The sequence below is a fragment of the Syntrophorhabdaceae bacterium genome, from assembly GCA_036504895.1.
In the GTDB taxonomy this organism is placed as follows: Bacteria; Desulfobacterota; Syntrophorhabdia; order Syntrophorhabdales; family Syntrophorhabdaceae; genus PNOM01.
Window position 1 is genome coordinate 1 of sequence record DASXUJ010000080.1, and the last position, 42185, is coordinate 42185.

A 42185-nucleotide genomic window follows, 5' to 3' on the forward strand; every position below is an offset into this window, starting at 1 on the left:
CTCCGAGCAGAACGTGAAGTCGGCCCTTAGGATGATCGACAGGGCCTATGTCATCGACGAGGGGATCATCCGCTTCGAAGGGACCGTGGCGGAGCTCGAGGCGGATGAAGAGGTGAAGAAGAAGTACCTTATGGTGTAAAAGGTTCAAAAACCACTTGCGTCGCGGTCTCGCACTGTATAAAGTATGGTAGGTAGGTGATCATATCTTTCTCCAACGAGGTGTGAGAATGCAATTCGAACAGAGTTTCACCCATTTCCTGCTCCAGCACCAGGAGCAGCACAACCGAAGCTATCATTTTCTTGTTTTGATGGACGCACTCATCAGTGCGGCAAAACACATAGAGCACTATTATCTGACCGGCGCGCTGAAAGGTCATCTCGGCCATACGGACACGATCAACGTTCAGGGCGAAAGGGTAATGAGAATGGACGAGATCGCCCACGAGATCGTTATTCATTACCTGCGGACCACCGGGAGGGTTATCCACGCGGTGAGCGAAGAATCGGACGAGATCGTGGTGCTCAATGAGAGCGGCGGCCGCTACTTCGTCTATTTCGATCCTCTGGATGGTTCTTCCAACGTAGCCCATGGACTACCGGTGGGCTTCCTGTTCGGTGTCTCCAAAAGGAATCTGGAGGGAGTTGAAGATTACCACCTGAGACCGGGCAGGGAGTTTATTGCCGCGGGTATGTTCGTGATCCCCACGGGAATGTTCACCATTGCCTTCCGGGACGCAGGCACGTGGCGGTTCCATATGGATGAGACCATGAATTATGTGAAGCCGGTGCGGATAATGCTTCCCGAAAATGAAAAGGGCTGGGAGCTGTCCTTCAACTCCGCGAATAGAAACGCCTATTCCCCCAAAATCCGCGATTGGATAAGCGGTAATGAGAACCGTTACGCCTTCAGGTATCTGGGCGCCCTTGCAGGTGATTTCCACAGGCTCCTTTCGAATGGCGGCATGTTCATGTACCCGGCTATCGTCAACCATCCGGACCCGAAGAAAAACCGGCCCGAAGGCAAACTCCGCCTCCTCTATGAAGCCTCGGTAGTCGCTTTCATGTGTCATGAGGCGGGCGGGAGCGCCATAGACGAGACAGGGGCACCCATCCTTGAAGTGGCGCCGAAGAAGCACCATCAGCGGACCGCCCTTTATGTCGGGACGAAGCCCCTGGTCGAGAAGATCGGGTCCGCACTGAAATCCGCGTGAATTGAATTAAAGCTCGGTTTACTCGAATAAACCCGGCGGATAGTGCCGGATCAAATCGGCGCCAACTGTTTTCCTTGACATGGGCCGCCATATACCTTTAAAGTTATCCCCAAAGCGTCATCCAATATCTCAGAGGAGAGTCTAATGAAGAGAGTCCTTACTGTTGTGACGGTTATTCTTGCATTGGTGTGTGCTACGGCCGCATTCGCCGGACCCGCGCTCGACAAGATAGTACAGAAAGGTGAGCTTGTAGTCGGCACGTCCGGCGATTATCCCCCCTTTAATGCCAAAGCAAAAGACGGAAGACTGATGGGATTCGATGTGGACCTCGCGGCCGCCATCGCAGAAGGCATGGGCATCAAACTAAAAATGGTGCAGATACCTTTCAGTGACCTCCTTGCGAGCTTGAGCGCAGGGAAGGTGGACCTGGTGATCTCGGCCATGACGATTACTCCGAAGCGTAATCTGCAGGTTGCCTTCGTAGGACCATATTTCCTCTCCGGACAGGCCCTGCTCACCACGAGGGAGACGGCAATCAAGGCGAGCAGCATGAAGGACGTGAATAAGGCCGATTTCGCCCTGGCAGTCCCTGCCGGCACCACGAGTGAGATGGTAGCGAAGAAATACCTGAAGAGCTCAAAATTGACGGTAAGCCCCGATATGAATTCCGCCCTCCAGCTTCTTCTTACGGGTAAGATCAAGGCGGTGCTCACGGATAACGCCACTGCCGCAGTGGCAAGCTTCAGGTATGGCGATAAGGGCATAGTCTCCACAGGGGCCCTCACCTTCGAGCCCATAGGCATCGCGGTGAAGGGGGAAGACCCTCTTCTTTTGAACTGGCTTGAAAACGTTCTGGGTACACTCAAGGCCGGGGGCGAGATAGATGCCCTCACCGACAAATGGTTCAAAGATCCTTCATGGGTCAAGGACCTTCCCTAGCATCATTAAGGCCGCCCGCCCGCACCTGCGAGAGGGCGGCCTTTTTTTGCCCGACCTCCCTCGGATCGTTTCGGTCGGTCTATGGGGTTTGGGCAATAAGAGCGAACAGACGACCATGAAGAGCATTCATTCCAAACTTGAAGTCACCCTCCCGCCCGAACTTGGGGAGAAACTCGATTCCGCAGCCGCAAGAACGGGATGCAGCCGGGAGGATCTGGTGGAACAGGCGCTCCGTCAGTTCCTCTATTCCGAAGGGGTCAAAAACTCCGTCTATTTATCGGCCCCCATTAACGCCCTTGTAGAAGGATTTTATGTGGAAAACACTACAATCGCAGAGATCAAAGGGCAGGGGGATTTCGGTCTGGGGACCTTCAATTACCTGGACGGAGAGATGGTGCTCCTCGATGGTGAAGTGTACCAGATCAGGTCCGACGGAATGGTCTATACGGTTGGGGAGGAAGAGAAGTCACCCTTCGCATGCGTGACTTTTTTCACCCCCGATACATTCGACGACCTGGACGGCCATTTTAATTTTCCCGATATCAATGCATTTTTGGACCGTCTTATTCCCTCGGTCAATATGCTCTATGCAATCAGGATCGACGGAGAATTCCGTCACGTAAAGACCAGGGCTGCTCCCAAATCAAAAAACTATCTCCCCCTGGTCGAAGCTACCAAAAATCAGGCGATATTCGAATTCGAACACGTAAAAGGCTCCCTGGCGGGTTTCTACACCCCTCCCTATATGGAACATCTCAACGCGCCCGGATATCACCTCCATTTTCTCACGGAGGACCGGCGCCATGGAGGCCATCTTATCGGATGCGATTTGGAGAAGGCCCATATAGGGATTCAGCACGTGCCCGAGTTGCGCCTCTCCCTGCCGGTAACCCTCGATTTCCTGACCGCTGATCTGTCGAGGGATACGAGGGCAGATCTGGATAAGGCCGAGAAGTGATTCCTCGGTTTCGATTCTATCCGTCTTGTTGAAACCTCGCAATGAAAGATGAATTCGTGCCCTTTGTTTCCGCGGTAATCAGGGATAAGGAAAGGGTCCTGATCCTCAGAAGAAAGAGGGCTTTCATGGGATATCTCTGGGAATTTCCTGGCGGCAGGCCCGAAGATAATGAAACTCTTCAGAAAGGCCTGGAGAGAATAATAAAAGAGGAATTGGGAATCGGGGTGGAGGCGGGAAACTACCTCTGTGCCACCGGTCACGCCATCCATTGCGAGCTTTCGATCAAATCCTATGTGTACGAATCCGTCATTGAATCCGGCACCATTACCCTGAAAAACCATGAAGAGATGAAGTGGGTATTACCGGGAGAGCTTGAGAGCTATGATTTTGCCGAGCATCACCGCCATGTGGCGCTGGTGCTTATGGGCAAGCGATAAAGTGAAACATTTCGTGTGAGAGCCGCCCGGGGAGTACACGCTCTTCCGGCTCACTCATAGAACGTATAATTCAGAAGCTTTACCACCGCATTCTTGTCTTCGTAAATATCGATAATGCTTACCCCTCCATAGTCCTGGGCGAGCCGGAAGAGGAAGGAAAGCTTCAGGTCCAGAAGGGAGCAGAGAATAATTCTCAATGCCCCGCCGTGGGCGACGAGGGCAAGGTTCCGGCCTTTATGTCTCTCTACAATAGTATCGAATGCGGGGATGATGCGTTGCTGGGCCTGTCTCAGGGTCTCCCCGGCAGGGGGTGCATGGAGTTCGGGATCTGAAAGCCATCGACTGAATTCCTCCGGATAATGGGCATCGATCTCGTCAAAGCTGAGGCCTTCCCAGGACCCGAAGCAAAGCTCGTTCAATCCCCCTGATGTCTCTATCGGGAGCCCGTGAGGTCTCGCGATGATGGTACCGCTTTCGATGCACCGTGAAAGGGCCGAAGTATATATGTAGTCAATATTGAACCGGGAGAGAAAGGCTCCGGCCTTTTCGATTCTCCCTCTCCCCCTTTCCGACAAAGGAATATCGAGACTCCCTTTGAAGACCTTCTTGGTCTCTTCATCTACGGTGTCTCCGTGCCTAACGAGAAAAAGGCGGGTAGGGTTGCTCTGCATAAATGAAAGCCTCCGGATTTTATCTCTTTGCGTACATCAAATGCATAAAAAGGCGATTCCGAAGAGGAGTATCTCCCCGATCTCGCTCACTGCGCCTATGGTATCGCCGGTGAGTCCCCCGAATTTGTGCTGGCAGAAGGCCACCCAGAGAAGAGCAAGACCATAAGAGGAAAGAAAAAGAAGAAGAAAGACTTTTCCAGTCCCCCGCCATGACGGCTCGGGCAGCGCAAAAGAGGCACAGGCAAAGATTGCCGCGAGAATCACGGAGGAGAGGAGGAGAACGCCCGTTCCTCCGTGGGCAATGAATATCTTGCCGAGACCGTCATTTCTCGCCGCTTTGCCGTGACAGATGACGGGGACCATAATCCATTTAGAAAAGACAGGAACGAAGAATATCATGAATAATACATCCCACGTGAGGCCTTTCTCTATAAGGCCGCTCGCAAAGAGGTATTTGATCAGCACGAGCACGGCAATGGCCGCCGCGCCCATGGCCCCTATCGAGCTGTCCTTCATTACCGTAAGTCTTCTTTCTCTGTCCCGCGAAGGCTCGCCCGTGCCTTTTACCGACATCCCGTCTACCGTGTCTGCGAGACCGTCAATATGAAATCCGCCGTTGATGAGCAGGGGAACCACTACCACGAATCCGGCGGCTATCTCGGGATTGAATAGGAGGTCCATGAAAACGGCCGTGCAGGCGGCGGCAGCCCCCTGCACCACACCGACAAAAGGAAAAAAAATCGCCGATCGTCCTATCTGCCTTTCGGAAAGACTGCCGGTGATCCGCACGGGGATCCGGGTGAGAAACTGAAGTGAGATGAGAAGCTCCTTCACGGCCTTTTCTTTATCTCCACCGGTATACCCGCGACCATGTAAACCACACGCGATGCGATACCGGCGACGAGTTTATTCAGATTTCCGAGAAGGTCCCTGTAAACGCGGCTCAGGGGATATTCGGGCACGATGCCCATGCCGACCTCGTTCGAGACAATATAAACCGACGAATCACCGCACGAGAGAAGGGCGGTCTCGAGGGAACGAAATTTCTCCTCAACGGCCTCTTCTCCCAGGAGGAGATTCGATACCCAGAGGGTAAGGCAATCGATCACGATTGCCTTGTAACCGCCTGCAGCCGATATGAGGAATGCTTCGTCGAGCCTTACCGGCTCCTCGAAGGTGTCCCATTCGGGCCCCCGTTCCTCCTTGTGGCGTGCGATCCTTGCTTTCATCTCGTGGTCCAGGGCCTGGGCGGTCGCAATAAAGGCCTTTTTTCCAGGATGCAGATTCCCTTCACTCAGGGCAAAGGCGCTTTTCCCGCTCCGGGCCCCGCCGATAATAAGGGTCACATTATTCGCTATCCGGTCACTCACGGAAGAATAGGTAACACGAACTTGGTGAAAATGCAACACAGACAGCGGGCCGTCCGATATCGGCGACGACCTTTGAGATGCGGCCGGGCGAACAGGAAACCGGATAGTTGCGCACCGGTAGTTCCCGGGGTTACAATTCATTATCGGGACGAAAAAAGGGGGTATCTATGAACCTGTCAAAAATATCTGTTTTGACCTTCACCTTTATAAGCATTTTTTGTGCGGGCCTTCTGGCTGTTTCTTATGGAGAGGAGAGGACGGCGCCGGATGATCTTGATATAAAGGTATCCCGCTTTCTTCGCGATGCCCGCGACAGTTGGGCGGATCTTAACGTCCCTTACGTAGACGGTAAGATCCTGCACGATCTCGTGCTGAAGGGCAAATTCCGGAATATCCTCGAGATAGGGACCTCTACCGGCCATTCGACGATCTGGCTCGCATGGGCGGCTGCAAAGAACGGTGGAACGGTGACGACCATCGAGATCGATCGCGGGCGACATGAAGAAGCGCTCAGAAACTTCAGGAAAGCGGGGGTCGCGACCTTTATCGATGCACGCCTCGCCGATGCCCATGAACTCGTGCCCCTCCTCAAAGGCCCTTACGATTTTGTCTTCTGCGATGCGGACAAGGAGTGGTATCTCCAATATTTTCTGGATCTTGAATCGAAGCTGAGCCCCAATGGATGCTATACCGCCCACAATGTCATCACTTACGGTGGAGCCGGAGCGGCGAAGTTCCTGGAATACGTGGGGAAGAACCGCGGATTCCGGACAATAATCGAGCGGGGAAGCGGAGAGGGCATATCCGTGACGTGCAGAATACCCCGATGAGCGGGGCGGCGCAGGAGGGCGGGGCGTTGCATCTCTTGAAAAACGTTGACTCCGGCCGCAAAAAGTGCGCAAATATGTGCCATGAATAACCTACAGGCCGTTGTTTTCGGGCTCGTGGAGGGAATTACCGAATTCCTGCCCATCTCATCCACCGGACACCTCATGCTTACGGGCCACGTAATGGGCCTTACCCAGACCCCTTTTCTCAAATGCTTCGAGATCGTGATACAGTTCGGCGCCATTCTGTCCGTGGTCTTTCTTTACCGGCGGTCTCTCCTGGTGAATGTGGAAGTGCTGAAAAGGGTCGTGGTAGCCTTCATTCCTACCGGTATTCTCGGCCTTACCCTTTACAAGATCATCAAGAAATACCTTCTTTCAAGCAGTACCGTGGTACTCTGGTCTTTGCTGCTGGGCGGTATATTTCTTATCATTTTTGAGCTGCTTCATAAGGAAAAGGAGGATGACGTGGAGGATATTTCCACGATTTCTTATAAATCCTCCGTGATTATCGGTCTATTTCAGGCCATCGCCATGGTCCCGGGCGTGTCGCGGTCCGCATCGACCATTGTGGGTGGTCTGGCCCTCGGTCTCAAAAGGAAGACGATCGTGGAGTTTTCCTTCCTCCTCGCTGTCCCCACCATGCTTGCCGCCACAGGCCTCGATCTCGTCAAGAACGCGAATCTGTTTTCATTGGAGCAGATACATTTTCTTGCCATCGGATTCGTGATCTCTTTCTTTGCCGCACTGGGGGCGGTGAAATACCTGTTGAACTTCATCAAGAACCATACCTTCATCCCTTTCGGGATTTATCGAATCGCCCTTGTAGCGGTCTTCTGGTACGTAATGTATATGATGTAGGATTGTCCCGACCCTCCTACCTGTAGTATGATAACAACGCGAGGGAGGGCGTAGTCACGCCTTGATCTTTCGGGGCCGGGGAGGTTGCCATGCGCGAAGACGACATAAAGAAGATGTTCAATGAATGCAATGTGGGGAGGCTCCTCGGAATAGAGGTAACGGAGCTCAAAAAAGGATCTGCAAAGGGAAAGTTCCCCGTGCGCAAAGAGCACCTCAATATATTCGGAGATGCTCACGGGGGAATGATATTTGCCTTCGCAGATCACATCGGTGGTGCGTGCGCCAATACCCTCGGCGGCCGTAGTGTATTGGTCGAATCGTCGATACAGTGCCTGAAAGGCGCCTCCGGCGAGCAGACGATTTTTGCCGAGGCATCCATGAGCCACAGGGGCAAGAGAATCGGCAGGGTCGACGTGAAAGTGTTCGAAGAAGGCGGAGCGATCATCGCATTAACCCACCAGATATTCTACATAAAGGACGATGGCCGGAGACAAAAGGCTGCAGAAGATATTTGATTCCCTTCTTGCCGCCTACGGGACCAGACACTGGTGGCCGGGAGAAACTCCCCTTGAGGTGATGGTGGGTGCCGTGCTCACCCAGAACACATCCTGGAAAAACGTGGAGAAAGCCATCTCTTCCATGAAAAGGCAGGGGGCCATGAGTCTGCCCGCCCTTGCCGCCATGGAGGAGAAAGGTCTCGCTGAAATCATCCGGTCTGCCGGATTTTACAATGTAAAGGCCCGAAGACTGAAAAATCTCATCCACTTTATAGGGGAGAAGTTCGACGGGAAGATAGAGAGTATGGCGGAGGAGGGATTGCCGGGCCTGCGGGACCTTCTCCTCGGGATCAACGGGTTAGGGCCTGAAACCGCGGACAGCATCCTCCTTTACGCGCTCCAAAAACCGGTATTTGTGGTCGATGCCTATACGAAACGGTTCCTGACCAATCACGGACTCTATTGCAAAAGCACCGATTACCATGAGATTCAACGATATTTTCAGGAAAGGCTCGCCCCCGACACCTACCTTTATAACGAATTTCACGCATTGATCGTAGTCCTGTGCCAGACCTACTGCAGAAAACAGCCGCTCTGCGACCAATGTCCCCTTGGATCCGATTTGGACGGAAAAGAGGCGCGGAATCGAAGGCCGTCGCAAGGAAGACCGCCACGTAATAAGTGATATTTTTATCCCTGGTGACTAAAAGAGGTAGATGAGGCGCTAAAGGACGGGCGAGGGGTTTACGCTGACCCTGGGACCCCCGGCGAACCTTTCGATCCTGCCGATAAGGGAAGCTTTCTCGCCGGATTGAGAGAAGAGGTCTATCACAGCGCCCTCATCTTTATTATCCACTACTAATATAAAGCCAATGCCCATATTAAAAGTGGAGCACATCTCGTCGAAAGATACTTCGCCGATTCGCATGATGTGACCGAAAATAGGAGGTACCTCAGACATGAGGCCGATGCGGGCGGAAAGTCCCTCCGGAATTATCCTCTCGATGTTTCCCGGAAGACCTCCTCCGGTGATATGGGCCATGCCTCGCACGGTGAAGCGATCGAGAACAGTCGAAACAGGCTTCACATAGATCCGTGTGGGTTTCAACAGCTCCTCGTAAAGGGGACCTTCCAGCTTTTGGAGGCGGTCGGTAATCTTCAATTTGCCCATGTCGAACAAAACTTTTCTTGCCATGGAATACCCGTTGCTGTGAAGGCCGCTCGAAGCAAGACCTATGATGCTGTCGCCATCCCTGATGGTCCTGCCGTTGATAATCCCTTCCTTTTCCACAAAACCCATGGCGAACCCGGCAAGATCGTATTCGCCGTCTTTGTAGAAGGACGGCATTTCTGCAGTCTCCCCGCCGATGAGGGCGCAGCCGGCCATAAGGCAGCCGTCGCATATCCCTGCGATCACATCTTTATACACCCCGTCTTCAAGGCGTCCGCTCGCGAAATAATCGAGAAAGAAATAAGGCTTCGCCCCCATGGTGAGGACGTCATTTGCACTCATGGCCACAAGATCGATGCCCACGGTAGTATGCTTATTGGCATCGAATGCGATCTTCAGCTTGGTTCCGACCCCATCCGTCGAGCTGACGAGCACAGGGTTCTTATAGCCCGAGGGAATCTCCGTCAGCGCGGCAAAACCGCCTATGGAATTCATCACAAAGGGATTGAAGGTACCCTGTATCCGGTCTCTGATGTGGGAGAGGAGGGTGTCCGCTCTCTTGATATCCACGCCCGAATCTTTGTAGGTCATGCCTGCCATGGGTCTAATCTAAAATGGATAAAGGGTCCGTGTCAATGATTTTGTCGCGATTCTACACTGGGGAGAAGAACGATGAAAGGGGGAGCGGGTCCCCCTTTCATTTGAATTACGTCATTTTGCCAATGAAGTCGTCGATGGGGATTGCGGGAAGTGTGACGATCTCCACAGTGCCCCTGGAGCCGAACTCGATCGATACCTTTGCGATGGCTTCATTATTGGGCGCCTCAAGGATGTTGAGGAAATCATAAGGTCCGAGGAGCGCATATTGGGCAAGCACTTTTGCTCCCATCTTCTCCATTTCCACGTCCACTTCTTCAATGCGCTCCGGATGCTTTTTGATTGTCTTGCGTCCTTCGTGCGTCAGCTTACTGAGCATAATATATATCGGCATCTCATCACCCCCTGTTGAATAATACGTTCTATATAACTAATTGTAGTATAGTTGGGGCAGTTGTCAATACATAATTTATGCCTTTGCCGTGTGCCGGGAAGGAAAGGCAATGAGATTCGCTATATGAGGAAAGGAAAATTATCGGCCTCTCTCCCGCTGATTGGGTGACGCCATTCCCTCTTGTGGATTCGTTCACATGCCAGACGCGGGTTAGGTCTTTATTTTAGTTGTAAATTTGTTTATAATAAGAAACAGTAGCTTCCCTTTTTTCGGGAGAGAAAGGTTCTGCTAGTTCAATATTTCACATGGTGCGGATTTTGTGGCATATGATGAAATAAATAGATATACTGTAGGCTACGAAATTTTATTCAGGGGGCTAGCACATGGCGAAACCGATGGACCAATACAAGTGGCATGAGCTCAATGTAGGCTGTGTCATCGAAGAAGTGGGGAACGCGTCAGAATATAAAACTGGCGACTGGAGGTCCCAAAAACCGCTGTGGAATGATGCAAAATGCATCAAGTGCGGCGTTTGCTGGCTTTTTTGCCCTGATGCAGCGATTTATAAGACCGAAGAGGGGCTTTACCGGGCAAATCTGGATTACTGCAAGGGCTGCGGCATCTGTTCAAGAGAATGCAAGCCCGCGGCAATCACAATGGTGGAGGACGAGCGATGAAGGTACTGAAGGGTATCGAAGTATCGATAGCAGCGGCCGATGCGGCGAAGCTCGCGCGGGTCGAAGTCATAGCGGCTTATCCCATTACACCCCAGACGCATATCGTTGAACACCTGGCAGAGCTTGTCGCGAACGGCGAGCTGGACGCCAGTTATATAAATGTCGAATCAGAGCATTCTGCCATGTCCGCCTGCTGCGGCTCTTCTGCGGCGGGGGCCAGGACTTTTACCTCAACCAGCTCCCAGGGTATGGAGCTGATGCATGAGATCCTGTTCATTGCATCCGCGATGAGACTGCCTATCGTCATGGCGGCTGTCAACAGGGCCCTTTCCGCGCCCCTGTCAATTTGGGGAGATCATGGTGATGTCATGGCCTCGAGAGACACGGGCTGGATCATGCTTTTTTGTGAAAACGGACAGGAAGTGGTGGACAGCACGATCCTGGCATTCAGGATCGCAGAGGACCGCAGGGTACTCCTTCCGGTGATGGTCAATCTGGACGGCTTCTCCCTGAGCCACGTAATAGAACCGATTGATTTCCCAACTCAGAAAGAGGTGGACGAGTTCCTCCCCGCCTACGATCCGCTGTATACGCTCCACCCGGACAAGCCGGTGACCATGGGGGCCTATGGCATGCCCGAGATTTACACCGAGGCGAAGTACGCTCAGGAGACCGCTCTGGTGAATTCGAAGGTCGTAATCAAGGAAGTCCTTGCCGAATATGGAAAGAAATTCGGAAGGAACTATAATATTGTGGAATCCTATAACACTGAGAATGCCGATGTAGTTTTCGTCGCCCTGGGCGCCATAGGAGAGAACATCAAGACCGCGATAGATACCTTAAAAGAGCAGGGCAAGGAAGCAGGCCTCGTATCCTTGAGGCTTTTCAGGCCCTTCCCCGTTGATGAGGTAGCGTCCGCACTAGGGAACAAGAAGCGTGTGGTGGTGATCGAGAGAGTGATGCCGGCCGGGGCTCCGAACGGGCCGCTCTTTCAGGAGCTCTCCGCCGTCGCCCTTGCCCGGGGTTTTAAAGGGGAGCTTACCAATTACATAGTGGGTCTTGGAGGAAGAGATGTGTTGCCCCAGGACTTTGAAGCCGTATTTGAAGAGATTTCGTCGGGTAATCCCGCCATACCTCATGATGGAAAGAATTTCAGGGTCATAGGAGTGAGAGCATGAGATTAAAGAGCCTTCAACTGTATACTGAGGATCCCGCAGAAGAATTTGCCGTCTCCGGCCACCGCGCATGTCAGGGCTGCGCCGAAATACTTGCCCTCCGGCTCGCCCTTAAAGTTTTCGGCAAAGATACGATCCTCTGCATGGCAACGGGGTGCATGGAGATTATCTCCACCCCTCTTCCTACTACGGCATGGACACTTCCCTGGATACATGTGGCGTTTGAAAATGCGGCATCCGTTGCCTCCGGAGTCGAGGCAGGCATAAAGATCCTCATGGATAAAGGGAAGATCGCGAAGAAAGACATCCATGTAGTCGCCATCGCGGGCGATGGAGGGACGAGCGACATCGGCCTCCAGGCCCTTTCCGGGGCCCTGGAGAGGGGACACAAATTTACCTATATCTGCGTCGATAATGAAGCCTATATGAATACGGGAATCCAGCGCTCCTCTTCTACTCCCTACGGCGCCATGACCACTACGAGTCCTCCCGGTAAAAAGAGCATCGGCCAGGCTACATGGAAAAAGAACATGCCCGAGATCGTAGCCGCCCATAATGTCCCCTATGTAGCGACCGCCTGCCCGTCCTACCCCTTCGATCTTTTTGCGAAGGTGAAGAAGGCGAAGATGGTCCAGGGCCCGTCTTATCTGCACGTGCTCTCGGTCTGTCCCACAGGGTGGAGAATACCGTCCAACCAGGCCATCGAATATGGAAAGCTCGCGGTGAGAACCGGTATGTTCCCCTTATATGAGATCGAAGACGGAATATGCAGGGTAACTTACAGTCCCGAGCCTCTAAGGCCGGTGACTGAATATCTCAAGGGTCAGGGCCGCTACAGGCATCTGACGGAGGAGTCCACATCGCTGATCCAGGAAAGGATTACGAGCGAGTGGGAGCAGTTGAAATACAGGTGTACGGTAAAATAGCGACAGATATATAGGACACCCTTCGGACAAGATCAATCGATGAGTCACTCCTCCCGGAAGATAGGGAAGGAGTGACTCATCTTCCTCTTTCAAGCCCACACCAATACAGATGCCGAGACCCGGAAATATGCCGCATCGAAGGGGCTGAGAAATCCTGTCGACTTAATGCCGCCGGTGTTGACAAGTATCCGTAATAGGTTCATAATTATTGATAAACAGACAATTATTAGATGGGGCAAAGCCGTCTTTTGCAGTTAAATAATCATCCCGCGAAGGACTGTCCGGCGGGTAACAAGGGGAAATCCTTTTTCTTTAAGAGGACCAGTCGATGGAATAGGCTTCTTCAAGCAAATTACCTGCATACAGGTATGGCAGAGGAGAAATATTTGGATGTATACAATATCTTTCTTGGTTTTTGTCGAGGGATGAGGTAATCTTTTTAGGTGATGCACCCATTCGGATTTGGCGGGATGGGCAGAAGTCCCATCGGTCAAACAATAAATGAGAAATTGTTTCCTGTGAAGAGGCGTGAGGAACGGCCGATGCTTCGAGATGGTCTAAGAAAATAATGAGAGCACATGGAGGGAGGGATTAAAGAGTATGACGATTCCCGAGATTGATGTATATGCGGCAAATACGGTTCCAAGAGAGGAATATGCCGTACCGGGCCACAGGGCATGCCAGGGATGTGCAGAGATACTTGCCCTGAGGATGGCCCTCAAAATTTTTGGCAAGAATACGATCATATGCATGGCGACAGGATGCATGGAGATCATTTCGACTCCCCTGCCTTTGACCGATTGGAAGCTTCCCTGGATCCACGTGGCTTTTGAAAATGCCGCGGCAGTTGCTTCCGGAGTCGAAGGAGCGCTCAAAATACTGAGGGACAAAGGAAAGATTTCTGATAAACAGATTAATATAGTCGCCATCGGCGGCGACGGAGGGACAAGCGATATCGGACTCCAGGCTCTCTCCGGCGCGTTTGAGAGGGGGACCAATTTTACCTACATATGTGTTGATAACGAGGCATATATGAACACGGGGATCCAGCGGTCTTCGTCCACACCATATGGTGCGGCAACGACCACGAGCCCGCCCGGAAAGAGAAGCATCGGCCAGGCTACATGGAAGAAAAACATGCCGGCCCTGGCCGCCGCTCACAATATCCCTTACGTGGCCACTGCCTGTCCGTCTTATCCGTTCGATCTTTTCGAAAAGGTCAAGAAGGCGAAAATGGTGGACGGCCCCGCTTACCTTCATGTCCTCTCGGTGTGTCCTACGGGATGGAGAATACCGTCGGATCTTGCCATACGATATGGCCGCCTTGCGGTAGAATCAGGAATGTTTCCCCTCTATGAGATTGAAAAAGGGCGGTATAAGCTTTCTTTTAATCCGGACCCGCTCAAGCACGTCGTCGACTATATGAGCGGCCAGGGCAGATATAAACATCTCACTGTTCGCAATATTTCAGGGATTCAACAGAAAATCACCAGGGATTGGGAGAGACTGAAACTCCGTTGCGGTGTTAAATAATTATTTTGAGAGGTGGGGGTTTTTATGGAAGTTAACAGTGAAAGACTTCACGAGATAATAAACAAGTATCACGGCAGTGCCTCTCATCTGCTTGCCATGTTTCAGGACATTCAGAGAGAATATAGATATGTACCCAAGGAAGCGATAAAATTCGTGGCCGGGGAGCTCAATATGCCCCTTGCGAAAGCGTACGAGGTGGTGACCTTCTATAAGGCCCTTTCCCTCACACCCAGAGGCAGGCATACTGTCCATGTATGTATGGGAACCGCATGCCACCTCCGGGGAGGAACCAATATACTTGACGCTTTTGAACGTGAGCTCAGTGTTGGAGTGGGCGAAACAACGGAAAACGGGCTATTTACCCTGGAGACCGTGAACTGTCTGGGCGCCTGCGCCTTGGCGCCGCTCGTAAGGGTGGAGGAAAAAGATTTCGGTAAGACGACCCCCGGTGGGGTGAAAAAGATAATAAATGAATTCAGCGGCGGAGAACCCTCATGATTACCTCTCAGGAACAACTCCAATCTGTGGCGTCCGAATATAAGAAAAAGACCGCTGCTTTTGACGCAGTGATAAAAATATGCTGCGGCACGGGCTGCGTCTCTTCGGGTGCGCTCTCCGTGTATGAAGGATTGACGGCCGGCCTCCGGGGGGAAGGGCTGGCGGACAAGGTGCTTGTTAAGAAGACCGGGTGCCATGGACTTTGCGAACGGGGGCCGATCGTGGTCTTCGGCCAGGATGAGATTCTTTACCAAAGCGTGGGGAAAAGGAATATCGATGCCGATGTGGCCAGCCTCATCGCAACGGTGAAAGAAAAGAAGGTGGCGGAGCAGCTCCTCTACAAGGGAGAAGAGAAGGGGAAGCGATATGTCTCCCCTTATGAGATCCCCTTCTATTCGGGTCAGACAAGAGTGGTCCTGAGCCTCAACGGTGCGCTGGACCCTGAAAATATCGAAGAATATATTGCCGAGGGAGGCTACGGATCACTCCATAAAGCGTTGCACATGAGTCCTACCGAGATTATCGATTCGATCGAAAAATCGGGCCTCAGGGGAAGAGGCGGCGGCGGTTTCCTCACCGGCTACAAATGGCGCTCCTGCCGTCAGGCCCAGGGTAATCCCAAGTATGTACTCGCCAACGGCGACGAGGGCGATCCCGGAGCCTTTATGGACCGATCGCTCATGGAAGGAAATCCTCATGCCATTCTCGAAGGCATGGCCATCGGAGCTTTTGCGATAGGATCCGGGCAGGGATATATCTATGTCCGCGATGAATATCCTCTGGCAGTCCATCGCCTTTCGCTCGCAATTGAGAAGGCGAGGGAGTACGGGTTTCTGGGAAAGAACATCATGGGCACAGGCTTCGATTACGATATAGATATTTTCCGGGGCGGTGGAGCTTTTGTGTGCGGTGAGTCTACAGCGCTCATATCCTCCATAGAAGGAAAGGCGGGAGAGCCGCGGTCCAAGTATACCCACACCGTCGATAAAGGCCTGTGGGATAAACCCACCAATTTAAATAATGTGGAGACATGGGCAAACGTTCCCCATATCATTGACAAGGGTTGGGAATGGTTTCAATCGACCGGCTCGCCGCGAAGCAAGGGGACGAAAGTCTTTTCTCTCGTGGGGAAGGTGAAGAACACGGGACTTATAGAAGTGCCCATGGGAATAACCCTCAAAGAGATCATATACGACCTTGGGGGCGGCATACAGGGCGATAAGAAATTTAAAGCGGTTCAGACCGGCGGGCCTTCGGGGGGCTGTATACCGGAGGTTTACCTCGACATGCCCGTGGATTTCGATTCTCTCACGAAGCTTGGCTCCATGATGGGATCAGGGGGCATGATCGTGATGGACGAGAGGAGCTGCATGGTTGATGTGGCGCGGTACTTCCTCAACTTCCTGGTGCAGGAGTCGTGCGGTAAGTGCACCCCATGCAGGGAGGGGGTCAGGAGGATGCACGAGATAGTCGACCGCATCTGTCGTGGCGATGGCTGCCGTGGAGACGTGGAGCACCTCGAGGAGCTCGGAAAGGCAATTCAGCTCAGCTCCCTGTGCGGCCTCGGACAAAGCGCTCCGAATCCGGTCCTCTCGACGATCAGATTTTTTAAAGAAGAGTATATCGCTCACATAGAGGAGAAGAGGTGCCCTGCGGGAATATGCAAGGACCTCATCAAAATGCAGATACTGCCCGACCTGTGTACCGGCTGCATGCGTTGTGCCGGCGAGTGCCCCGTCGGATGTATAGAAGGTGAAAAGAAGGGCGTTCACGTTATCGATCAGTCGCGATGCACGAAATGCGGGGCCTGTTATGATGCCTGCCGGTTCGGCGCAGTTAAAATCGAATAGGAGAGCAAAAGTGATTGAATTTAAATTGAACGGCCGGGATGCGCAAGGTAATCAGGGCGAAACGATACTCGATGCGGCGAGAAGAGAGGGGATCGACATTCCCACTCTCTGCCATAATGAGATCCTCGGCTCCGACGGAAGGTGCAGGCTCTGTATGGTCGAGGTTCAAAAGGGCAACAGACGAAGAACGGTGGCATCCTGTCTTTATCAGATAGAGAAGGGCATGGAAGTCTTTACCGAGACGCCTGACATCCATGCCATACGACGGGCCCTTCTCGAGCTGTTTCTCGCACGAAATCCGGCCTCCGACGTAGTTCGCCACCTTGCCGAAAGATATGGAGTTAAAGAATCAAGGTACGGCAAGGACAACGATAAAGGTAAATGTGTATTATGCAGCCAGTGCGTGAGGACGTGTGAAACCATCGTGGGAGTGACTGCCCTGGGTTTGAGCGGCAAGGGACCGGCCAAAAAGGTAGCTACGCCTTTTGATGAGCCGTCGGAAGCATGCATCGGTTGTGGGGCATGCGCCGCTATCTGCCCCACCGGTCACATCTATATGGAAGACAAAAAGGGCATAAGGACGATCTGGAAAAAACAATTCGACCTTGCAAAGTGTCCGGTGTGCGGCAGGTACCATGCACCCGTCATGCAGCTTGAATTCATTTCGGAAAAATCGGGAACCCCTCTCGATGAACTCCTGACTTGTCAGGACTGCAGGTAAGTCGCATATTTTATATTGAAAAAGGTATTTAATAGCGTATAAACTAAACAATAATGTGACGAGAGTCACAGAAATCAGGTGAGTTTTATGTTTCTATTAAGATATTCGATGATCTTTCCGATATACATACAAGTACCATGTCAGGAGAACAGCTCGCGGCTGCGGGAGACACACGGACATGCTCGGTTACGGCGTGACATCATGCGGAGGAGTAAGGTATGAATATTGATCTTGCCGGAATTGGTCAAATACTCAAAAAGAAAAGAGAAGAGAAGGAGTTGAGCGTCGCCCAGGTAGCGGAGAGGCTGTGCCTCAGAAAATCGCTTATCGAGGCTATCGAGGCAGGAAATTGGGCCCCCTTGCCTCACGAGGTGTATGTAAAGGGTTTTGTGAAGGAATATGCGACTCTTCTTCACGCATATGCGGAAGTGACTCCGTACTTCATCGACCCGGAAGCTGCGCCGCCGCCTCCGGTTGTGGAAACCGTTATCCTTCCCCAGGTACCGAAAGCCGAACCCACGGGCAGGCGCTTTTTCAGGGCACGGTATGCCGTCTTCATAATTCTTGCGATCATTATGGGTATTTTTGCATATGACCGAATGGAGCGTCAAAAGACGATCGTCTCCAAAACGGAGACTGCGACAAGGATAGCTGAGAAAACCCCTGATGAGGCCCCGGCGAACAATAATGTCCGGCCCGTATCCGAGGTGAAAAGTGAGGGCGATACAGGAACTCTTTCAGCCGCTGAACCGAAGCGCCTTATGATTACCTGTCAAGAGCGAACCTGGATCAGCGTGGTGATTGACGAAAGCGAGAAGAAAGAGTTCATGCTGAGTCCTCACGAGATCATCGTCGTAAATGCGAAAGAAAAATTCGACCTTCTTATCGGTAATGCGGGAGGCGTGAAGATTCTCCTCAATGGTAAAGATACGGAATTCACCGGTAAGAGCGGTGAAGTGAAAAGGATTCAATTCTCCTAAAAGAAAAAAGAAAACCGGCCGAGGCCGGTTTTCTTTTTTCTCCCCATAGTCTGCTCATTTCTTTGTGCTTTCCCAGTCCTTCAGAAATTTGTCGAGCCCGATATCCGTCAACGGATGGCTCATGAGCTGGCTCAATACGTTAAAGGGTATGGTTGCTATGTCCGCTCCGATTGTCGCCGCCTGAAGCACGTGGAGAGGACTCCTGATGCTTGCGACGATGATCTCCGTCTCAAGTGCATAATTCGAAAAAATGGTAAGGGTATCCTCGATGATGTCCATGCCCCTGCTGGAAATATCGTCGAGCCTTCCGATAAAGGGGCTCACGTAAGCAGCGCCCGCCTTTGCGGCAATAAGAGCCTGGACAGGCTGAAATATGAGAGTCACATTCGTTTTGATGTCTTCACGGGAAAGGCTGCGGACGGCCTTAATGCCTTCTTCGGTCATGGGTATCTTCACCACCACATTCGACCCCAGGCCGGCGAGGCGCCTGGCTTCTTCGCACATGGGGCCGGAGGTTTTGGAGATCACTTCAAGGCTCACGGGGCCCTCGACCAGCGCCAGTATCTCCTTGATTGTTTTGTCCGGATCTTTTTTTACCTTGGACAGGAGGGACGGGTTGGTAGTCACTCCGTCTACGAGCCCCATTTCAAGTCCCTTCTTAATTTCGTCTACATTAGCCGTATCTATGAAAAATTTCATTCTCTCCTCCTGCTATTTTGTCTGTTTCTGAAAATATCCTCTTTTGTCCCATCCCTTTTTTCCCTACTGATTGAGCCCTCTCCGGGACAGGCCGGGCGAGAGCCGGCACATTCTTCTATCATAAAAATGACGCCTTGTGAAATGTTTTTCCTGTAAGAAAAGTTACTTTCAATGGGAAGATTTTGCAAAGGGGATGGTGGAAATCAGGCCCATCACTTCGGTCGCGCCCATAAGAATCGAGATAGTCTGCGAAGAATCGATCCCGGCAAGAAAGGATGTGAGGGGCTGTTTCAATGCCGGGTGAAGGAGGGAAGGGTCGATTTCTATGCAAGGTACGAGCACGAACCTCCTCCTGTGAAGCTCCGGATGGGGTATTATGAGAGAAGGCGTGGATATGACAATAGCCCCGAAGAGCAGGATGTCGAGGTCTATTACCCTGGGTCCCGAGGGGATGGTTCTCTTACGACCCATATCCGACTCTATGCCATTCAGGAGCAGAAGGAGGTCCGGGGGCGAACCATCCCAGAGGATCGAAAAGACACAATTAACGAAGTCATCCTGGAGTATGGGCGATACAGGGGATGTGGCATAGAATGAGGATATTCCGAGCAACCGCGTCCGGCCGTCCCGGAGCGTTCTTCCCACGGCCTCCGCGCAATGCCGGACCCCGTCGCCCATATTGGAGCCTACGCCTATGAATACCCTCTCATCCACGATGGTCAGGCAATCTTATCTTTTTCTTTGGGGTTGTCGCTGGAGGGAAGGGTTTCTTTGCTTTCAGGCTCGCTGACGGCCTTTTTGAATCCTTTTATGCTCTTACCGATAGCTCCGCCGATCTCCGGAAGTTTGCCTGCGCCGAAGATAAGAACGACTATCACCATTATTATGATAAGCTCAGGAAAACCCAGACCGAACATGAGAATAGCTTACCATGTACCGTTATCGCCGTCAATCCCCTGGAACGCATTCTTTCCCGGGGCCTCTTTCAACCGCAGACAAGGTTGACTGAGAAAGGAAATTCCTCTAATATATAGGCTATGGCATTAAAGGAGATAAGGATTTATCCGGACCCGGTGCTACGCAAAACAGCGGTGAGAATCGACTGCGTAAGCGACGAGATCGTGCGACTTTCTCAAGATATGATAGAGACCATGTGTCTGGCAAGTGGCGCCGGCCTCGCGGCAACCCAGGTCGGTATAGGGTTGAGGCTCATAGTGATAGACGAGCACATGACGGGGGATAAAAAGCCGATCGTGTTGATTAATCCCGAGGTCCTCCTTTCAGAAGCAGAGGAAACCGTCGAAGAGGGCTGCCTGAGCGTGCCGAAGTTCTTTGAATTCGTGAAAAGACCGAAAAGGGTAAGGGTAAGGGCGGTTGACCTGAGGGACGAGGTCATCGAGATCGACTGCGAAGACCAGTTGGCAAGGGCCCTGCAGCATGAGATAGACCACCTCAACGGTATCCTCTTTATAGATCATCTGAGTCCCTTAAAAAGGGAGTTCTTCAAAAAGAAATTCATGAGGCCCAAAAGGTGAGGGTCGCCTATTTGGGGTCATCGAGTTTCTCAGTACCTCCTCTAAGGTCCATTCTTTCCGATGTCGCATTGGTGATCACTAAGAAAGCCAAACCTAAAGGGCGCGGATATCTCCTTGAGAATAATGAAGTGAAGCAGATCGCATTAGAATCGGGAATTCCCTTTGTCGAGATAGATTCCTTCAGGGACGATGCCGCACAACAACTCAGGGAGTACGCTCCCGACCTTCTGGTGGTCGCGTCATTCGGCCTTATGGTCCCCCGGTGGGCCCTCCTCCTCCCTTCCATGGGCCCCCTGAATATTCATCCCTCTCTTCTGCCGAAATACAGAGGTCCTTCGCCCATTCAGTGGGCGATCTGGAACGGTGAGAGCGAAACCGGGATCACCTTCATACGAATGAATGAAAAGATGGACGAAGGCGACATTCTCTATCAGACCCATGTGGGGATTGAGCCGGGCGAAAATGCAGTGAGCCTGTCGGAGCGGCTCTCTCGTAAGGCCGCCGAGATACTCCCCGGGTTCATCGACAATCCGGAGAACCGGGAAATGGGTGCCGGCATTGTTCAGAATTCCGAAGAGGCCACCTATACTCCCATTATTACCAAGGAGATGGGGAAGATCGACTGGAGTCTCGGCGCCCTCGAGATTACCAGACAGATCAGGGCACTAGCGGGCTGGCCCACTGCGTTTACCTTTCTTGACGGACTCCTCCTCAAGATTTTTGACGCAGATATCTATGATCCGGCTGCCGCGGGCGAACCGGGTCTCATAACGGGATTGAGAAAAGAGGGATTTCTTGTCTCCACGCCGAATGGTACGGTTGTTGTATACGAAGTTCAACTGGAGAACAAGAGGAGGATGAATGCCTATCAGTTTGCCCAGGGCTATAGGACCCTTATTAATAAACAACTGGGAGAGCGGGGTTAATGTCATTTATCTCGTGTCATTTTTCTGTTGACATGAGATTCTTTTCCCTCTATTATCAAGTCTGAATGGTACAGTTCTTGCTACGTAAGAGGGGACAATGAAGAGGCTTTGTATTGCGTTCGTTATCCTCGTTTTTTTGGCAGGCTGTGCCGGCACCGGAAAGGTAGCCACTACCGACCATGTCTCACGACAGCAGGATTCCGACCTTCCCGCCACGGACCTTATAAAACCTTCCAAACTCGAAGGGGCGATAGCAGGGGATCGAAAGAAGCCAAAGTCAAAATCCAAGGTAAGGTTCGGGGTTCCCGATGATGACGAGGATATCACCTCTCTTCTGGAACACGATGATTTCAAGGATTTTGATCTTCCGATTGTATTCAATGATGCGGTGAAGTATTACGTCCTCTACTTCACCAATGGGAAAAAGAAGGTCTTCGCCAATTGGCTCAAGAAGTCCCGCCGCTACGTCCCTATGATAAAAGTGATTCTCAAAGAGCACGGCCTCCCCGAGGACCTGGTGTATCTCGCCATGATAGAAAGCGGTTTCAATCCGAAGGCGTACTCTCCTGCGAAAGCGTGCGGTCCCTGGCAGTTCATCTACGAAACAGGCGGCAGATATGGACTCAGGGTTAACTTCTGGATAGATGAAAGAAGAGACCCTGAGAAATCGACTGTGGCGGCTGCCAAATATTTGACGGACCTTTTTAACCAGTTCGGCCACTGGTATCTTGCGGCAGCGGGATACAACGCCGGAGAAAGGCGCGTGGAGAAAGCTATCGAGAAGCACAATACCAATGATTTTTGGGAATTATCCAAATATAACGCCCTACCGAGGGAGACCAGAGAGTATATCCCCCGGCTTATCGCCGCCTCTATCATTGCAAAAGACCCGGAAAGGTTCGGTTTCGGAAATATCCAGTATGATGAGCCCCTTACCTTCGTGGAAGTAAAAGTGCCGGGGGCTACCCTTCTCACCGCAATAGCGAGGGCAAATTCAATGGACGTCGGGGCTTTAAAATCCCTGAACCCGGAGCTATTGCGGGGCCTTACCCCTCCTTATTCCGACGAATATAAAATCAAGCTTCCTGCCAGAACAAACGTGGAGCGGTTTTTGGCGAAGCTCGAGACGTCGTCGGTAGACGAGAGAAAGATAAGAGACGTAATCGTCTACAAGGTCAAGAAAAAGGATACGGTCGCAAAGGTATTGAAGAAATATGGAGTTACCATGGAAGAGCTCTATATGGTGAACGAATGCGACGACCGTTTGAAGATAAAACCGGGTATGGTGCTGAATATCCCGACATTTTCATCGCCATCCCCTGACAGCACGATCAAAGCCGCCTCGGTCGTCTCTCCGGTTCGGGAAGTCGGCGCACTCCCGGAATCCCCTCGCGTGAAACAGACGAAGGCCGAAATACTTACAGAGCCGGTAATACAGAAGCAGGCGGAGAAGCCGGGCATGACGAGAGGTTATCACGTGGTAAAAAAAGGCGAGACCCTTTCAGGGATATCGAACATGCACGGCGTCGATACGGCGAGTCTCATATCCTTCAACGACTTGAAGGGCGGGAAAGTTTACCCGAACATGAAGCTCAGACTTGCAAGCAGCGATAGCAGGAAAAAGAAGGAGGCCTCTCCCAGGGTCAAACTTCACACGGTGAAGAAGGGAGAGACCCTCGCGCAGATATCCGGTAAATATGGCGTGAGCGTCGCAAGTATCAAATCGGTGAATAACTTAAAAGATGGTAGAATCCATGCGAGCATGACGCTCAAGATAGTGTCCGACCGCGGATGATTGGGGCGCGGGCAAGGTCCATGGCGACCGCATCGGTAGACATCGGGCTGAAGCTACCCGGACCGGCTTTTACTGCATCGGGGGATCACCCCTTATCATGATTTTCGAACAGGCTACACGCACTCATCGTCGTGTGTTAGACAAATATTGGGACTAGATTATACCTTCAGGACGAGATTTATCATGTCTCCCCGCGAGAATCCCATGGCGTGAAAAAACTGGAGCAAATCCCAATCATTCCAGTTCACGAGGGTATAGATCGTATCGACGCCATATTTTTTGATATTTGAGATAAGCGCATTCGCGAGGACCTTGGCGATACCCCTGTTTTGGTAGTCCGGATCTATGCCGATCGTGTCGATCCAACCGATATTATTCGGGACCTTAAACTCCCAGCCGCTCACCTCGCCCAGAATGAAGCCTGCCACTTTTCCGTCTATCTCAGAGACAAGGGATGCATCATGGGGTCTTGACTCAGCCTGTTTGATTATTTTTGTGTTCCAATAATCTCTCCTCGACTCCCCCAAAACTTTTATGTCAATTTCTACTATGGAATCCAAATCATCCTTGGTCATGTACCGCACGCTCAATTTGTCGAAAAAGTTGCTCATATCCCTCCCTCGCTTGTTCTTTTTTTAACATACTATGGAATTCCAGTGATGTCAAGGATTTGAAAAGGAAAAAAGGGCCGTCGGGTTCGGCATTACGCCCTGGGCAGGAAAATATCTTTAGGAGAGAAGCCGTGGAAATGTTTATTTTATTCTATGCCGAAAACCCTTTGTCCCTGTATACAATCGAGCCATTGACAATGGTGAGCAGGTTCTTTCCTTTGAGCTTCCACCCGCCGAAAGGCGTATTTCTGCCTTTTGACAGAAAAGCGGCGGGATCCACCGTCCAGGGCTTGAGGGGATCAAAGACAATGATATCGGCCGCAGTCTCGGCCGCAAGCGTGCCATAGGGAAGATTCAGGAATCCGGCGGGATTCACCGTGAATTTAGCAAGCAGCTCTTTTAGTGGAAGCACTCCTTCATGCACGAGCCGCAAAGACAGAGCGAAGGCGGTTTCCAGCCCCGATATCCCGGGCGCGGCTAGGTCGAACTCTACGTCTTTCGAGGTGAGGTCGTGGGGCGCGTGGTCCGTGGCGATGATGTCGATTATATTGCTTCTCAACCCCTCTTTGATCGCCTCCATATCGGATAGCCCCCTGAGGGGAGGGTTTACCCGAGTATTTGTATCATAGGAGAGGGTGGCCTCATCGGTAAGAGAGAAATAATGGGGACACGTATCACACGTAATTTTGCGGTAGCGCTTTTTTGATTCTCCGATCGCATCGACACTTCCGGCAGTCGATATGTGGGTGAGATGGACAGGAGAGCCTACATAGGCGGCGATTGCCATGTCACGCTTCACAATGATCTCCTCTGCAATGGAGGGGACGGCAAGGAGTCCCGAAAGCAATGAGGCGGCGCCTTCATGGACATAGCCGTGTGAAAGGTCCTCATCCTCGCAATGGGAGATGACGGGGATATTGAAAAGCTTGACGTATTCGAAGGCCTTTCTGAGAAGCTCCGCATTTTTCACCGATCTTCCGTCATCCGATATGGCGACGATGCCGGCATTGAACATATCGCCTATCTCCGAAAGCTCTTCACCCTTAAGTCCCTTGGTGATGGCCCCGCAAGGATAGACCCGGCAGGCCCCTTCAGCTTTTGCCTTCTCCACTATGGCTTCAGTAACGCTCCTGTTGTCGTTGACGGGGGAGGTATTGGCCATGCATACAAGTGTGGTGAATCCGCCCCTCACGGCAGCCCTCGTGCCCGTGGCGATTGTCTCTTTGAACTCGAAACCCGGCTCCCTGAGATGGGTATGCACGTCTATGAGGCCCGGAGCGACCACATACCCGGAGACGTCGATAACACGGACGTCTCCCTTCGACACCGTGATATTCCGGTCTATCTTCTCGATCTCACCGCCGTGTATCATGACATCCATAACCGCATCGAGATCGGTGGCGGGGTCAATAACCCTGCCGCCTTTCAAAAGGATTCTCATGTCTCACCTCCCGTGAGGAGATAGAGAACCGCCATCCTCACGGCAACACCATTTTCCACCTGTTCCAGAATTACCGAATAGGGACCGTCGGCCACTTCGTCGGCGATCTCGATACCGCGGTTCATGGGACCAGGGTGCATAATAATCACGTCTTTGGCCGCTTCTTTGAGATGTTTCTTCTTCAGGCCGAAAAGGGTGGAGTATTCTTTTATGGAAGGTATGGCAGTCACCCCGCCCCGTTCTTTCTGTATGCGCAGCATCATAATGACATCGGCGCCCCTTACTGCCCTGGTGAGATCATATTCGACCTTCACGCCCAATTGTTCGATACCCTGCGGTATCATCGTGGGCGGGGCCGAGCAGGTGATCTCCGCGTTGAAATGGGCGAGGGCGAAAATATTCGATCGGGCGACCCTGCTGTGGGCAATATCGCCCACGATGGCGACCTTAAGCCCGTCGAGAGAGCCCTTCTTCTCTCGCATGGTAAAAAGGTCGAGCAGCGCCTGGGTAGGGTGCTCATGGGAGCCGTCCCCTCCATTAATTACCGCTGAATCAAGGATACGGGAGAGCATATGAGGAGCGCCCGGCATGCTGTGCCGGATGATGATCACATCAGGCTTCATGGACTCGAGGTTCCTTCCCGTGTCCTTCAGGGTCTCGCCTTTGACGTAGCTGCTCGTGCTGGCAGTCATATTTATTGTATCGGCGCTAAGGCGTTTGGCGGCGATTTCAAATGAAATCCGCGTGCGGGTGCTCGGCTCATAGAAAAGGGTGATAACGGTCTTGCCCCGCAGGGTAGGGACCTTCTTTATTTCTCTCCGGGATACATCCTTGAAGGATTCAGCGGTATCGAGAATGGAGAGGATCTCCTCTTTGGCGAGCCCTTTTATGCCGAGAAGGTCTTTCCTGGTCCACTCCATCACGACCTCACGAGCACTACTTCGTCTTTCTTGTCCACTTCGCGCAGACGCACCAGGACCTCCTCGCCGGGGTCGACCGCACATACCACCCCCGCATAATCGGGATGGATGGGAAGCTCTCTTTGACCCCTGTCCACGAGCACCGCGAGTTGAATCTTATTCGGTCTGCCCAGGTCCATAATCGAATCAATGGCGGCCCTGGCGGTCCGGCCGGTATGCATTACGTCATCGACCAGGACAATCGTCTTACCGGTGAGGTCGAAGCGGATTTCCGTCTTCTTGAGCACCGGTGTTTTCAATTTAAAAATATCGTCCCGATACATGGTGATGTCGAGCACCCCCACGGGGAGTGATATTCCTTCGACCTCCAATATTTTATCCCTGATCCGGTTGGCCACGTGGACCCCCCTGGTGCGGATGCCTATAAGGCTCAATGATGCGCATCCTTCGTTTTTCTCGATAATCTCATGGGTGATCCGGTTGATCGTTCTTTCTATCGCCTTCTTATCGAGGAGCGTCTTCTTCTTCATCAGTCATCCATCCGGATTGCTTTATGAGGACACATTTCCACGCATGACGTGCATTCGATGCAGTCCTCGGGGTGAGAAACGATTACCTTTCCGCCTGTAAACATAAAGACTTCATAGGGACAGGTTTCAACACATTCACGACACTCGGTGCATGATTCACTGGAGATGTAAGGTCTCACTTACCATAGTACTATAGTTGGTCCGTATGAAAAAATCAATCGGGAATCTGCGGGGAAAGAGAAAAAGAGTGCGTAAATGAGGGGGGCCTTTCTAGTTTACAAGGCGCGTCGATTCCTGATATGATGATAAAGGAAAGATGAGAGCCCCCCGACTTACGGCTATCCGTTATGATTATATTAGGCTTTGATCCAGGTCTGGCGAGCACGGGTTTCGGCGCCATTTCATGTGAAGGTCCCAGCCCCTCGCTCGTGAAATGCGGCCATATTAAGACATCGAAGGACGACGATATGTCCCGAAGGCTCTCTCAGATCTATGCCGACGTGAACGTGTTGCTTAGCGCAGTGAAGCCGGAGCTCGTGGCGGTAGAGAACATCTTTTCCCTCGTAAGATATCCCAGGGCAGGCATTCTTTTGGGGGGCGTGATCGGGGTCATTTACCTCGCCGTCTTTCAAAGCAATATGGCTATGAAGGAGATCACGACGAAAGAGGTCAAAAACGCCCTTGTAGGATATGGAAGTGCGGATAAAGATCAGGTGAGAAGGACCGTGCAGGCGATGCTGCAAATGGACGGGCTTCCCTCTTTTCACGCGGCGGATGCGCTGGCAGTGGCCCTCACCGCCTTTTACAGAAACGGTCCCGGAAGAAGATTATGATCTCCTATCTCGAAGGAAAATTGAAGGGCATCTACGATGAGCGGCTGACGCTGCTTGTAAACGGGATCGGCTATGATGTCCTGATCCCCGCCTATGTGCTGCACGAGATAAGGCGGCTTCATAAACCCGACGGGCCGCTGAGCCTTTATATCTCTTTCAATCAGACCGAGCGGCAGCCCAAGCCGATCCTCGTCGGGTTCACGAATGTGCTTGACAGGGAATTCTTCGAGCTTTTTATATCCGTCGAAGACATAGGGCCTTCCGCTGCAATCAAGGCGCTCGTGAGGTCCGCGCGGGAGATTGCCCATTGGATAGAAGAAAAGGATGTCAAGGCCCTGAGGCAGTTAAAGGGCATAGGGGAAAGAAAGGCGGAAAAGATAGTCGCCACGCTCCGGGGGAAAGTAGCGAAATATGCGCTCCTTCCCGAGGTACTCCTTCCTGCGGGCGAGGCCGAGGATTTCCGCAAGGAAGTGGAATACGTAATGGTGAGTCAGCTCGGCCATAAAACGATCGAGGCGAGAAAGATGGTCGAAGAGGCCATGAAGAGGAATCCCACCATCTCATCGTCGGAACAATTGTTCGAAGAGGTTTACCGGGGTCAGAAAAAATGATCAACGAAGAGATTACGACCGTAACGGAACAAATTGCCGAGGACAGGGCGACGGACAACGAGATTCATGTAACCCTGAGACCCACCATGCTCGCCGAATACGTGGGACAGGATAATGTGGTTGAAACCCTCAAGATCGCCATCGAGGCCGCCATATTGAGAAAAGAGCCCCTGGAGCATATCCTCTTTAACGGTCCCCCCGGCCTGGGCAAAACCACATTGGCTCATATTATTGCCAATGAGATGGGCACCCGCATCATCACCACATCGGGCCCCGCCCTGGAAAAAGGGGGAGACCTCATGGGGCTTTTGACCCATATGGAGAAAGGGGATGTCTTTTTTATCGACGAGATCCACAGAATACCCAAGGTGGTGGAGGAATTCCTCTATCCGGCCATGGAGGATTTCGCGGTGGATTTTATATTCGACAAAGGGGTCCACGCAAGGACCCATCGCTATCGTCTCGAGCAATTCACCCTCATAGGGGCGACTACAAGATCGGGACTCCTCTCCTCTCCGTTGAGAGAGAGGTTCGGCATTACCCGCGACCTTGATTTTTATACCGAAGCCGACCTGGTACGGATTATCAAACGATCGGCAATCATCCTCAATGTGTCTATCGACGAAAAAGGGGCTTATGAGACCGCGAGGCGGGCGAGGGGCACGCCGAGAGTCGCAAACAGACTGCTCAAGCGGGTGCGCGATTATGCACAGGTGAGGGCCGACGGAAGGATCACGGGCGCTATTGCCGTGGACGCCCTGGCGCTGGAAGGTATCGACGAGTGTGGTCTCGGGGAGATAGACAGGAAGCTCTTACGTACAATTATTCTTAATTACAGGGGAGGCCCCGTGGGCATCGAGGCGCTCGCCGCAACCCTTCAACTCGAGTCGGACGTACTCCTGGAGGTGGTGGAGCCTTATCTTTTAAAAACAGGGTTTATCATCAGGACTTCCCAGGGCAGGAGGGTATCGGAAAAGGCTTTCACTCACCTCAGGATACCTTTTAAAGGTACATCTGAAGGGCCGGGTTTGTTCGGATAATCTATCAGAATGAAGATACGACGGAGGGTCAGATACCTCCGTCGCCGGATGTCTCTATTTCTTTTCTCCCAATTTGGCCATGAGGAGCTCACCGAAACTTCCGAGTCCCCCCGGTGAGGTTTCCTGTTTCTTCACCGTATCCCTATACTGGCGATACTCGTCCTGGGCGACTTTTTCCTCTACTCCGCTTCGGCTGAAGGTTACCTTGCCCCGCTCCTGGTCCACTGCGGTCACCACAACTTCCATATTGGTTCCCTCAGGGAAAAGGCGACTGTGATTCGTCCCCCTGGGAGTTCCCATTTCAGAATTGGGAATAAAACCCTTTACTCCTCCCTCGGTGTGAAGAAAAAGCCCGTAAGGCATGATTTTCTCAATTCTTCCCTGGAGGATCTCTCCTATTCCCGGAAGGATCGGTCTTTCTTTCTCTACCTTCTGTTCCATGGAGAGAGAAATCTTTTTCTTCTGGGCGTCAACCTCCAGAATATAGACCTCTACTTCCTGGCCCACTTCCACCACTTCTTTCGGGTGTTTGATTCTTTTGCCCGGCGCAAGCTTTGAGACGTGGATGAGACCGTCGATACCCGGCTCCAGAGAGACAAAGGCGCCGAAAGGAGCAAGACGCACGATCTTCCCTTTTACCGCCATATCGGAAGAATATTTCTCCGCCACATCCGTCCAGGGGTCTGCCTGCATTGCCTTCAGGCTTAAGGTGAGGCGATCTTTTTCCCAATCCAGGGCAATCACCTTTGCCGTCACTTCCTGTCCGAGGTTGAGAATGTTTTCCGCCTTTTCAGAACGGTCCCACGCAAGCTCGCTCATCGGGATAAGACCATCTATACCGCCCAAATCGACGAAAACGCCAAAATTTTGAATGGACCGCACTTTAGCAGGGACTTCCATGCCTACCTGAAGGTTCTTCTTTAATGCTTCGACCTGAACCTGCCGTTCTTCTTCGAGGAGGGCTCGCCTGGAGACAATGATATTTCTGCCTCCTTCTTCGAATTCCAATATACGGAAGGGAAAGATCTCTCCCACATAGACGCCGGCATCCCTGCTGGCCCTGAGATCCATTTGAGAGAAAGGACAAAAACATCGGACCTTTCCTACCCGGACTTCAAATCCACCTTTGAGCTCTCCCGCCACTTTACCGTTTACCGGCAAGCCTGCCTCAAAAGCCTCGCGGATACCTGATAAATCAACGGTCGATACACCGCGTACGAGGGTGGTGAGTTTCTTTACTCCATTCTGGACGGTGACGAAGTGAACCTCCAGCTCGTCTCCCACCTTCACGGTGTAGTTGTTGTTCTCATCCATGAATTCGCTCAGGTCTACCACACCTTCGCTCTTGCCGCCGAGGTCAATGTAGACGAAATCCCCTGAAATGCTCACCACAAAGGATTTAATTTTCTGCCCTGGCTCCAGCCTTTTGGACATATTGCCGCTTTTTTCAAACAGCTCCGCAAACTGCTCTTCTTTGCCGGTTTCTTCGATTCTTACGTCAGCGGCCCCTTCGCCGCTCTCAAGATTTACTTCGGACATAACTCTTCACCTCTTACGTAACCCTGCTATCAGTCATTTTATATGGTTGGAGACCAACGAACTGTATGGCATGGTCGATATGTTTTCTCTAGCCTATATAATGTACATCTTCTTTGGCTCCTTGTCCAGCAAACTCTGCCGTTCCACCTTCTTTTTCCCGCTCCCCCCATGTTGCCGATCAGGCCGGTGGGGCCAGTTTACCAGTTTGACAATCGTAATTTGAGGGCTTATATTATGGTCCGTACAGGATTTTCATTACGCGACCTATAGATCAAATCAAGGCACCGTCTCATTTGAGGGGGTGACGTTATCCTGAAAGGAGCATTCATGAAATTAAAGATGATAGTGGTTTTGGCAGTATTGTTCCTCGCGACCCAGGTGGGCGCCCAGACCCCCACGGCTTTAAAAACCCCCAAAGAGAAGCTCAGCTATTCCATCGGTGTAGATATCGGGAATACCATTAAACGGCAGCAGATAGAGACGGATCCCTCCGTCCTTGCGCAGGGTCTTAAAGATGCCGTGTCCGGAAGCAAGCTCCTCCTTACCGATCAGGAGATGCGGGAAATCATGGTGGCTTTTCAGAAAGATATGGTGGCCAAGCAGACCGAGATGCTGAAAAAGGTCGGCGAAACGAACAAAAAAGAAGGGGATGCCTTTCTTGCGGAAAATAAAAAGAAGCCGGGAGTCGTCACATTACCGGACGGTCTGCAGTATAAGGTGATTAAGGAAGGAACGGGCAAAATGCCTAAAGCAACCGATACGGTCACCGTCCAATACAGGGGCACTCTTGTCAATGGATCGGAATTCGACAGCTCTTTTAAGCGGGGAGAGCCGGCAACCTTTCAGGTTTCGGGAGTGATCCCCGGCTGGACCGAAGCCCTTCAGAAAATGAAGACCGGATCGAAGTGGCAGTTATTTGTCCCGCCGAACCTTGCCTATGGCGAACGAGGGGCGGGCAATATTATCGGTCCGAACTCCACGCTGATTTTTGAGGTTGAACTGGTATCGATCAAATAAAGTAATCCCCCCATCCGGGCCTGTGACGGCAGCAGCCGCGCAGGCCCGGATCTTTAACCCGCCTCCCTGTCTAAAAGCTGAAGCAGGATTATTTGCTCGAGCCTTTGCCTTGACACGACAGGGCAGGGTAACTAATGTTCTTATAATCGAAGAGACCGCGCTCTTGAGCGGATACGGCTGGAATCAACGGTCGCGGCCGATATCCGTATCGAGGCCGTGGAACATAGATAATACTCGGCGTGGAGGAGGGCAGCGATGAAAGTCAGAGTAGATGGAGATGCATGCGTGGGGGACGGCTCCTGTGCGGAGACCTGTCCCGAAATATTCGTGATGGAAGGGGACCTTGCCGTAGTGAAGACGGAGAAGGTGCCCGAAGACCTTGAAGATGCCGTACGGGAGGCCTCAGACGCATGTCCCGTTGAAGCCATTCTGATCGACGAGTGAGACCCGACCTTTCCCGGAACGGTTTCGTGTCAACGGCAGTCCACGGCCCGTACATCCCGGGAGATAGAGAAGAAGGATGAATACCGCGGATATAGAGAAATCGGTTCTCCTCGCGCGCAGGATAGGGCACCTGTTTGTGGCTACCGCAAATGACAAGGGGGAGCCACACGTGGCGGTGGCGGGCCTCCTCGACTACCGGGGCGGCTCCCGTATCGGGGTGAGCGCCTGGTTTTGCCCCGATACCCTCGCCAACCTCCAAATGAACGGTCGCATATCGGTGGTGGTGTGGGATAAGGAAGGCGATACAGGGTACCAGCTCATCGGAAAATCCGAAAAGATCGAAAGCATTGCGATGATGGACGGCTATTCCCCGTCTGCCCGTGAAGCGGAAGCCCTGCCTCAGGTGGAGCGGCTCGTGACAGTGAAGGTTAATAAGGTGATCGATTTCCTGAGGACCCTGCACAGCGACCGCGAAAAGTAACTTTCAAGCCGGCCCCCTCATCCCCGAATTGGCACCGGCAAGTGACATAGGCGGCAATACCCGTCTTTGTGAGAAAATTCCCTTGACAAAAGAGCAGGATAAATATAATTTTGATATACTTTTTTCTAAGAATTCCACTATGAGGTCATAAGTGCTAAAGTCATTAAAACTGAGAGCCATTCTTATCCTAGTGTTTCTGGTAATCTCCATTGTTTACTGCCTGCCCAATGTGGTTGAGCTTAAAGGCGCCTGGAAGCAGTACCTTCCTTCGGAAAAAATTCATCTCGGTCTCGACCTCAAAGGGGGCATACACCTTCTCCTCGAGCTCGATACCGCCAAGATGATGGAAAATCTGGGGGAGAGAAAATTTAACGGCCTTAAAGATGCGCTCATCCGTGACGGCATCCGCTTCCTGTCCCTGGACAGGAGGGACGGCGCCGTATCGGTCACCGTGAGAGCGGATCAGAAGGAAAAGCTCTATAATGTGGTGGGAAAAGAGTTTCCCGATCTGAAAGCGGACACGACCCGCGTGGAAGGCGATAACTTCAGCGTCCGGTTTATCTGGCTTGAAAAAGAGATTGCCGCCCTGAAAGAACATGCGGTGGAGCAGGCCCTGGAAACCATCAGGAACAGGATTGACCAGTTCGGCGTAAGCGAGCCGGTGATCGCCCGCCAGGGAGAGAACCAGATCCTGGTGCAGCTTCCCGGAGTGAAGGACCCGGAGAGGGCAATCGAGCTGATAGGGAAGACCGCGCAATTGGAATTCAAGCTGGTAGATGAGGAAAATGCCGCCAAGGCAACCTCGGGCGTGGCCCCGGAGGGCGATGAGCTTCTGATGGAGAAGAGGAGAAACCGGGAGACGGGCATTGTCACCAGCTCACCTATTTTGCTCAAGAAGCAGGCCCTCCTTACGGGAGACTTGCTTACGAGCGCAAAAGTGGGCGTGGGAAGCGGACTCGGTTCGGAGATTAGGGTCGACATAGAATTCAACAGCGAAGGGGCGAGGATCTTCGACAGAATCACGGGGGAAAATGTAGGAAAACGTATTGCCATAGTGCTTGATAATACGGTCTACTCGGCGCCCGTGGTAAAGGATAGAATTTCAGGCGGCAAGGCCCAGATAAGCGGCGGCTTTACCATGGATGAAGCGAGCGACCTCGCCATCGTGCTCAGGGCAGGGGCCCTTCCTGCGCCGGTAAAGATCGTCCAGAATATCACGATAGGACCCACCCTGGGTCAGGATTCAATCAATAAAGGCATTCAGGCGGCGCTCCTCGGAGCGGTGCTCGTAATCATATTCATGGTCTTTTATTATCGGTATTCCGGCGTGGTGGCCGATATCGCCCTTTTTCTCAACCTGATTTACCTTCTCGGGGCATTCAGCGCAATGAAGGCAACCATGACCCTTCCCGGTATCGCGGGTATTATCCTGACCATGGGAATAGGCGTGGACACGAACGTTATCATTTTTGAAAGAATACGTGAAGAATTGAGGCTGGGCAAGACGGTGAGGGCCGCCATAGACGGAGGATATTCGAAGGCGTGGGTCACGATCTTTGACGCCCATATTACCACCCTCATTACCACTTTCGTCCTCTTTATCTTCGGCACAGGACCGATAAAGGGTTTTGCGGTGACCTTAAGCGTGGGTATCATCATCAACCTTTTTACTGCGGTCTTCGGATCCAAGGTTATCTTCGATTGGATCGTGACAAAATATAAACCAAGGAGTCTGAGCATCTGATGAAATTCAGAGAAATTATACAGAAACCCAATTTGGATTTTATAAGCCTGAGGAACAAGATGTTTCTCCTCTCCCTTATCCTCACCATTCTCGGGCTCGTTGCCTTTGTAATGACATCCTTCGGCAAGGCGAACATGAGCGTCGACTTCACGGGGGGAACGAATCTGCAGATCAGGTTCGCAGAGCCCGTAGGCATCGGGGAACTTCGCGACGCCCTGCTGACCGGGGGACTTCATGACGTGCAGATTCAGGAAGTCAGCGGCTCGAAAGAATTCCTTGTAAAGACGAAGATCGTTGACACTGAAAAGGAAAAGATCCAGGACATTCTGGGCAAGATAGTCTCCACCAAGCTCCAGGGGAAAAAATATGAGATCCTCGGGAGCAACATGGTCGGCTCCTCGGTGGGACAGACGCTCAAGAAGAACGCCATTATCGCCATAATCATCTCCCTGGTGTGTATAATCATCTATATCGCCTGGAGGTTTACCTTCGTCTTCGGCATCGCGGCCGCCATCGCGACCTTTCATGATGTAATCGCAATGCTCGGCATATTCTGGATCCTGAATGAGGAGATGAATATACTCTTCATCACCGCCCTTCTTACGATTGCAGGTTATTCCCTCACGGATACTGTAGTAGTGTTCGACCGTATCCGCGAAAATATGGCTAAAATGAAGTCGAAGTCGGACCTGGGCAATGTGATCAACCTCAGCATCAATGAGGTGCTGAGCCGGACCCTCATTACGTCCCTCACCGTGCTGCTCGTTCTCGCAGCCCTCCTATTTATGGGAGGAAAGGTGTTGTTCGAGTTTTCCCTGGCCCTTTTCATAGGCGTAATTATCGGTACCTATTCATCGATATTTGTGGCAAGCCCCCTTATCTTCCTGTGGAGAAAGAGAGTACGATAAGACTCCGTGAGGTAGCGTGATCACCCTGCCGGGGCTGATTGCGTTCTTTCTGGTTCATCTCGAAGTCCTGAATGGTGTGTGGTGCAAGGTAAGCTTGAAGAAGTACTGGAGCTCAAGGAACGTGAGCTCAAGCTATACCGGAAGTTTCTGGCTCTCAAGGCTTTGTGTGAAGAAACCCTATTCCCCGCCCTTGATTTCCCTCTTGCAGATCATGTCGCACGCCTGAAAGAACTCATTGAGAAATTGATCCCCGATTCCAGGGACCGAAAGGAGGAAATGTTCTCGGGAGAGATATTTGCCCTTCTCGGCAGCCTCTATCTCCATGATGTCGGCCTAGTGCGAAGTCCTGCAGGAAAGGGGACGGACGAGCTTTTCAACGCCCTCGACAGGACTCATAAGACGGTCATTGCGAGCAATGAATTGGGGGCTCGCATCGGTCTTCCGGCGCAGGCGATGGAAATCATCAATACCCTGAGCCTCTCCCACATCATCAGAAAAGTTCCCATGAAATGGGAGATCGAAGAGGGAGGCAGAAAGGCCATTTTAAGAAATACGAAGGTCCTTCAATATCTCTTCAACTTCTCCCACCTCCTCCTCGACGTATTCTATCCGGATCTGCATTATCCCGGTCTCAGAAGATACGGTAGTCTCGGCCTCGGTCTCAGCAATAAGAAAGCGGGGGTTGAAATCGACAGCAGGGAAGGGGTTATAGAGGTCACTTATCGTGACGCGTCGCCTTATGAGTTACATCATCTGAAGGCAGTGCAAAATTTTGTGAACGGGGCGTTTCACGTCTTCAGAAACAATGTAAACGGCAGGCTCGGTTTTCAGTACCGCAAGATTAAATGGGATATAACGGGCGGCTTAAACAAGGGTTCGGCCGCTCCTCCGGATGCGGGCGTTTCTCTATTTAAGGAACGAGACAAGCCGGGTTTTCCGAGGTGGGAAGAAGGCTCATCTATCCTGGATTGCCTCTTTGAAAACGGTAACGTGGTGATGGTAGGCGAAGAGTCCGTGGGCAAGACTACGCTGCTTACGTCCTTTGTGCTCCCCCAGCTATTGAGCCTCGCCTCCAATACGTTCTATTGCGAGTTATGGAAGAGTCCCGTGAATGAGATCAGGGACTCCATATGCACAAGATATGAGAATCTGGGATACAGCGGTCTCGACATCGTCTCTATCTGCAGCAGGCTTTTGGAGAAGGGGCCTTGTATTTTTCTCCTTGATTCATGTGAAAGAATGGTGGGTCTCGACCAGGGTGAGACGGAGAAATTCGAGAGATTTCTCGAATTCTGTTTTGAAAAGGACAACATGTTTCTTGTGGTTTCAGGCGAGAAAGAGACTTTTTTCGACTGGTTCGGTCTCTTCGGAAAGATGAAGCTTTCCTCTATCAGGGAAGTGAAAGCGGTGGAGGGTGAAAAAGCCGGAATCCATTATGGTGAGCGTTCGGGAGGATGGATAGAAGGACACTATTATAGACCGATAGAATGTGAGTTTGCCGACAAAGGGATCCGCCTTGAAGAGATAATTGAAGGCGTGGCCCGGGAAGCGGAGGATAGGACCGCGCTCAGAAGTATGCTGGCGGGGATGACGGAGATAAGCGGACGTCACCTGAAGCGGTATACTATGGAAGAGATTCGCTTTGAGACTGCCCTCCCGATAGGGAGAATTGTCGAGAATCTCTATGTTCTGCAGAAAGCAGGCCTGGTAAAGGAAACCCGCCTTGCCGATTCCAGATTTTTCTCCTTATCCGGCAGGTTCGTGAGGGAGCCCCTTCACCGCATCCTGAGGCTTTATGAGTTCGACGAAAGGGGGCTTCTCAGACGGCACATGGGTCGAGCCCTCGTCAGCGACTCCGAGGTGGACCGGAAGGTCCTGCATCTCGCAAGGAAATGGAAAGACCGCACCTGTTTTTCTTCGGAAGAGATGGGCCTTATTCTCGCCGGCCTCATCTCCGCAGGGGATGATTATTCATCTTTTGTGGAGAAGGCCGCCCGGGACGGGAGCGGCATTGACGTTCAGCCTATTCTGCGATTCCTCTATTCTCAGGACGTAGAGAAGAGGAAGAAGGCAATCGAACTCGTCATTCAGGTTGAAGATAAGAAAACGATTAACCCCCTGCTCCGCCATTTGAAGAAAGAAAACGTGCAGGAGATCAGGAATATCCTGATCAAAGGGATGGCACGAAACGGGAACAGAGGCACCATGATCGCGATCCTCCAGGCATTGCGGGAAATCGGTGAAAGCAGCCTCCGGCTCAAGGCTATTCAGTTCTTCTCATCTCTTCTCGAGGACAGCTCAAAAGGCCTACTCCTGGACATCAAAGCAACTGAAGAGGACCCCACGGTGCTTGCCGAGGTGAACAGGCTTCTTTCTAAGACGGGAACCTGACCATCCCGTGCATATAGGGTCTCAGCACATCGGGGACCCTTATAGAGCCGTCCGGCTCCTGGTAGTTTTCCATGACCGCCATTACGGTGCGTCCGATTGCGAGACCCGAACCATTCAGGGTATGAAGGAGGTCTACTTTGCCCGAATCCTTTCGATATCGTATTTTCGCCCTTCTCGCCTGAAAGGTGTCAAAGTTGCTGCACGACGATATCTCGCGGTAGATATTCTGGCCGGGCAGCCACACCTCTATGTCGTAGGTCTTCGCTGAAGAGAATCCGAGATCGCCGGTGGAGAGTGCGGATACCCTGTAATGGATCTTTAGACCTTTCAGTACATCCTCTGCGTCGAGAAGGAGGCCTTCGAGCTCTTCATAAGATTTGTCGGGGAGGGCAAATTTCACCAGCTCGACCTTGTTGAACTGGTGGAGCCGCGTCAACCCCCTTGTGTCCTTCCCGTGCGCTCCTGCCTCTTTTCTGAAGCAGGGGGTATAGGCGACATACTTCACCGGCAGGTCTTCCTCCCGGAGGATTTCATTATTATGAATGTTGGTGACGGGCACCTCTGCAGTGGGGATGAGGAAATAATCAAAACCATCTACCTTGAACAGTTCTTCCTCGAACTTCGGAAGCTGGCCGGTCCCGGTCATGGAATCCCGGTTCACCATGAAAGGAGGGAGGACCTCCACGTATCCGTGCTCCCGGGTATGGAGATCGAGCATGTAATTTATGAGTGCCCTCTCGAGGAGGGCGCCGTAAGATTTATAGAGAATGAACCGGGAGCCCGTGATCTTCGCTGCCCTCTTAAAATCGAGAATATCCAGTTTTTCACCGAGATCCCAGTGCGGGAGGGGCTCAAATGCGAAAGACGGTTTCTCCCCCCACACCTTGACCACCTGGTTGTCTTCTTCTCCGGAGCCGACAGGCACACTGGTATGAGGTATATTTGGAATGAGTAATATCATGTCATCCCACTGCTTCTCGACTTCTTTCAACTCCCGCTCCGCCTCCTCAATGCGACGACCAAGGTCTCTCAGGTCTTCGATCTGCTCCTGGGCAGCCTGGCCGGACTTCCTGAGTTTTGCAATCTCGTTCGAGAGATCGTTCTTTTGACTCTTCATCCCCTCGCTTTCCTGAATCAGGCCCCTCCGTCTCTCATCGATCTTTCGAAGCCCCTCTATATCAAACGTAGCTCCCCGTTTACTCAGGCTGTCAATCAGGAACTCAGGTTTTTCACGTATGATCTTCGGATCAATCATTTACTCCTCCACTAGTTGATTATTTATTTCGAGAGGGGCAAAGGTGTAGACCACACCGGCGAGGGTGTGGGGCGCCTGTCCCTCCACGAGTATCTGAGCTTTCCCGGCTTCCCGGAAATTGATCAGAAAAGAGTTGATAACGGAATAGACGGTAGTGATCTCCTCTGCCGCGTCTATTTTCTCACGCTTCATGTCCTGGGAGAAGTTGAGATAGAGAACACCCTCTCCGTCTATTGAAAACTCATGGAGTGTGACCGTGTCGGGTATTGCATTCCCCATCCTCAGTTCCCTCATGATTATATCCATTTTTTCCTGTTGAGAAATGCCGTCTTTCGTCTCCACCCTCTTGCGAAAAAGTGTTCCCTCATCGGTCGGAAGAAAGACAGTGAGAGCCTCCTTTTTTGGTGCAGCCGCAGGCGCGGGGGTTTCCCTGCCCCTTAAGGCCATCATAACTGCCAGACTGCCGGCGACTACGATAAGCGCAAGGCCTCCCAGTAGAAGAAGTTTTTTATAAGAGAACGGTTCTTTCATTATAGTGCCCCGATGCCATCCCGGATGTATGAAGTTCCCTGCGGAAAACGGACTACCGGCCGTTCCCGGCCTCCTTAATAAACTCTCCTGAATCCATCACCCTCAGGAGCGGATAAATAGCGGAGTTCCTGTACGCATCCATGAAGCCCGTATGAATTTCTCTTTTGTAGGCTGTGCTCAGATCATCAAGAAGAACGGTATAAAAATCGTGACAAAGGGCATCGAAGGCTGTCGCGAGGACACAAAAATGAGTGTTTATGCCGGCCACTGCCACGGTATCCACTCCCATCGTACGCAAAGTCTGATCGAGGTCCGTTTTGAAAAAGGCGCTGAACCTTCTTTTCTCAAGTATTATATCCTTGTCCTGGGGCTCGAGGTCGGAGAGGGGCTTTGTACCCTCTGTTCCACGCAAGGCATGAGGTTTCATTCTTCCACGGAAGATGAAATCCTGTTCAAGAAAACTATCGCATGCAAATATAACCGGGACGGAAAAAGCCCTGCAGTCCCTGAGAAAATCCCTCACCGGAATGACTATTTTCTCTTCCTCTCTTGTGCCGGTTCTCTCTTTGCGGTAATTTCCTTCGAGCATATCAACGATAATGACGGCGGCATTCATTGCGGGGCTCCTTCCCGGCCCTCCAGAAAAAGGGCGACAAAATTTTTACGAATTTGCGATGCGAGGATTTCTTTCTCCACATCTCTGATCTCGGCGACCTTCGCCACTGTGGCCTTGACATAGAAGGGCAGGTTTCTCTTCCCCCTGTATGGATGGGGGGCGAGGAAGGGGGCGTCCGTCTCGGAGAGTATCCGGTCCGAAGGGACATATCTCGCCACTTCCGCGAGAGATATATTCTTTGTGTAAGTTATGGTGCCCGGAATGGATATAAAGAAACCGAGGTCCAGGAATTTCTTCGCATAATCGAGATCATAGGAAAAGCAGTGAATAACGCCTCCACGGCCAAGGCTTTCCTTTGACGCCAGGAGGATATCATAGGTTTCACGGGGGGCACTTCTTGAATGGACGATGACGGGAAGACCCATTCGGCTTGCAAGCTGAATCTGCTCCTCAAAGGCCTTTATCTGAACGGACCCCGGGGAGCGGTTCTTGAAGAAGTCCAGTCCGATTTCGCCCAAGGCGACTATCTTGGGACCTCTCAGGGCATCTTGCAGTCTCTTTGCGGCGCCTCCGTCAAAGCCCGCGGCATTGTGGGGGTGTATCCCGATGGCCCCGTAAATTTGAGGATACTTTTCAGTTATTTTTTCCACGAGACCGAAATAGGACTCTTCGGTACCCACGGTGAGCATGTAATCGAGTCCTTCTGCAAGACTTTCTTCAATGATATTCCACCTGTCATCATCGAAATCTTCTATCTCCAGGTGGCAGTGGGAATCTACATACATGGCTGATTTATAACATATTAAGCCGTTCTATTCAATGCGATCCGCGTCTGATCGGCCCCTTTTATGCGACATATTCCCCCATCACGCCTGGATGAAATATACCCTTGCCGTAAGAAACCGAGGAGGTGATGATGCCTGTTTAAAGCGCGAAAACGGGGTAGGGCAGGCGATCGGGAGATTCACAGGGCGAAAGGAAGGAGGCAGGCAGATCTCCACTTCGATCTGCCTGCCTCGAATATGTACCGCATCATTCCGGCCGCGCCCGGGGCACCTCGTCCTTGTTCGGCGGCTCATCTCAAGAGCAGCCGCGGACCGATAAGAATATGTTGCTTTCTTCTGCGCCGGGACCGGGGATCTATACCTCGGGCTGGGGCGTGCCGGTCCTCTGCATGATACAAGAGCCGTTAAAGAGCGAACCGCTTTCAAGCACGATATTGGGCGTGGTGATATTGCCGGTATGAACCGCCGTCTCTTTAAGTATTACCTGCTCAGAGGCAGTGACGTCGCCCTTTATGTCTCCATGGGAAATCAGATTCTTCGTAGTGATGGTGGCGGTGACTCTCGCGGTGGGTCCGACAATCAAAAGTCCTTCCGAGATGATTTCCCCCTCGAATATGCCCTTAATCATGAGGGAGCTTTTGAACTTCATGGTACCTTTAATTTCCAGATCATCGGCTAATACCGTGGTGACGTTCTCTTCTCCGAGGCCCGTGGGGGTGGATGCAATATTTACCATTTTATGCTCCTTTCTTTTTATTTATAAGATAGTCTCAAGCCGCTCATGTCAGGGTGATGTCTTTGGCTTTCATCATACAGGAACCGTTGAAAACCGATCCATGCTCCAGGACGATATTACGCGTAGTAATATTGCCTGTATGCATTGCGCTGTCCTTCAGTACAACCTGCTCCGATGCGGTGACGTCGCCTTCAATCTCTCCATAAGAGATCAGGTTTTTTGTGGTAATGGTGGCGGCGACTTTCGCGGTGGGCCCAACGATCAACTGCCCTTCCGATATAATCTCTCCCTCAAAGACCCCTTTGATCATCAGAGAGCTTTCGAACTTCATGACGCCCTTAATCTCCAGATCATCGGCAAGCACGGTGGTGACTGTTTCTCCACTTCCTCCGGGAGCAGTGGGGGTGATATTTGCCATCTTGACCTCCTTTGTGATGAATTGGTTATACTTCAACAGCAATCAGTAAAAACGTTATTCGGCCCTGCCGAAAAAGGCAGGTCCGG

At 51.9% G+C, this 42185-nt stretch carries 47 protein-coding genes; 28 read left to right on the forward strand and 19 right to left on the reverse strand.

The window, feature by feature from the left end; all coding sequences use genetic code 11:
- Positions 1 to 227: 227 nt before the first annotated feature.
- The 4 genes from VGJ94_11135 (at position 228) to VGJ94_11150 (ending at position 3545) form a co-directional block, all read left to right on the forward strand.
- Positions 228 to 1211 (forward strand): hypothetical protein, encoded by a 984-nt coding sequence (locus VGJ94_11135; GenBank protein ID HEY3277165.1) that lies wholly within the window; start codon positions 228 to 230, stop codon positions 1209 to 1211.
- 144 nt (positions 1212 to 1355) lie between these two features.
- Complete coding sequence (locus VGJ94_11140) at positions 1356 to 2150, forward strand: transporter substrate-binding domain-containing protein (protein ID HEY3277166.1); 795 nt, start codon at positions 1356 to 1358, stop codon at positions 2148 to 2150.
- A 115-nt stretch (positions 2151 to 2265) separates the two neighbouring features.
- The gene (gene budA / locus VGJ94_11145) at positions 2266 to 3108 is read left to right on the forward strand and encodes an acetolactate decarboxylase (protein HEY3277167.1); all 843 of its coding nucleotides are present in this window, start codon (positions 2266 to 2268) and stop codon (positions 3106 to 3108) included.
- A 41-nt stretch (positions 3109 to 3149) separates the two neighbouring features.
- Entirely contained in the window at positions 3150 to 3545 is a 396-nt protein-coding gene (locus tag VGJ94_11150) for an NUDIX domain-containing protein (protein HEY3277168.1), read from the forward strand.
- Between the two features lie 50 nt (positions 3546 to 3595).
- Here VGJ94_11150 and VGJ94_11155 read toward each other — a convergent pair whose 3' ends face one another.
- Genes VGJ94_11155 through cobU form a run of 3 tightly spaced genes read right to left on the reverse strand, consistent with a single transcriptional unit; the run spans position 3596 to position 5562 of the window.
- A complete protein-coding gene (locus VGJ94_11155; GenBank protein HEY3277169.1) occupies positions 3596 to 4216 on the reverse strand; it encodes a histidine phosphatase family protein in 621 nt (206 codons plus the stop codon).
- Between the two features lie 36 nt (positions 4217 to 4252).
- Complete coding sequence (gene cobS, locus VGJ94_11160) at positions 4253 to 5050, reverse strand: adenosylcobinamide-GDP ribazoletransferase (GenBank protein ID HEY3277170.1); 798 nt, start codon at positions 5048 to 5050, stop codon at positions 4253 to 4255.
- On the reverse strand, positions 5047 to 5562 hold the full coding sequence (cobU, locus tag VGJ94_11165) for a bifunctional adenosylcobinamide kinase/adenosylcobinamide-phosphate guanylyltransferase (GenBank protein HEY3277171.1): 516 nt from the start codon (positions 5560 to 5562) through the stop codon (positions 5047 to 5049). The genes cobS and cobU overlap by 4 nt, the downstream gene beginning before the upstream one ends.
- A 191-nt stretch (positions 5563 to 5753) precedes the next feature.
- On the opposite strand from cobU, the gene VGJ94_11170 reads away from it, so the two are divergent.
- The 4 genes from VGJ94_11170 to VGJ94_11185 all read left to right on the forward strand — a co-directional run bounded on the left by VGJ94_11170 (position 5754) and on the right by VGJ94_11185 (position 8456).
- Complete coding sequence (locus tag VGJ94_11170) at positions 5754 to 6416, forward strand: class I SAM-dependent methyltransferase (protein ID HEY3277172.1); 663 nt, start codon at positions 5754 to 5756, stop codon at positions 6414 to 6416.
- 81 nt (positions 6417 to 6497) lie between these two features.
- The gene (locus VGJ94_11175; protein ID HEY3277173.1) at positions 6498 to 7274 is read left to right on the forward strand and encodes an undecaprenyl-diphosphate phosphatase; all 777 of its coding nucleotides are present in this window, start codon (positions 6498 to 6500) and stop codon (positions 7272 to 7274) included.
- 89 nt (positions 7275 to 7363) lie between these two features.
- Positions 7364 to 7789 carry a PaaI family thioesterase gene (locus VGJ94_11180; GenBank protein HEY3277174.1) on the forward strand — a complete coding sequence of 142 codons (426 nt, stop codon included), beginning with the start codon at positions 7364 to 7366 and terminating at the stop codon, positions 7787 to 7789.
- Positions 7755 to 8456 carry an endonuclease III domain-containing protein gene (locus tag VGJ94_11185; protein HEY3277175.1) on the forward strand — a complete coding sequence of 234 codons (702 nt, stop codon included), beginning with the start codon at positions 7755 to 7757 and terminating at the stop codon, positions 8454 to 8456. The genes VGJ94_11180 and VGJ94_11185 overlap by 35 nt, the downstream gene beginning before the upstream one ends.
- Before the next feature lie 39 nt (positions 8457 to 8495).
- On the opposite strand, the gene purM is transcribed toward VGJ94_11185, so the two are convergent.
- Together purM and VGJ94_11195 are read right to left on the reverse strand one after the other, a co-directional pair.
- Positions 8496 to 9533: a phosphoribosylformylglycinamidine cyclo-ligase gene (gene purM, locus VGJ94_11190; GenBank protein ID HEY3277176.1), complete on the reverse strand. Its 1038-nt coding sequence runs from the start codon at positions 9531 to 9533 to the stop codon at positions 8496 to 8498.
- A 115-nt stretch (positions 9534 to 9648) separates the two neighbouring features.
- The gene (locus VGJ94_11195; protein ID HEY3277177.1) at positions 9649 to 9933 is read right to left on the reverse strand and encodes a GYD domain-containing protein; all 285 of its coding nucleotides are present in this window, start codon (positions 9931 to 9933) and stop codon (positions 9649 to 9651) included.
- Between the two features lie 383 nt (positions 9934 to 10316).
- On the opposite strand from VGJ94_11195, the gene VGJ94_11200 reads away from it, so the two are divergent.
- The 8 genes from VGJ94_11200 to VGJ94_11235 all read left to right on the forward strand — a co-directional run bounded on the left by VGJ94_11200 (position 10317) and on the right by VGJ94_11235 (position 18293).
- The gene (locus tag VGJ94_11200) at positions 10317 to 10610 is read left to right on the forward strand and encodes a 4Fe-4S binding protein (protein ID HEY3277178.1); all 294 of its coding nucleotides are present in this window, start codon (positions 10317 to 10319) and stop codon (positions 10608 to 10610) included.
- A complete protein-coding gene (locus tag VGJ94_11205; GenBank protein ID HEY3277179.1) occupies positions 10607 to 11788 on the forward strand; it encodes a transketolase C-terminal domain-containing protein in 1182 nt (393 codons plus the stop codon). The genes VGJ94_11200 and VGJ94_11205 overlap by 4 nt, the downstream gene beginning before the upstream one ends.
- Positions 11785 to 12711, forward strand: coding sequence for a pyruvate synthase subunit PorB (gene porB, locus VGJ94_11210; protein HEY3277180.1), 927 nt, complete (start codon positions 11785 to 11787; stop codon positions 12709 to 12711). Before VGJ94_11205 ends, porB (VGJ94_11210) begins: the two co-directional genes overlap by 4 nt.
- Before the next feature lie 600 nt (positions 12712 to 13311).
- Entirely contained in the window at positions 13312 to 14244 is a 933-nt protein-coding gene (porB, locus tag VGJ94_11215; GenBank protein ID HEY3277181.1) for a pyruvate synthase subunit PorB, read from the forward strand.
- 24 nt (positions 14245 to 14268) lie between these two features.
- Positions 14269 to 14742, forward strand: a complete 474-nt coding sequence (locus VGJ94_11220; protein ID HEY3277182.1) for an NAD(P)H-dependent oxidoreductase subunit E — start codon at positions 14269 to 14271, stop codon at positions 14740 to 14742.
- On the forward strand, positions 14739 to 16592 hold the full coding sequence (locus VGJ94_11225) for an NADH-ubiquinone oxidoreductase-F iron-sulfur binding region domain-containing protein (GenBank protein ID HEY3277183.1): 1854 nt from the start codon (positions 14739 to 14741) through the stop codon (positions 16590 to 16592). The genes VGJ94_11220 and VGJ94_11225 overlap by 4 nt, the downstream gene beginning before the upstream one ends.
- Before the next feature lie 10 nt (positions 16593 to 16602).
- Positions 16603 to 17313: a 2Fe-2S iron-sulfur cluster-binding protein gene (locus VGJ94_11230; protein HEY3277184.1), complete on the forward strand. Its 711-nt coding sequence runs from the start codon at positions 16603 to 16605 to the stop codon at positions 17311 to 17313.
- A gap of 218 nt (positions 17314 to 17531) precedes the next feature.
- Positions 17532 to 18293: a RodZ domain-containing protein gene (locus VGJ94_11235; protein ID HEY3277185.1), complete on the forward strand. Its 762-nt coding sequence runs from the start codon at positions 17532 to 17534 to the stop codon at positions 18291 to 18293.
- Between the two features lie 54 nt (positions 18294 to 18347).
- Here the strand turns inward: VGJ94_11235 and fsa are convergent, their stop codons facing one another.
- The 3 genes from fsa to VGJ94_11250 all read right to left on the reverse strand — a co-directional run bounded on the left by fsa (position 18348) and on the right by VGJ94_11250 (position 19909).
- Entirely contained in the window at positions 18348 to 18992 is a 645-nt protein-coding gene (gene fsa, locus VGJ94_11240; GenBank protein ID HEY3277186.1) for a fructose-6-phosphate aldolase, read from the reverse strand.
- A 168-nt stretch (positions 18993 to 19160) separates the two neighbouring features.
- A complete protein-coding gene (gene folK, locus VGJ94_11245) occupies positions 19161 to 19706 on the reverse strand; it encodes a 2-amino-4-hydroxy-6-hydroxymethyldihydropteridine diphosphokinase (protein ID HEY3277187.1) in 546 nt (181 codons plus the stop codon).
- A gap of 5 nt (positions 19707 to 19711) precedes the next feature.
- The gene (locus VGJ94_11250; protein HEY3277188.1) at positions 19712 to 19909 is read right to left on the reverse strand and encodes a twin-arginine translocase TatA/TatE family subunit; all 198 of its coding nucleotides are present in this window, start codon (positions 19907 to 19909) and stop codon (positions 19712 to 19714) included.
- Between the two features lie 120 nt (positions 19910 to 20029).
- Here VGJ94_11250 and def point away from each other — a divergent pair, with 120 nt between their 5' ends.
- The 3 genes from def (at position 20030) to VGJ94_11265 (ending at position 23248) form a co-directional block, all read left to right on the forward strand.
- Positions 20030 to 20527, forward strand: a complete 498-nt coding sequence (gene def, locus VGJ94_11255) for a peptide deformylase (GenBank protein ID HEY3277189.1) — start codon at positions 20030 to 20032, stop codon at positions 20525 to 20527.
- Positions 20524 to 21453, forward strand: a complete 930-nt coding sequence (gene fmt / locus VGJ94_11260) for a methionyl-tRNA formyltransferase (GenBank protein ID HEY3277190.1) — start codon at positions 20524 to 20526, stop codon at positions 21451 to 21453. The genes def and fmt overlap by 4 nt, the downstream gene beginning before the upstream one ends.
- 97 nt (positions 21454 to 21550) lie before the next feature.
- Positions 21551 to 23248, forward strand: a complete 1698-nt coding sequence (locus VGJ94_11265) for a LysM peptidoglycan-binding domain-containing protein (GenBank protein HEY3277191.1) — start codon at positions 21551 to 21553, stop codon at positions 23246 to 23248.
- Positions 23249 to 23406: 158 nt separating this feature from the next.
- Here the strand turns inward: VGJ94_11265 and VGJ94_11270 are convergent, their stop codons facing one another.
- The 4 genes from VGJ94_11270 to pyrR all read right to left on the reverse strand — a co-directional run bounded on the left by VGJ94_11270 (position 23407) and on the right by pyrR (position 26750).
- Complete coding sequence (locus VGJ94_11270) at positions 23407 to 23859, reverse strand: N-acetyltransferase (protein HEY3277192.1); 453 nt, start codon at positions 23857 to 23859, stop codon at positions 23407 to 23409.
- Positions 23860 to 24010: 151 nt separating this feature from the next.
- Positions 24011 to 25300 carry a dihydroorotase gene (locus VGJ94_11275; GenBank protein HEY3277193.1) on the reverse strand — a complete coding sequence of 430 codons (1290 nt, stop codon included), beginning with the start codon at positions 25298 to 25300 and terminating at the stop codon, positions 24011 to 24013.
- Complete coding sequence (locus VGJ94_11280) at positions 25297 to 26220, reverse strand: aspartate carbamoyltransferase catalytic subunit (GenBank protein HEY3277194.1); 924 nt, start codon at positions 26218 to 26220, stop codon at positions 25297 to 25299. Before VGJ94_11280 ends, VGJ94_11275 begins: the two co-directional genes overlap by 4 nt.
- Positions 26220 to 26750, reverse strand: a complete 531-nt coding sequence (gene pyrR / locus VGJ94_11285) for a bifunctional pyr operon transcriptional regulator/uracil phosphoribosyltransferase PyrR (protein ID HEY3277195.1) — start codon at positions 26748 to 26750, stop codon at positions 26220 to 26222. Before pyrR ends, VGJ94_11280 begins: the two co-directional genes overlap by 1 nt.
- A gap of 347 nt (positions 26751 to 27097) precedes the next feature.
- On the opposite strand from pyrR, the gene VGJ94_11290 reads away from it, so the two are divergent.
- From VGJ94_11290 to ruvB, 3 genes are read left to right on the forward strand one after another with little or no spacing between them, the layout of a single operon-like run.
- Positions 27098 to 27583 (forward strand): crossover junction endodeoxyribonuclease RuvC, encoded by a 486-nt coding sequence (locus tag VGJ94_11290; protein ID HEY3277196.1) that lies wholly within the window; start codon positions 27098 to 27100, stop codon positions 27581 to 27583.
- Positions 27580 to 28194 (forward strand): Holliday junction branch migration protein RuvA, encoded by a 615-nt coding sequence (gene ruvA, locus VGJ94_11295; GenBank protein HEY3277197.1) that lies wholly within the window; start codon positions 27580 to 27582, stop codon positions 28192 to 28194. Before VGJ94_11290 ends, ruvA begins: the two co-directional genes overlap by 4 nt.
- A complete protein-coding gene (gene ruvB, locus VGJ94_11300; protein ID HEY3277198.1) occupies positions 28191 to 29234 on the forward strand; it encodes a Holliday junction branch migration DNA helicase RuvB in 1044 nt (347 codons plus the stop codon). The genes ruvA and ruvB overlap by 4 nt, the downstream gene beginning before the upstream one ends.
- Positions 29235 to 29288: 54 nt before the next feature.
- On the opposite strand, the gene VGJ94_11305 is transcribed toward ruvB, so the two are convergent.
- Positions 29289 to 30773: a S1 RNA-binding domain-containing protein gene (locus VGJ94_11305; protein ID HEY3277199.1), complete on the reverse strand. Its 1485-nt coding sequence runs from the start codon at positions 30771 to 30773 to the stop codon at positions 29289 to 29291.
- 327 nt (positions 30774 to 31100) lie between these two features.
- Here VGJ94_11305 and VGJ94_11310 point away from each other — a divergent pair, with 327 nt between their 5' ends.
- From VGJ94_11310 to VGJ94_11335, 6 genes are all read left to right on the forward strand, one after another.
- Positions 31101 to 31790, forward strand: coding sequence for an FKBP-type peptidyl-prolyl cis-trans isomerase (locus VGJ94_11310; GenBank protein ID HEY3277200.1), 690 nt, complete (start codon positions 31101 to 31103; stop codon positions 31788 to 31790).
- A gap of 255 nt (positions 31791 to 32045) precedes the next feature.
- Entirely contained in the window at positions 32046 to 32234 is a 189-nt protein-coding gene (locus VGJ94_11315) for a ferredoxin (GenBank protein HEY3277201.1), read from the forward strand.
- Between the two features lie 76 nt (positions 32235 to 32310).
- Positions 32311 to 32715: a pyridoxamine 5'-phosphate oxidase family protein gene (locus VGJ94_11320; protein HEY3277202.1), complete on the forward strand. Its 405-nt coding sequence runs from the start codon at positions 32311 to 32313 to the stop codon at positions 32713 to 32715.
- 151 nt (positions 32716 to 32866) lie between these two features.
- Positions 32867 to 34459, forward strand: a complete 1593-nt coding sequence (gene secD, locus VGJ94_11325) for a protein translocase subunit SecD (protein ID HEY3277203.1) — start codon at positions 32867 to 32869, stop codon at positions 34457 to 34459.
- Entirely contained in the window at positions 34459 to 35367 is a 909-nt protein-coding gene (gene secF / locus VGJ94_11330; GenBank protein ID HEY3277204.1) for a protein translocase subunit SecF, read from the forward strand. The genes secD and secF overlap by 1 nt, the downstream gene beginning before the upstream one ends.
- 81 nt (positions 35368 to 35448) lie before the next feature.
- On the forward strand, positions 35449 to 37758 hold the full coding sequence (locus tag VGJ94_11335; protein HEY3277205.1) for a hypothetical protein: 2310 nt from the start codon (positions 35449 to 35451) through the stop codon (positions 37756 to 37758).
- Here VGJ94_11335 and serS read toward each other — a convergent pair.
- From serS to VGJ94_11365, 6 genes are all read right to left on the reverse strand, one after another.
- Complete coding sequence (gene serS / locus VGJ94_11340) at positions 37742 to 39013, reverse strand: serine--tRNA ligase (GenBank protein HEY3277206.1); 1272 nt, start codon at positions 39011 to 39013, stop codon at positions 37742 to 37744. The genes VGJ94_11335 and serS overlap by 17 nt on opposite strands.
- Positions 39014 to 39544, reverse strand: coding sequence for a GerMN domain-containing protein (locus VGJ94_11345; protein ID HEY3277207.1), 531 nt, complete (start codon positions 39542 to 39544; stop codon positions 39014 to 39016).
- A gap of 52 nt (positions 39545 to 39596) precedes the next feature.
- A complete protein-coding gene (locus tag VGJ94_11350) occupies positions 39597 to 40160 on the reverse strand; it encodes an isochorismatase family cysteine hydrolase (GenBank protein ID HEY3277208.1) in 564 nt (187 codons plus the stop codon).
- Entirely contained in the window at positions 40157 to 40945 is a 789-nt protein-coding gene (locus tag VGJ94_11355) for a TatD family hydrolase (protein ID HEY3277209.1), read from the reverse strand. Before VGJ94_11355 ends, VGJ94_11350 begins: the two co-directional genes overlap by 4 nt.
- Before the next feature lie 355 nt (positions 40946 to 41300).
- Complete coding sequence (locus VGJ94_11360; GenBank protein ID HEY3277210.1) at positions 41301 to 41681, reverse strand: polymer-forming cytoskeletal protein; 381 nt, start codon at positions 41679 to 41681, stop codon at positions 41301 to 41303.
- A gap of 43 nt (positions 41682 to 41724) precedes the next feature.
- A complete protein-coding gene (locus tag VGJ94_11365) occupies positions 41725 to 42099 on the reverse strand; it encodes a polymer-forming cytoskeletal protein (protein ID HEY3277211.1) in 375 nt (124 codons plus the stop codon).
- Between the last annotated feature and the right edge of the window lie 86 nt (positions 42100 to 42185).

Excerpts from the sequence above, each read along its gene's own strand:
- VGJ94_11135 (HEY3277165.1), top strand. The coding sequence starts at position 228 with ATGCAATTCGAACAGAGTTTCACCCATTTCCTGCTCCAGCACCAGGAG.
- VGJ94_11140 (HEY3277166.1), top strand. The coding sequence starts at position 1,356 with ATGAAGAGAGTCCTTACTGTTGTGACGGTTATTCTTGCATTGGTGTGT.
- budA (HEY3277167.1), top strand. The coding sequence starts at position 2,266 with ATGAAGAGCATTCATTCCAAACTTGAAGTCACCCTCCCGCCCGAACTT.
- VGJ94_11150 (HEY3277168.1), top strand. The coding sequence starts at position 3,150 with ATGAAAGATGAATTCGTGCCCTTTGTTTCCGCGGTAATCAGGGATAAG.
- VGJ94_11155 (HEY3277169.1), bottom strand. The coding sequence starts at position 4,216 with ATGCAGAGCAACCCTACCCGCCTTTTTCTCGTTAGGCACGGAGACACC.
- VGJ94_11170 (HEY3277172.1), top strand. The coding sequence starts at position 5,754 with ATGAACCTGTCAAAAATATCTGTTTTGACCTTCACCTTTATAAGCATT.
- VGJ94_11175 (HEY3277173.1), top strand. The coding sequence starts at position 6,498 with ATGAATAACCTACAGGCCGTTGTTTTCGGGCTCGTGGAGGGAATTACC.
- VGJ94_11180 (HEY3277174.1), top strand. The coding sequence starts at position 7,364 with ATGCGCGAAGACGACATAAAGAAGATGTTCAATGAATGCAATGTGGGG.
- VGJ94_11185 (HEY3277175.1), top strand. The coding sequence starts at position 7,755 with ATGGCCGGAGACAAAAGGCTGCAGAAGATATTTGATTCCCTTCTTGCC.
- purM (HEY3277176.1), bottom strand. The coding sequence starts at position 9,533 with ATGACCTACAAAGATTCGGGCGTGGATATCAAGAGAGCGGACACCCTC.
- VGJ94_11195 (HEY3277177.1), bottom strand. The coding sequence starts at position 9,933 with ATGCCGATATATATTATGCTCAGTAAGCTGACGCACGAAGGACGCAAG.
- VGJ94_11200 (HEY3277178.1), top strand. The coding sequence starts at position 10,317 with ATGGCGAAACCGATGGACCAATACAAGTGGCATGAGCTCAATGTAGGC.
- VGJ94_11205 (HEY3277179.1), top strand. The coding sequence starts at position 10,607 with ATGAAGGTACTGAAGGGTATCGAAGTATCGATAGCAGCGGCCGATGCG.
- porB (HEY3277180.1), top strand. The coding sequence starts at position 11,785 with ATGAGATTAAAGAGCCTTCAACTGTATACTGAGGATCCCGCAGAAGAA.
- porB (HEY3277181.1), top strand. The coding sequence starts at position 13,312 with ATGACGATTCCCGAGATTGATGTATATGCGGCAAATACGGTTCCAAGA.
- VGJ94_11220 (HEY3277182.1), top strand. The coding sequence starts at position 14,269 with ATGGAAGTTAACAGTGAAAGACTTCACGAGATAATAAACAAGTATCAC.
- VGJ94_11225 (HEY3277183.1), top strand. The coding sequence starts at position 14,739 with ATGATTACCTCTCAGGAACAACTCCAATCTGTGGCGTCCGAATATAAG.
- VGJ94_11235 (HEY3277185.1), top strand. The coding sequence starts at position 17,532 with ATGAATATTGATCTTGCCGGAATTGGTCAAATACTCAAAAAGAAAAGA.
- fsa (HEY3277186.1), bottom strand. The coding sequence starts at position 18,992 with ATGAAATTTTTCATAGATACGGCTAATGTAGACGAAATTAAGAAGGGA.
- VGJ94_11250 (HEY3277188.1), bottom strand. The coding sequence starts at position 19,909 with ATGTTCGGTCTGGGTTTTCCTGAGCTTATCATAATAATGGTGATAGTC.
- def (HEY3277189.1), top strand. The coding sequence starts at position 20,030 with ATGGCATTAAAGGAGATAAGGATTTATCCGGACCCGGTGCTACGCAAA.
- VGJ94_11265 (HEY3277191.1), top strand. The coding sequence starts at position 21,551 with ATGAAGAGGCTTTGTATTGCGTTCGTTATCCTCGTTTTTTTGGCAGGC.
- VGJ94_11270 (HEY3277192.1), bottom strand. The coding sequence starts at position 23,859 with ATGAGCAACTTTTTCGACAAATTGAGCGTGCGGTACATGACCAAGGAT.
- VGJ94_11275 (HEY3277193.1), bottom strand. The coding sequence starts at position 25,300 with ATGAGAATCCTTTTGAAAGGCGGCAGGGTTATTGACCCCGCCACCGAT.
- VGJ94_11280 (HEY3277194.1), bottom strand. The coding sequence starts at position 26,220 with ATGGAGTGGACCAGGAAAGACCTTCTCGGCATAAAAGGGCTCGCCAAA.
- pyrR (HEY3277195.1), bottom strand. The coding sequence starts at position 26,750 with ATGAAGAAGAAGACGCTCCTCGATAAGAAGGCGATAGAAAGAACGATC.
- VGJ94_11290 (HEY3277196.1), top strand. The coding sequence starts at position 27,098 with ATGATTATATTAGGCTTTGATCCAGGTCTGGCGAGCACGGGTTTCGGC.
- ruvA (HEY3277197.1), top strand. The coding sequence starts at position 27,580 with ATGATCTCCTATCTCGAAGGAAAATTGAAGGGCATCTACGATGAGCGG.
- ruvB (HEY3277198.1), top strand. The coding sequence starts at position 28,191 with ATGATCAACGAAGAGATTACGACCGTAACGGAACAAATTGCCGAGGAC.
- VGJ94_11305 (HEY3277199.1), bottom strand. The coding sequence starts at position 30,773 with ATGTCCGAAGTAAATCTTGAGAGCGGCGAAGGGGCCGCTGACGTAAGA.
- VGJ94_11310 (HEY3277200.1), top strand. The coding sequence starts at position 31,101 with ATGAAATTAAAGATGATAGTGGTTTTGGCAGTATTGTTCCTCGCGACC.
- VGJ94_11315 (HEY3277201.1), top strand. The coding sequence starts at position 32,046 with ATGAAAGTCAGAGTAGATGGAGATGCATGCGTGGGGGACGGCTCCTGT.
- VGJ94_11320 (HEY3277202.1), top strand. The coding sequence starts at position 32,311 with ATGAATACCGCGGATATAGAGAAATCGGTTCTCCTCGCGCGCAGGATA.
- secF (HEY3277204.1), top strand. The coding sequence starts at position 34,459 with ATGAAATTCAGAGAAATTATACAGAAACCCAATTTGGATTTTATAAGC.
- serS (HEY3277206.1), bottom strand. The coding sequence starts at position 39,013 with ATGATTGATCCGAAGATCATACGTGAAAAACCTGAGTTCCTGATTGAC.
- VGJ94_11345 (HEY3277207.1), bottom strand. The coding sequence starts at position 39,544 with ATGAAAGAACCGTTCTCTTATAAAAAACTTCTTCTACTGGGAGGCCTT.
- VGJ94_11350 (HEY3277208.1), bottom strand. The coding sequence starts at position 40,160 with ATGAATGCCGCCGTCATTATCGTTGATATGCTCGAAGGAAATTACCGC.
- VGJ94_11355 (HEY3277209.1), bottom strand. The coding sequence starts at position 40,945 with ATGTATGTAGATTCCCACTGCCACCTGGAGATAGAAGATTTCGATGAT.
- VGJ94_11360 (HEY3277210.1), bottom strand. The coding sequence starts at position 41,681 with ATGGTAAATATTGCATCCACCCCCACGGGCCTCGGAGAAGAGAACGTC.
- VGJ94_11365 (HEY3277211.1), bottom strand. The coding sequence starts at position 42,099 with ATGGCAAATATCACCCCCACTGCTCCCGGAGGAAGTGGAGAAACAGTC.